This window comes from Photorhabdus kleinii (assembly GCF_025384885.1).
In the GTDB taxonomy this organism is placed as follows: Bacteria; Pseudomonadota; Gammaproteobacteria; order Enterobacterales; family Enterobacteriaceae; genus Photorhabdus; species Photorhabdus kayaii.
Map to the genome: position 1 here is coordinate 55,146 of NZ_JAJAFY010000006.1, position 57,671 is coordinate 112,816.

Below are 57,671 nucleotides of genomic sequence, written 5' to 3' on the forward strand. Positions count from 1 at the left end.
TTTGCAAATATCGTAACGTGAATGTCGGACTTAAAACCTCTGAGACACCCGTTATAGATGGTGTTTGCTTGGAATCTATTATCTCAGCCACGGTGGTGTATCCTCTTCAGTTACTACATTATTGTCAGCGTCAATGATAGGGATCAACAATACGATCCCAGATGGCAATACAGGTGTAACTGCAACGTGCGGATTGGCAGCAATTATGCGAGCGTAACCTAAAGGGTCACCATAATAATGGTGAGCCAATAAATCCCATCTATCTCCCTCTTTCGTTATGTGTTCAAGAAACATGATCAAAGAGTCCTTGTGGTAATTTGCGCTGCCATCTTACTGAGCGCGGGTGATATTGATGTAAATGTTGAACTTGCTGATTCAAGTTGAGTTGATACAGAATCCAATGCAGCCGCGATATTACGGCTATCTGCACGGCTTAATGACAATTGAGCATTGTTAACAAATGTTGCTGCTTGTCCCGTTGCTCTGGTCAATTGAATCGCATCTGGCAATGAATTACCGAGTGATTGAAACGCCGGATAGCTTTTCCCTAATGGACCAGCAATATTGTTGAGTCCGGTAAGAAGACTTGGTACGCGGGTTAACGCTACGGTCGGTTTGTCTTTCATCTTCTGTGCAATACGTACCGCACTGATAGTCGTTTGCAGTGCTGACTGTGCTTGTTTGACATAATTCACGCCATCCCTGACTTTTTTAGCCATACCTGATGGTTTCGGTATTGCATTAGACAACGCCTTTGTATTCAGGACATGAGATTTAATGGCAGGCGGTTTCAGCGGTTTTTTAGGATCACCGATATATTCAAGTAATGTCACCGAGGCATTGAGGGCAAATATATTACCTACTGAATCCGTTTGTTCACTGGTAGCTGTCACATCAGTAATAACAAACCAGCCACGGTAATCACCATTTCCGAATACTAGCGCGAGTGCTTGATGCTTCCGCATTGCTTCACGTAACCGATTCAATTCAACATCCGGCGCACAATAATGTTGATGAAAGACCAGACTAATTTGAATTTCATCCAGTTTTTCCCCCACGAACTGCAAGCCGGGTTTACCTTGAATTCGTGCATGTTCGGCATAATTAACACCAAAAGTTACATCAAAACCATCCCAATATGTGATCAGCTCAAATTCAATATCACCTAATACCGCAAACATTATCCGTATCTCCGGCGTTCTCTCTGAATGACAATACGCTCCAGCAGTTTCTCTAATTCACGCACACTCAGGTTTAAGGCTTTATTAATATCGGATGTAGCCGTTTGCAGTTTACCGCCAATATATATTTGCGGTGCGAAAGAGATAGAAAAACCATTATTGCTGTTGCTGATATCTTTATAACCTGTTCGTCTGGCTGGATTGCCCAACATCATCTCAGGAGGTGAGATTTGTGGGACATCAGGCGTCATTCCCTCTGCCAGACGTTGAGTGGCACGAGCAGCCAACGGCGTAGTACGATCAACACCAACAACCACACCTTGCACAATATTATCAATATTATCGCCAAATCCCATAAATACCTGACTGGGGGATTGAATACCTAACGCTTCTTTAAACCAGCTAGAAACTTTGCCGCCAAAGTTTTTAATGATGTCCTTAGCCGTAGTCAGCATATTAGAAATACCATTAACCAACCCATTAACGATGTTTTTACCAAAGTCAGTAAAATTATTGGGCATACCAATGCCAAACCATTTCATAACGCCAGCAAATGTTTTATAAAACAACCCCAATGGCGACCAGTTTAAAATTAATTTACTGACCTCAAATATTCCGCCATCAAACGCATTAGTAATGTCATTCCATCGAGCTGTAAACCAACCTTTGACGCTAGACCAAATATTTTTGATTCCCTGCCATCCCATTTGGAAAGCGAATTTTACTAAAACCCAAAGCCGTTTAAAGAAATTACTGATGGGCTTCCAATAGCGATAGATAAGATAAGCGGCCACTGCAATACCGGCGATGATCAATCCGATAGGATTCATTAATAGTACGCGTCCAATCCACAAAATAGCTCTGCCAGCTAACATCAAGCCCTTATAGAGAGCACTACCGAGGATTCTGCCCAACCAGAGAGCTGATCCGGCTATTTTTCCCAAGATATTTGCAACGACACCGAATCTACCACCACTACCGATAGCCATTCGAAACAATAACCACCGTGTGCGCATTAACATTGCGCCTTTCCAGATATCAGTTATAGGGGAAAGCAAAAGATTAAGACCTAATCTTACACCGATTGAAGCGGCTTTGAGTGCTAGGAACCCACCAACCAGCATGACAACATTACTGATGAGCTCAGGATTAGCGGCCAGCCATTTTCCGGTCTTGTCCATCAATGGAATAAAGGTTTCGGCTAACTGTATTAATGCTGGACGCAGCGACTGACCAATGCTAATAGCCGAATCATTAAACCCAATTTGAGTACGCCGCCATTGCGCTTCTAAGGTATCGTTCTGTTTATCAAAGTCGGTATCAACAGATTTTTGTGCCGAATCAGTCCCCATGCCTGTTTTGATACGCTGATAATCGCCCCAACGTTGCCGCATGGCCAAGAGATGGTTGACTGTCTGTACGTCGGTGAAAATAGAGGATAGCCCGAAGGATTCCATGAGCATACGCTGTGCATCTTCATCACCTCTGGCTCCCGCTTTTTTCCACTCTTTCATGAGATCGGCTCCTTTACTCTTGATAAAGCGGTCTGCGATCATGATTGAGGCTTCATATTGTGAGTACCCCGAAGAAACATATCTGCTCATTGAGGTTTGATAATCGACGTCAGCTTCAGCGTATCTTTTGGCAATATCACCACGTCCCATTGAAGCTAGCCAGTTCCTCATATTGGTAGCTGCTTCACCTTCCGTTCCTGCACCTTCACGACCAACTTCCAAGCTGGCAATAATCTGTGAAACTACCTCCTGACCGTATATTCCCTTACCAGCAAATTGCTGCGTCATTTCTGGAAAGTATTGGGCGAGATCTTTTAATTCAAAACGACCCGATTTAGCGCCGAAAACGGCTCGGTTAAAGGCTTCTTTTAGCGCTTGATCACCTTCAATTTTCAGGGACTCAAAGGATAGAGCCATTTTGGCTAAGTCATTAATATTAGCTTTGGATGCCGTGGCGACGCGGCCCAATAATCCACTCATATCGGTCGATTTCATGGGAGATTTTCCGGCAGCAACCAATGTACCAACACCTTCCAGCAGGGTTTCTTGTAATTGGTTTGTTTGCTTGGCGTTCTGGCGCAAGATGATTCCGATTTTTTGCTCTTCTTTCGGAGACAGATTGCCTGTGACAGCTATATCCCTTAATCCTGATTCAAAAGAGGCATACTTTGTTACGGACTGAACAACGGGAGAGGATATCGTGCGAGTTAATGCATAAGTTTCGGCTCCCTGTGCATATAGCGCCATACGATTCGCTTTGGCTGCATCACTCATGATAGCAGCAGACTGTAAGCGCTGTTGCTGACGGTTCAACTGCTCCAGCGTTCGGCTAACACGTTGCAGATCACTATTCAAACTCTGAGCACTGCGGGAACCAAGCTGACCGTAACGTTCAATAGCACGGTTCAGTACTTGTTGTCTGTTCTCAAGTCGCCGTGTCGTTTCTCCCAGCGCTCCCAGTGTACGACGTGTACCGGACATGGCAGAACTGAACGCACCACTGATGGCCCCACCAATAATGACACCAATGGAAAATTTTGCTGACACGAATTAAGCTCTCATTAAATGGGAAATTCACTTCCAGTATTCCAGACACTATTAGGGACAATATTTGCCTGCATCAATTAACCGTCTCCATTCTCGCGTTTGATTTGGGTGTTGGCCTCATCCAGCCAACATTCAAATTCATCCAGTGCCAGATTATCAATCTCGCTCGGCTGGAACCGGAACCATCGTGCTAACATCGCCGATGCTTGCCACACTGTTTTTATTTCCCTGATCCAATCCGATGACTTGCTGAAATCGTTGCTGCAATGCCAGATAATCAGCGACATCCATCTGTTCGATATCTTCCGGTAACAACCCTGTAGAACGCGCTAACAAAATATCATCCCAGTCAGCAGGGTTTTCGCTGGCTCGCCGGACAGCTTTGATATCTTTAACTCTCAAACGTGATAGCTGGAGCTCTTCAATGCGAACGCCAGCAGCCGTGGTATAGGGAAATTGAAGATGGTAAGTCGTAGTTGACATGATGATACTCCTCTGTAAGTTTCATTCAGTATCATTCATGTATGGAAACGGAGATATTAAAGGGGATTAAAGAAGAAAGGGGCTGATGCCCCTGTCATTAGTGAGTGCGAAAGCCTTTACAGTTACAGAAAAAATCTATCAGATATTCTTTCCCTTTCTCTGCACCGATATCGGAAAACCAACCTTCCGGTGGAATCCACCTATCAATCAAGTCGGCGAGCTTTCTGGCTTTGGAACGAGAGCAGTCAATAGGATCATTGGTTTTCTGAGTAGAAAACAAAGTCTCCACACCTGGAATGTTTAAGACAGCAAACCATGTACCATTAGGTAATCCAAGACTGGGAATATTCTGGTTTTTATCCACTAATTCTACCGTCATTATTTAGTTTAACCTCCGATATTGATGCGATAATCGGTCAATTGATCAACGCCGCCAACACGGAAGATATTGGCCAAATAATCCAGTTCTAGCAATTCTTCACCATCCAGCGCCTGTTTAATATAGGTACAGGTAAAGCTACTGGAAAAATCAGCATTTTCATGTTGTTTAAATGTGCCCAGCGGATTTTTCTTAAATAAGATGGTCAGATACGTCACCAATGGTACTTCATCAATGCGCCCCTGTGAACTGAATTTCTGGACGCTGGAACGGCACTGTAATGCCAGAGACTTATAGGGATTGGCAGCAGATAACATAGCGTCACGGTAGAAACTGTTCCATTTGATCTCGCCTTCCAGCTTATCGAAGCCTGCCGGTAATTCCACCTTACCGACCATCCCCAGCGCCTTATGCTCCTGCATAGTCATGGAAACGTCTGGCAGTTTCACTTCTTCAGCCCGTCCCAACAGGTTATTGCCGTCAATATAAATATTGGCATTGGTGATGCGGTTAATTTCTATTTTTCCAGCCATTAATTATTCCCCTTTAAATTCAGCAAATATTCAGAGGTAATTTCGGTCTCAAATGTCAGCCGTTCCAGTGGTGGCGGCGGTGTGTACTTATAACTGAGTAACAGATGACCTGATGCCAGCTCTGTTTCTTCGTTATGGGTCGGCTCAAACCAGCATTTGAATCCTAACAAAGCACCATCAGCAATCAATTTACGACCATAGGCATTCACAGATTCTGTCAGGGCATCTACCAGAGCCGGCGTGATCGGCATATCAATATATTGCTGACTGAAGTAACGCAGGGATTCATTAATCACGTCTCCTGTTCTGCGCACGTTCTCGAAGTTACGCATGTGTGTCACAGTTGGCCACGCGGCGGTACGGTTGCCCCATAAGCGCAAACCAGAGCCATAATTATTGAACACTGTAGTAATCCCTTGTTCATTGAGCTGGTTCACTTCACTTTGTGGATCGTCAATCATGGCGGATAGCTGACGCTCAATCCCGGTGATCCCCCTAATTTCTTGATTGGAGGATGACCACCAAAAACCTTTGTCTGCATCAATCTTGGCACGCAGCCCTGCTGCACGAGATGACAATGGTTCCAAGCGCTCGCTATTGCTTTCTGAATCATAGACTTTGACGTGTGGGTAACACAGTCGGACACGATCAGAACTGGTATTAAAATTGATTGTGCCAGACGGGCCTCGGCCACTGATAGCCTGAGCAAAAGTGGTACCTATCGGGGCATCAATATAAGTCATGGCACCCAATTTAGTTGCAAGGGCAATCAGTTCTGTCGCCACACTTAGCTGGGTACAGTAAACAGGAGCCAGCAAGATCTTGGCAAAGAATCCATACAGGTTATAAGTATCATTCAGCAACTTCATACCTGTACGGTTACCCGCTGCACTGATGCTGCCAATAATGTCAGCGGGTGTTACCAACGTGGGATCGGTAAAGTCATAACTGGCCATTACGGTTGTACCAGCAATGATGTTTTTACCGATGTTCTTGAGCCTACCTGTTTGAACATCCAGAGAATAATCTTGTCCTTCTATATAAGGCGCACTATCAGAGTTGGCTTTTAGCAAGACATTACTGACCACGGGGTTAGCCAGTTTTGCTGTTCCTGTGGTTTTATCAAAGATAATGCTTTCACTGGCAACATTGGCTTTATGTATTTCAGGATCAAGAACATTAATGACCAGCACAGTACCCGCACCATGATCATAAATAGCATCCAGTGCTTGTGGGATGGTAAAACCATTCATTTGAGCACCAAATTGAGCTGTATCTTTTTCTGACAGACAAAGTGTCACTGCGTTTACTGGCCCTATCGGTGCAGTACCAATTAAGCCGATCACGGCGGATTTCACTGTCTTGACCGGACGGGAGCCTTGTTCGACTTCGATAGTTTCGACGCCATGTAAATAATTAGTGGCCATCAGTGACCCCCTCAGACTTTTCTTTTTTCTTCAGGATACTTTTTTGCTGTTCTGATAGTGGATGAAGATATCGCAGTGCGATCAATGTCTTCACATAATCATGCTGTTCTGGTAAATCAACAGTTTTTTCTGACCAGAGCAAGACTTCTGTGCCATCTGCTAAAGTGACGCCGCTTGCTGGGCCTGTATAGAGGTATTTCATTGTTTAGTTTCCTCATAATTGATTTGGGCTAACGGCGGGCCATCCGGTGACTCACTATCTTCGATAAATACACTTTCAGTCGCAAAATCCAGCGTGTATTGCCACAAGCCAGCTATCTCACCGAGAAATGTATCCCGTACCAGCCAACATTTACGTTGGCAGTTCGGTGGTTGGAATCCACCGAGAACCCGGCGTACATCATCCAGTGTGGCAACGGCTCCGTGACGTCCATTAAGTTGACGAAAAACGATAGTGGCATTGAGCATGACAGTTTGTGTCTGCAATACTGCCCCAACATCTTCAGGCTTATCAAAGCGAGAGCCGGGATAGCTGATTAAAATGGCTCCCACGGGATGGTTCAGCCTGAATTCAGTCGGCCTTTCAGGGAAATACTCCACCTGTAAGCTAGGTAGCTTTTCTTTTAACCTCATGACGATGGCATCAATGATCGGCGAAACATCCATTAGTATTTCTCCAACATCCCTTGACTTCCCCCAAAGGTGGGATGACGCGCTCGAACACGAAACTCTCCCGGCTCAGGAGCATCTTTTCCTGTGGAAAGCAGGCCCAGTGTCAGTTTAGCATCACGAATGTCAGCCAGTTGGCGCAAAACAATTTTGTAATCATCTATCACGGCTTCAGGAACAGAGCCTTCTGGACGGCGGGCATACAACCGATAGCGTGTTAACGTAATAGCAGCATCGCGTAATACCGTGGGAACCTCCGCCAGAGGCAGGATGTAACGCCCGCGTAAATGGGCATCAATAAGTTCATCGGCATAGCGAATGACACTGTTAACCACAGTTTCATTGATCGTCTGGGCATTAGGTTCTTCGTTAGACAGCCATATCAATGATTGCGTTGGTATCTGTCCTTGCAGATCTGCCAATGAGCAATACATGTCATACACCACGTAAGATGCGAATAACATTGCCAGCAGCCGTGGCCTCATCCAGCGCAAATCCGATAGATGTTCCGGCAGCATTCTCCGCAGAACTTAGTGGTACTGCGCAAGCATTCTTATCCGACTGTACGACTTGCCCACGAGCTATTGGCCCACCTGCTTCAACAGCAATAATACCCAAGACATTGACTGGAATAGCATCACCTGCTTTCGCATCCATTTCCGCTATACCAAGTGCAACGGCTCCAGCCTGACAAGGGGCATTATCGGCACCCACCAAACGATGCTGTACGATATTAGCCGTGGCGATGATGGTCGTGGTCAATACGGGTTGTTGTGTTACTGCCATGATTGTTCCTCTTACTTCACAATATTGGTAATCAGATAGCCAGCATCACCTCCAACAACCGCAACTTTATAAATATCGGTATAACGGCAGTAATTCACCTTGCCGCCAACACCCGGATATTTATCCGCTACAGGCATTCCTTTGCGGCGAAACATATAACCAAATGAAGGCTCATACTCATCGGCGCTTTCTGCTCCTGCCTGCGGAAGTGATACGTAATGCAACATCAAATTATCAGCCCAGATATCAACGGGATTTTCTTTAATGCTTGGGGTAGAAACTGGTTCACCAACGACAACGTTCTGGATTTGGAAAAGATCTTTGAGTATTTCTATTGTGATACGTTTACGTTCGTTGGCTCCAATAGCTGCCTGAATTTCAGGATGAAACTTCAACAGTGACATCACGCTAGCCCCCATAGTCATGAGGTTTGGACGTACACCAATGGCAGTACGAACAACATCAATTCCAGCTTCAATGACTTTGATTGGACTACCTTTGCCGCCAACCCAACGTTCATTAACTGTCAGACTCTTCACTGAGTCACTGAGGTAAACCGCAGGGTCTTGTGCCAATCGAGCTGCATACAGTTCGCGTTTGAGATTCACGCCATTGGTGGAACGACGGATTGCCTTTGCTTCTTCATTAAATAAAGATTCTGATTTCTCGCGATAATCAACAGGTGTAGCTAGATCATGCTCGTTGAGCACGATATCTAACGAAGAACCTTTCTCACGGATCAAAACGTTACTGTTGGCACCAACAGCACGCTTGGTGTCATATTCCACAAAAGCACTTTTACCAAATGTCGGCACACTAGCACCTTCTTTCTCCATTTCGACGACAGGGAAAAGATGTTCGCCAATGAATGCCGCATTTTTATAACCACGTGCAACACTGGTTAGCACAGGGTCAACAATACGTTTGCCTTTCAAATAATCAGACATTTATCTCTCCTTAATAGTTACGGTCACAGTGTTACAGACAGCGGGCAACGGCTACGTCGTAACTGATACCTTCTTTCTTCGCCAGAGCGACGGCTTTTTGATGCAGCGCCAGACGCTCAGGATCTGCATCAGAAAACTCAGCAATATCTGATGACGTGTTTTGGTCAACCCGGTCTTTTGTTGCATGTTCGCCAAAATCAATAACCGGCTGGGCAGAACTCAGCAGATCTTTAAACGCGGTAGCCAGTGGCTTTTTCACATCACCTTCAGCAAACTCGACAGGGGAATTTCCTTGAGTTACAGCGTCCAGCAAGGCGACCACGACAGATTGGGCAGCAGGCGCCAATTTGCCGTCTGCGACCAGCTTTTCGGCAAATGCCACGTTTCCGGCCTGTTGCTCAGTTTGTTTGCGCTTTGCGTCGGCAGCATCACGGGCAACAAGCTGTTCTTTCAGGCGGGTGTTTTCATCTTTGAGCGCCTTTTTTTCTTCATTTATCACGATGTTTTCCTCACGTTGATGTGTGTTATTGGGTTCATGAAAGGAAGGAGTAGACTGAGTCGTGCTATAAGCTTCTTCACGTAATGAATCCACCTGCCAAGAAGGAAGCGCTTTGTCTGCTTCGTCCATACCGAATTTACTGATCAAAAATTCTCGCAGACGCCCCCAAAGTGAAGCGTTAGTGATGTCACTCCAATCAGAGAACTCCACGACACCATGTTCTTGCTCGCTGAATTCAACCTGTTTCAGTCCTTTAATGGCGGGTGGCTGTGCGCCCAAAAAGCCGACATGACGCAAATAGAGCACGCCGGGTTTAGGGTTGTTTGGGGAATCAGGTAAATAGAAAGAAGCAGAAATTTTTTTATAGCGGCCTGCATTGACCAGTTCAGCGAACTGAACATCAACCTGTTGAGGCTCTGCAATCAAGTCATCACTGGAAGACGTCAGCGATTTAACCCAACCATAGGCGGGTAAATTGTCTTTTGGATGACCAATCACAATCGGTGCTTCATGCAACGATGAGTCATAAGCCTTTGCACAAGCTTGCAAATCTGCAGGGCTGAACGGCAATTGTTTGCCATTCATATCGGTATGTGTACCGGATTTGAAAATGTGAAGTGACTTCATTTCACTGCCTCTATTACGTTAATAGAGGCAGTTTCTCCACGATCAGAAAAAACGACTTTTAATCTGCTTTAGAAAAAACTTGGGAAGGAAATAAGAAAGTGGAACTGCATGCAATTAGATATCGAAAATTTGAGTCTGTAAACGCTTTATAAAGTCTCTTACGAATGACAATGATAAATCACCCGCATAGGGAGGGAAAGTTTAACGATGCGCCGCTGATTCAAGATGTCGTTGAATGGTGCTTAATACAGCTCTTGCTGCATCTGGTGATAATTCGCCTTGTTCTGTTACGGGCAGATAAGGCCGGGCTGGTAGCAATAAAGATTGATTACGGCCAGTTTTACCTCCCAATTGATGAATACGTCCGTAGACTAAGTTTGTACCGACAACTGCCGTATGGGAATCATAGCGGGTACTGACTGAACTCATCAAACGAGCAGTTTTTTGCAGCGTTTGACCACCACGTTCCTTTGCAGCTACAGAGGGTATCCATGCCGGGCGCCCTTCAGCTTCAAAGTTAAAGGCGGTTTCTGCTGACAATGTCCCAGCAATTTTACGCATGGCAGGTGTCAGATCATTAGCAGCCAATTCTAATGCCCGTAATCCACGTCTTAGGTCTTCATCATTAATGGTGATAGTAAGATTACTCATTCTGTCCTCTCAGTTCGCGGCGGGCCAGTCCAGAGAGCTCTCCCTGATATCTGGTCAAATCGGGACGATATGCTGTCCCCGGCGAATATGACCAACCTACATCAGTCGCCACTTTTGTTATACCTGTGTTGAATGTAGCAACGGGCTGCATCTCACCTGTTTTTTGTGAAACCAATTTCAACTCCCAGCCCATTGCTTTACCTGAATTCATAACTTTCATCCCTCTGACACGAACGTCATCATGACTGAGAGCAATCACACTGCAACGGCAACACCAACCATTAGGAGGATAGAAAGCTTGCCAAAATGGGTCGTCAAAGCGAAATACCAAACCATGTAATGCAAGATGGCTCTTGCGTGTATGGTTATCGTTGATCCCTGTATACATCCAGTACGGTCGGTCATCAACATTTTCCATTTGTTCGGTCCAACGGCCTGCACTGTACAGCACTGACATGTTGGTACGAAAGATAGTATCAAGACGCCACGGGCTACCTTGCTGAACAGTGACACGTTCCCCTGTAACGGGGTCATCGGTTTCTTTCGTTCCCCACCACCCCTTACGTCTTAATGTTGGCTCCAGCTCCTGACGAAACCAACGATCAGTCTTGCCTTCATCCAGTGCCTGCTGTAGCGCCTGGCGAATATCTTCCAGAATATCCAGACGCGTGACTTTCGCCACTGTGAATGCATGGGAATGAGTCTCTTGCCAAAGTTCTTCCCAATCCCAGGTTATCTTGTAGCCCTTAGATTGCAGATAACCAATGGCTCGCTTGGGAGGTAATGTCATGCAATACGCCAGTTCAGGCGTGGTTATGCTCATGCAAGCGTCCCCAAATGTTAGACACAAACAAAACCCGCGCTAGCCGCTCTTGCAAACCATCTGTGTCCATTTGTGGATAAAGCTCGGCTAACTCTCCTATAAGATCGCTGGGATTAGCACCGTTTTGAACACGATGGAACAAAGGAGCCAGTAGAGATCTCAACGATTCATTCAATGATCCTTCATTCATCAAAATATCCAGCGCTTCATCTAAGGTGTCCTGTGCTGCTAAATCTGCGTTAACAGCTTCAGAAAACGCCAGTGGGAGTGGGGGAATAGGCGTGGTTGACAAGGTTGTTTCATCAATATCCCCATCCTGCAATTGATATTCGCGTTTCCAGTATTGCGGAGTAAATTTGACACCAGCCTGACTCAACTTAACGTCACGATTAGCCTGTGTTTCATCAACCGACCGCTGTTCCCAAAGACGATAGACCGGACATTCAACGTTACCGAAGTTCAATTCTACGACCCAGCGTATAGCCTGATTAATGGCGCTGGTGATAACGTCAACATCAGCATCACGAATATCATCCGTTACCTCCAATCCTGCTTGTGCAGAGGCTTTATTGCTGTTTGCTTCGGTCGTTTGGTTTTGTCCCAGTAACGCGATGGAGATCTCACTGCGAGCAACGGTAATTAAGTTCTGATAAATATCACTGCTGTCTGATTTACCTGCTGCCTCTTTAATCTCAACGGAGGAATCATCAGGAATGGCGGCAACTGCATCATCAATCATTGCTTCCATCGAATCCAATAACAGATCAATTTCACTTTGTGGCGTACCTCGTGGATGCTTTCCAATTACCCACGGTGAACCATACTTCTCGGCAAAGCGTACCCAAAACTTCATGCCGCCTTTCTTAAAGGTAACGGGCCAGAAGCACATTGATAAGTCTGGAAATCCGTAAGGGTTGTCATAAGTGGCGTCTTGACGTGGCGTTACAAATTTATAGAGAGGAACCCGTTCTCCCTCAACGCCTGCATCACGAGCACGAAAACGCAGTTGGTTATCACGGTCATAGTGGAACCAGTCAGGTGGCTTGCTAACGATATCCGTCACTGACCATGATTGATGCTGACTCCACATCAATTCACAAGGCTGATAACCGTACAGAACCGCTTCATGCATTTCGCCAATGATGCGTGACATATCCAAATCCGCAAGCATGTCACGAATAAAGTTAAAGACTCGCACAGGGGCATTACTACGTTCTACACCACGTTCTAGTGCTTTCACTCCGGCCTTGCGGCGGCGAATACATCCACCAACCAAAGGATCAGTACGTAATTCACGATAGATACGAATATCCCGCCCTTGAGCTTTGAGAATAGGATCAGGGTTAGGTAGATATGTCCCCAGACTGTAGAAGTCAATGGAACGGCTACGCGATGCAATTTGTTCAGTGAACGACTGCTTTGATTCGGAAAAGTTAATAAATTCTGTTGGTGAAACCCAGATACCACGAGACATTAGTATCCCTCCAGCATACGTGCAGACTGACGGCGTCGGCGGGAATTTGCCTTCACCGGACCTTTGTTAATTTCACGGCTGGCGAAGTACGCCAAAGCAAGGGCTATTGCTGCATCACCGTGGCGCTTGCCGCCATCCGCTTTTGCTTTTGAGCGCTGATCAGGTACACGGGGAATACCGTTAATGACCTGTACTGCCCTCAGATCATCCAAAGTGTCTTCATCCTTTGGCAGCGCCTCCAGATTGCCGTCTTCCAGCGCAGCCTTCACCGGGGGCATATTGTCACGGTACCAACCTTCGGTGGGCATGACTTGCTGCACACGGCTGGCACCATATTTTTGCATGGCATACTCGGCCAGATAAGCACCGTTACCACGGGCATCAAAGGCTGCACCCAGCAGATTAGGAAGTCCATCCATTAGATACCAAGTGATTTGCTCCTGTTGTTTAAATGGCACGTTGCGCAGCTCCAGCACGAACGGCACTCTGCGTACCAGACTTTTTTGTTGCAGCAATGGATAATCCACAGACAAATCGCCACTGCGGCCAAAATCGCGTCCCAGAAACGAACGAGCATCAGAGGGCAATGCATCCAACAACGGCTTCAGATTGGCTTTTAGCCACTCTTCGGTATCTGTGCGGCGTATTTCATCGGATTTAAGCTCATATCCTTTCGGACAAGTTAGTCGCAGCAGTGGCGTATCGGGAGACATCCGAGATTCAATCAGAGCGCGGGACAACCAGGCTCCGCCACCATTAGCAGGAATACAGTCCAATTCTTCTGATGCCCCAGCTCCGTAGAACTTGTACACCGACATCATCCACCGTTGTTCAGCCTCTTGTGACCATTCACGTCTGGTACGTAAGCAGACACGGTGGAATAGTCCTTCAGCCACAGCCTCCTTAAAGGTAATACGGTGGATAACGCCATCTCTGCGTCCTGCCCGGATATCGTTCAGCAACTCATTAAACAAGTTGCTGTCTCCGTTATGGGTGGAGATCACTCGCACTTTGCCGCCCCAGATAAGCATGGCTAGTGCCGCTTTCAGTAATTCATCGAGCTGTTCGTGGAAAGCAGCCTCATCAATGACAATGATCCCCTGACGGCCACGCAAGTTAGACGGACGGCTAGAAAGCGCCACTACACGGAATCCAGAGTCTGGAAATTTGATAGTGAAAGTTTTGATGTGCTTATCATCTTCGTCTTCTTCCCAGAACCCTTCTTCAATTTCACTGGCCGCATAGTTGAAAACACGAGCCCACATTGCACAGGCTTGAATATATTCAATGGTCATATCTTGGTTATAGGCGATGTAATACACACTCATACCACCCGCGGCGGCAGAAGATGCAGCGATGAGTACATTATCTGACGCTTCAGCCCAAGTAATTCCCGTTCGACGACTCTTCTCATTGACTTTAAGAGGAGACGAGTCGGCCACCCATCGTTGCTGGTATGGCAATAAGACAACAGGTGCTGCTATTGAGGAAGTATCTGGCAGAACAGGTGCAAGCTGATTCATGTAGCAATTCCCAATATTTCCCGACGTAATGCTGCAACTGCTTCGGCAGATAATCCACCTTTGCGTGCAATTTTCTCTGCATTACTTGCAGCAGCTTCAGTCCGTGCCCGGACTTCAGATTGGAATTTTTTCAGATTCACACTAGCGCGAGAGAGTGTAGCTACATTTTTTGCCACCTTTGAAAGCAGTGTGACGCGCTCTTTTGGCGCAACTTCTCCGTCTTCAGCTTCCTGAAGTTGAATAATACTTTCAAAAAGTTCAGTCTGAATTAAAGCAATCACAGCCTCAGAGCGTGCATCTTGATCATCCACGGCACCTTCTGTGAGCATCCGTGCTGCTTCTGTTGCCGCCCGTATTGCACCGTATCGCTTTTCTATTTTTTGTCCATAACGGTGAATAGCGGACTTACTGATTACATAACCTTGATCACGCAGCAAGGTTTCGAGTTCTTGGTATCCACTAAACCCTGATTCAGTCAACGCTCGTTCCAACCAGCGCCGAACGTCTTCAGGGAGTTTATCGATTGTGCTTCGACGCGCCATTATTCACTCCAGTACTTTTCAGGACGAGCAATACCAAGGCCACATTCGACCGTATATTCAACAACATCAACACCAATACGAGTTAAGTCAGCAAACCAACTACCCGATGGCTGTTTATTGAGGTCAATTAATTTACGGTCTGCCAGATAATCTAACTCCTTCCGTAATTCCAATGCAGTGACGTCAGGATAAATCGCGCGAGATATATCCAATAACAGAGTTTCACTGGCGGTATATGGGCGGGTTTTATTCAGTGCGACCAACAGACTCCAGCGCAATGATTCACGACGAACACGAGCAACATCAATCATTTTTACCTCCGGCAATTCGGTGCTGCTGCACCATCTCTAATTTGCTGTAAAGCGCATCCAGCTTGGCTTCAATTACTGTTTGACCACGAATATAATCTTCACGGCGCACGTAATTCAGCGGCAAGTCAGCCTTAAACTGCATAAACTCACGTTCGAGCTGAGACCAATTGTCTACGGAATTTTTAAGCGCTTGCTCTAACGAGGCGTGTCTTTCCTCCTGCCGCTCTTCGGCCTTGCTGAATAACCACTTTGCGATGCCAAAAATGAAACCGAGGAAAGAGAGCAGAAAACCTACGGCAGCCCAAAATTCAATCTGTAATGTCATTGTTGTAATCCTTCGATGTAATCCAGCAAGCCATTAACCTGAGCTTTCAATGCAAGACACTGTTCCCCGTTGTCGATGATATTGGCGAGGATATCTCGTTGCGTGATACCGGATGGCCGTAGCTGGGCATCAGAGCTTTCATTTCCACAGGACGTTTCATCAGCGCCGGAGGTAACGGAGGCAGAGCAAGTTTGTTCACTGGACAGGCCGAAGGCGGCGTTGTATTGCTGCATGAAGCCACGAGTAAACACGCAATTAACGGGATGAAATTGTTGTTTTTCATCCATCCAACGTTGAGTAACATGGTCAATCTTCCTCTTGAGTTGCTGGTTTTGAGTGCGGAGTCGTTCAATATCATTGAGATAATTAGCTTCTGCCTGATGCGCCGTATTGACCTGCATTTGGTAACGTTTCTGCAAAGCATTAAGAGCTGCCAGTTCCCGTTCTACCCGTTGTTTTTCCAATAGGAGAAATGCGGCTTTCTGCTGTGCCAATGCGGCATTCCCGATCTCCATTGCTTTCTGAAAGCCTGTGGCATGGCCTCGCCAATGAGCCAAAGCGAACATGCCAATTAGCACCAAAATCAATACAATAGGTTTAGCCCACAATTTAATTGGCACAGCTAGCACCTCCCCAAGCCAAATAGCGCGGTGCGAGTGCTAGTAATATGCGTCGGGGGTAATAGCGATTCTCTTTCCATGCTGAGGTACGGCGCCCTGCGTTCTGAAATTCAACGTGACCAAACCAGATCCACGGATTGAGACCAACTGCCTCGGTTTTCTTCTTATCCCGTAGTAACCAGCCTAAGCCTCCGTTATAGGCAGACAGCACCATCGCCATTCTTTGGCACTTATCGGCAGCTTTAATGCGTTGCCATAGCCAATGGTCATAGTGAACCATTGCCCGTATAGACCAGACTGGATTGAAGGGATCTTTATTGGATAATTCAGGAATGCGTTGGCTAATCCAATCCGCTGTTGTAGGCATAAACTGGGCCATACCTTGAGCACCAACAGGCGAAATAGCTCGTGATTTCCAGTCACTCTCCTGATGCAACTGCGCGGCAAAATCAGCTACAGGTGCATTCAATCCCCAGATCACACGAGAAGCACGTATCAAGTCATTGCGGTATTGCTGCGAACGGTGTGGTGGTTCGTTAGCCAATGCTGGGCTGACCATACCGCCACACCACAACAGTACAATTCTGATAATCTGCCGCCAATTCATAATCATAACCCTGTAGCTACGCTCAGACAGGTGGCGGCAACAATCAGTGCACGGCGTATCAGAACAGCCGCAAACACCAGATGGTAGCCAGTCTGAACGGGATATTTTCCTTCTTTCATGAGTATCTCATCATGTTTCAGATACTGACCGGGCCTTGCTTTCGGGAATAAACTGCGGTCTAGCCAGTACCCCAAGACAACAGCCAGAGCAATAAGCGATAATTTGTATATAACGACGGGGACTTGTTGAGGGGAAACTAAACCGATAGTAAGCAGCAATAGAACAGCTGTTAACAACCAGCCACCGAGGCGTAATTTTTTGATAAGTGATACAAACGATTTGAAAGTTCTCATTGAACTGTCTCCGTAGTCGTTGATGGAAACAGTTTTGTCAATTTATCGGGAAAAGGATTTTAAAGGGCGTTAAGAGCGCATCAGAAAAGTAAAAGACAGGATAAGAGCGACCTGCCTAACGCTCGAACACTGGGTAGGCTATCAACTCACAGGTATGTACTGTGAGTCAATCTAGGCTCTTTCCGTTATTGATTATTGATGACCGGAAAAGCCTGGCTCATTTTCAGCTAATGGAAAAGGCTTACTGATAATGAAAGAACAAGCTTTACCCATCGTTCCGTGGATTGGTGGTAAACGCCGATTAGCAAAACATATTTTACCGTTATTTCCTGAGCATACCTGTTATGTCGAACCGTTCTGTGGTGCTGCTGCACTGTATTTCCTAAAAGTACCGAGCAAATGTGAAGTGATTAATGATATTAATGGTGAGTTGGTGAATCTTTATCGCGTGATAAAACATCACTTGGAAGAGTTTGTCCGGCAATTTAAATGGGCATTGGTCAGCCGCCAAATTTATAAATGGTTACAGATTACCCCCGAAGAAACGCTAACCGATATTCAGAGAGCAGCGCGTTTCTACTATCTCCAAAAGCAGGCATTTGGCGGTAAGGTTGCTGAACATACTTTCGGTACTTCCACCACCAGCCCCCCGCGATTTAATTTACTCAGAATAGAAGAAGAGCTATCAATGGCTCATCTGCGACTGGCAAGAACGATCATTGAAAATATGAACTGGGCACAATGCATCCAGCGGTACGACAGACCGCATACACTGTTTTATTGTGATCCTCCATATTGGGGTACAGAGGGATATGGCATAGAGTTCGGGCTTGAGAACTATGATCTATTAGCAGAATTAGCACATACCATCCGAGGGAAAATGGTGATTTCGGTGAACGATATTCCAGAAATGCGCAAGGCGTTCAAAGGGTTGACAATGCAAGCAGTTAATATCGGTTACAACTTGAAAGTTACGGGGAAAGCTAAACAGAGTAAAGAGCTAATCATTTGTAATTTCTAATAACCGAGAATGGCAAGGCAATATATTTGCTTTGCCATTTTTTACCTTTAACTCAAGCCAATAGAACGGGACACAAACTGTAAACCTATTCCAAGAGTTTGGCTAACTAAAGACCTTAATGCTTCTTTACTTTCAGTCTTCAATGTTTCCTTAATACGATCACCTAATGGAGTTTCTAAGCTATCAGGGATTACTTTGAGAACTTCTAAACCCTCAGCGGTTAATACGGCTCTATGACAACCTTCAGAGCTCATAGTCCCTGCCAAATAACCATTCGTCATGAGCCAATCCACGGTATCCAGAAAAAATCTATGATCTTCTACTGTAGTACAAAGTTCATCAGAGGATGTTCCATCAGAATATTGAAGGGGTTCACCGATTATCTCTGTGGATAAAAGATCTATTTTTAAAGGAAATGACTCATATAATTTCCCAAATATAATACCTACAATTTCATTAAATTTTTCTATGTTTGTAGTAGACATAAATATCCTATTTGTTTCTAAAGTTTCAATTTCAACGTTCCACCAGGTACATTCTGTTGATCTAAACAAACAGATTGGCAAGCTGATTTAGATATAGATAAAACTGTTTCGTTATCTTCTATATCAAGAAAAAAATTATTCCCATTAGCTATATAATCATTGGGCAGTTTGGCATTTTCATCAATATGAAATTTGATAGTTGTGCGTGAAGGATAACTGTTTTCGTAAACTGTGATGTCAGTAAATTGATCAGAGTATTTATCCAATCCTGGGCACATTTTTCTAATAGTTGGCAATAATCGATTGATAGTGGGATCATCTGTTGCTATTGAGAACACAGGGGCTGGAGCTTTTTCAGACTCAATCTGAACGCTATTTTCTGTTCCATCACCACACCCCGCCAAAATAAATATTGCGGGAATTAATAACTTACGCACAGCTCATACCCTTATATAAAATAAAAAATAACTATATTTTTAAGAATTTCTACGTCGCAAGATTACGTCTATGGTATCAATAACATTCTGATTTTCACCTATTATCCTATTTTCTATCTTCCTGTTCTTGTCCATTTTTTTTCCACAAATCATCATCAGTACGGTCCAAGAGATAAAGATTATTAATGTCTTATCATTAACTGCCAATACATTAGTAGATCCTCCACCAAAAAACATCATATAAGCGTTCCATAGGGGAAACGTAAATGCTATAAGCACGAGGCTAAGTAATAGCAAGCAAGGTGTATTGATGTAATAACGCCATTTAGCATCTTTATTTTTTATAAGTAATTCTCGTTTTATAGCAAGTAACTCCCGACTATCCCTTTCATGAAGCTCACGTGACCGAGATGGCGTGGGGTTAATATTGACGACTGAACCTACATGAATAGAGCCATGATTATTGCCACCAACGCTGATGGTTATCTGTCGTTCCTGCCCATCTTGGGGAAGTTGTTTAAGGCTATCAAAAACTTGTCCTGCTAATGTTTGTAATTCTTCATCTCTTCTGTTCATGCAAATCCTTTATTTTCTTAATGATTAACAACCAGTTTTAATACTCTATCAATTCTACTGTCATCGACAGCCGACTCTTTGATTAAAAAGTTATATATTTTTGATGATTGCAGGACGAGTTCATCGGGTGTCCAGCGGCGATTAGCCTGTTGTGCCATCGAATCTAGTTTATGAACAATTTTTCCCAGTAATTCTTCATCTATCTCACTGTTTTTGTAAGCGGTAGAGGCTGACTTTTCAACTTGTCCTGTGATCAGGTACAACACATCAAGACCAGCTTTTGCCCAAAGGCTTATAGCGTCAGCCCCTGGTGCAGATTCATCTTTTTCCCACCTTATCTGTGATTTTCTTGATGCGCCAACCATCTCCGCGAAATCAGACTGACTAAACCCCAATCGCTCACGCTCTTTTTTTAATCTCTCACCAAGAGACATTTTTGTCACCAAAACCCTTTACAAGTCCCATTAATGGGACAATAATGTCACATATCGTACAAACATCATTGCATTACCGGAGGCCATTGCATGACACCCGATAAAATTAAAAGCCGCTTTCAACAACACGGCATCACTATTACCCAATGGGCACAGGATAACGGGTATTCCCGTGAAGCTGTATACCGAGTTCTTAATGGACAATCCAAAGCTAATTACGGAAAGGCCCATGAAATAGCTGTAAAGCTAGGTCTGAAAACGCCTAGTTTAGGCATTTAAATTTAGCCTAACTATTTTATCACTCTATGTAACAGATTATCACATATTGAAAAGGGAGAATGTGACATGCGCAAAATTAACGTTTCCAGTTCTGGTACGCGCATATTACGAGTTCTTAAGGCTCTACGTGGTCATTCCTTGTCTGGGATGAGTAATGGTGAATTAGCGGAATTACTGGGGGAATCTCCTGCAAATATTAATCGTGCACTAAATACATTAATAGAAGAAGGGCTGGCGCAAAAACTGGGTAGCGGCAGATATGCACCCGGTATGCAATTACTGCAAATAGCACAATCGTTCTCAAATGAAATGGCTAACACCCAAGCCAAAATTACAGAAATGAATCAGCGCGTTTTAGCTGGTAGCAGAAATTAATTAACAAGAGATTCATACAATGGCACGCTCAAAAAATACAACATCAGTAAAACTAGCCGAAGATGTTCAACTTGCTGACGATCTGCAGGTCAATCTCAACGCTATGACAACACACCGCCTGCAAATCATGGAACAGTTTGGAGATGGTCTGCCATATGAACGTGAACGTATCGTTCACGAAACCCGTTTCTATATGGCTCAGAGTGCTGAAGCGATGTTGGAAGCTGGGAAGCGCCTCATTATTCTTAAAGAGAATGAACCTCATGGTGAATTTGTTGACATCGTTAAGGATCAACTCGGTCTGGAACCTCGCATTGCTCAAAAAATGGCACAAGCTGCACTCAAATTTCTTTCACCTGGATTAGAGACAAAAGCGAAAACGTTTTCGCTTTTGGGACGTTCCAAACTGTATGAATTGATGCTTGAAGACGATGATGAACTGTCAGAATTGGCTGAAGGTGGCACTGTAGCAGGTTTGACATTAGATGATATTGATTGCATGTCTGTCCGCGAACTACGTAAGACCCTACGTGATACACGCGCTGATCTGGAAATTTCCCGCCAGACGGTGCAGGAAAAAAAGGAACTTGTTAGTAATTTGATTGAGGAGAAATCTGCAATCCAGCACAAACTTCAGCGCCGAATTAATCATGAAAAACCTGAAGAGGAAGGTGCTGCTTTGACACAAGAGGTTAATTCATTGTCTTTTTCTGTTGATGCCGCTATCACCAATCTTTTCAATGGATTTGAAACGCTTAATGGCCATACCACACGTACTGACATTAGCCATGTTGGGTTTATGGCAGGCGTACTCGATGACCTTGAAGTCAAAATTCGTAACCTGCGTAATCACTTTAATCTACCTGAGTACAGAGAACACAGCATTGTTCCTGATTGGGCTAAAGAAGGTGTGGAGGCAGAAGAGGAAGGATTTAAACGACCAGAATGGATGGATAAGGAAGAGGCACATGAATAAATCTGAATTGAAAAAATGCTTGAAAAGAAACTGACGGAATAAGGGTAATAACATGAATACCACAATAACCGAACGATTAGTTTCTATTGCACAGGCAGCACATAAAGCCGGACATGGCGGTAAAGAGGCAATATATCGGGCGGCTTGTGAAGAGCTGTGTATGTCACGTTCAACGTTGATTAAAAAACTCGGTGAAGTTTTTGGCAAAAAACCACGTAAGAAACGTTCTGATGCAGGCAATAGTGCACTGACACGTGAAGAAGCAACTTTGATTTCAGGGATATTGATGGAGGCCACTCGTAATACAGGGAAACGGTTATATAGCCTCGAACAAGCCGTTAATGATCTGCGTTCAAACGGCCTGATTCATGCAGGCCATATTGATACCGAAACGGGCGAATTTTCTCCGTTATCTATTGACGCTATTAGTCGTGCATTGCGCCAGTACAAACTTCATCCTGAACAGTTGAAAGTGTCTGCACCCAGCCTACAATTAGCTAGCTTGCATCCTAATCATGTATGGGAATTAGACGCCTCAATTTGCGTACTGTATTACCTAAAAAATCCTAATAAAAATAATGGAGTTGACAGTGGATTACGCATGATGCCTGTGGCTGAATTTAATAAAAATAAGCCGAAAAATCTGGCTCGTATTATTAATGATCGTGTCTGGTCGTTTGAATTAACAGATCATACAAGTGGCTGGATATATGTTGAATACTTATTTGGCGGTGAAACCAGTCAGAATTTTACTTCTGTATTAATTAACGCAATGCAAGATCGCGGTGACGCAGATGTATTACACGGTGTACCCCAAATTTTATTTACTGACCCCGGTTCAGCTTTGACAGCACCTACACTACGTAACTTGTGCAAAGCTCTAGGCATTCAAATGATACAACACAAGGCCCGTAACGCCCGTGCTACAGGCTCTGTTGAAAAAGCGCGTGACATCATTGAACGCAATTTCGAGTCCGGTTTACGTTTTCGACAGGTTGATGATATTGATGAGCTTAACCGTCTGGCACGGCTATGGCGTATGAAATTTAACCGTAGTGCAATACATAGTCGACATGGACAAACCCGTACAGATTGCTGGTTAAAAATCACAGCAGAACAGTTAGTAAAAGCACCTGCCATTAACGTTTGTCGTGAACTGGCAATTGGCGCACCAGAAAGCCGTAAAGTACAGGCAACCTTGCGAGTATCTTTCAGGGGACGTGAGTATGACGTCAGTACCGTTCCTAGCGTGAGTGTTGGTGATTCAATCATGATCACCCGCAATCCTTGGCGTGACGAAGAGGCACAGGTAGTCATTACTGGTGAAGATGGCTTTGATGTTTTCCATCTTGTTAATGAAGTCACTAAAGATGAGTACGGTTTTGCCATCGGCGCACCTGTAATTGGTCGTGAATTCCAGGCCATTCCTCAAACAATTGCACAACGTAATTTAGCCGAAATTGAACAGAAAATCATGGGGACAAACAGCACGGCTGAAACTGAAATAGCGCGTAAATTGAAAACACTCCCCCTCAATGGTCGGTTTGATCCATATTTGGATATTGAACATAATGATGCACCAACGTATATGCCAAAACGTGGACAAGCTTCTACAGTACATAGTCCACGTATTGAACAGCTTATGAACCCCGTTGATGTTGTCAAAATTTTACGTGAACGGTTCCAATCACATGGCAAAACATGGTGTGGTGAGTTTTATCAGCAAATAGTTAAACGCTTTCCTAATGGTGTTCCAACAGATCAAATTGATGAGTTGGTTGATGAATTCATGGGGCAATCAGCAATTGTTGCACGCAGTATTATCAACGGTAATTAGTTTTTCATTGTGTATATTTAAGGAAAAGAAAATGGCGATTAAAGTTCATAATCCACTACCTTCATTGGAAACTCAAATTACAACTAAGGTTTATTTATAAAAGTGATACAATTTTTTTCGTGAAATTCATTATAACGTAAGAAATATACAGGATATTTGGCCAGGGAATGATGTTGCTATCTCTTATTATCAATGGCATATGCAAAAATAAAGGTAGCCGCTTAACGGGGGGATTATTATGCTGGTGTTTAAACAGCAGTTACAGACACATCAGTTAACGCAAAGTGCAGCAGCAAGTGCTGCGGGAATTTCAGCGGCGGCGTTGGCTCAAATTGTTAATCACAATATATGGCCAAGGCAGAACATGGATGCAATTCGTCAACGTATTACTGATTTCTTGGCAAGAAAAGGTATCGATACCGCAAAAAGTTTTGAGGTGGTACAAGCAACCGATAAATTAGATACCTATGCCGATAATAAAAATACAACCTTCATTTCCAAGGATGAAAACATGTTACTAAAAAAACAAGTATTATTTCCAGCTACGAAAAAGCACTTTGGTTTATTTCGTGATCCATTTGAAGATAGTGCAATTCAAAGTGCTGAAGATGTTTTTGTGACTCCAGATAGCCGTTATGTGCGGGAAGCAATGTATCAAACAGCCCGCTATGGTGGTTTTCTGGCAGTATCAGGGGAATCGGGTTCAGGTAAAACGACACTGCGTCGTGATCTTATTGACCGTATTAACAGGGAAAATACCCCCGTTATTGTTATTGAACCCTATGTATTAGCAATGGAAGACAATGATGTAAAAGGTAAGACCTTGAAAGCATCAAACATTGCTGAAGCTATTGTGAATACCTTAGCGCCATTGGAAAACTTGAAACGATCGCCTGAAGCACGCTTCCGCCAGTTGCACAAGATATTGAAAGACAGTTCACGGGCTGGCTATCAGCATGTGTTAATAATAGAAGAAGCACACTCGTTGCCTTTACCAACATTAAAACACCTTAAACGATTCTTTGAACTGGAAGATGGATTTAAAAAACTGTTATCGATCATTTTGATTGGTCAGTCTGAGCTGGAATTAAAGCTATCGGAACGTAATCAAGAGGTTCGTGAAGTAGTACAACGTTGTGAGGTTGTTAATTTGTTTCCTCTTAATGATTATCTAGAAACATTTCTGGATTTTAAATTTGGTCGTGTAGGTATGAATACTAACAAGATCTTAGATAATAGCGCTATTGGTGCTATCCGTGACCGTTTATGTCTTAGTCGGCATAGCGGTAAAGAGACCGTTAGTTTATTATATCCATTAGCTATTGGAAACCTGATTATTGCAGCGATGAATATGGCTGCAATTAATGAGATATCTATGGTTGATGCCAATATTATTCGCAGTGTTAGCTAAAGATATCATTATGAGAAAAAGTTCTACTTAACAATTAATATTGGTAATATTCATATTAAAACTGCCTTATCACAAGTTAAATATGCAAGGCGTATTCGACTAATTTTTGGTTTTATTAATTTCAAGTTGGTTACAACAAGGATGTAACATACCATAACCAGAGAAATAGAAGTCTTGGAAATATTAATACCGACATTTCATTATCGATCTATTTGAAAAAAATTTTCTTTGTTGAGGAAAAGAAGTGGATATATTGGTATTAATAAATACATTCATTAAGTAACAGGTAATTAAATATGGTAAAAATAAAAATTCTGTTTAAAGCTAAATCCGCTTTCTACACCCCGCAATTATGTAAATAAAGCTATTGTAAAAGATATTAATGGAATATCAATTAATTCAGGAAAAGAAAATTTTTCAATTATCCTATTTGGACAGAAAATTAAGTAAGGAACATACTTATGAAAATAACATGTAATCACTGCAAACAACCTGTTGAAAAAATGAATCTAAAACAAGCCAAGGTTATCCAGACTCCTGAGTTTGGTGAGTGGGTTGTTGATTTAATCTTGGTTTGTCCACATTGTAGTCAGCAATACGGTGTATCTGTGGCAACATGGGATTTACAACCACTAGAGACCACTCATGGATAAAACGGTCTTATACCGAAAAGCCAGGTTCAGTAATATCAAGTTAATGCTGACTATTTTGGTTTACTCAATTAGAGAGTACATAGCAGAGGATGAATAAGATGGCAAAACAGAAACTTATTCAGCTTATTCATATTGCACATAGTAATCTAAAACTAGATGAAGATACGTATCGCCAGATGCTACTTTCAGAGACCGGAAAAGCCTCTACGCGGGAAATGGATATCCCGCAGTTAACTCGCGTTTTGGATGCGATGAAAAAGCGCGGTTTTAAGATTAAATCCCCTAAGAAATCCAAAACATCGCGTTCATTAGATTGCCACCCCCACTCAAAGAAGATACGTGCATTGTGGTTGGAAATGGCATCTATAGGTATTGTTCATAATAGTTCTGAACAAGCCTTAGCTCACTGGGTTAAGCGTGAAACAGATATTGATGATTTACAGTGGTTGGATTCAGGCCAAGCCAGCAGCATTATTGAAAAACTGAAGAAGTGGCGGAACCGCGTCACGAGGAAAAAGTATGAATGATGTGAATAACTTTCGTAGCAAAGGTCCTGAACTGCTGGTAGAACTGGCACAGCACACAGCCTGTACGGTCAGTGAAATAATCCATGTTGAGCCTGCGTTAGCTGAACAAATTGGCGAAGCTGTTGCGAACCATATGATGCAGGTTTGGGGCGGTCAAAATGTCTATTTTCCTATGGGCATGGTTTGGAAAGTCAGCCTCCGTGATCGTGAGATTTTCAACGAGTTTAACGGTAAAAATCATCATGATCTGGCTCGCAAGTTTGGTGTTTCTATTCAATGGATTTACAGCGTAGTGAAGCGTATTCGAAAGGAGGAACTAGATCGCCTACAAGGTAAGTTATTCGATAACGAATCTGAATAGGCAGGTCAAACTGATTGAGCTTAGTAAAATTAGATGGCAGACTAAGCATGATTCTCGTTCGGTCTGCCTTTCAAATACTGAAAAGGATTTACAATTGAATCTCCATAACTTCCCACTTAGTCCAGTTTTTTCCCATAATTATCTTTCAGTTCCCTGTCAAATATCTTACTTATGATCACTTTTGCCCGTCAGCAAACCGTATAATTATGGTGATTTAGGCGATCGTCTGCACCGTCGTTATGGCCTGTTCTGGTGGTATAAAGTCCGTATCTTGTTGTTGGTGGGCGAACCTGAACAGGTGGAAGCCATCGCACCGGGGCTGACGACGCAACACTGGCTGGAGGGCCATCGTACGCTCCTGCTGTGGGGCGGCAGTTTGCAAACTGAACCCGATGCCGCGCAACTGGCGGCCCTGCGTCGCTTGCGCCGTTTCCGTCCGCTTAATGGTATCGTCTGGGCGCTGACCGAACAACAAAGCGCGCAGCCGGTCTGGATGGATAAGGCATTGCGGATGTTGCAGAATCAGGCCCAACAGTTGCACTGGCAGGCGCCTGTCTATTTGTGGCAGGTGTGTCACAGTCTCTGGTCACAGGAAGGGCGGGTGACTCAAGCGGTGGGGTGCTTTTTGCCTGAACGCTGTACCCCCGAGATTGTGGAGACCCAACTGCACCAGTTGATTGACCCGATACGCAAGCGGGGGATGCAGCAACTGTTGCCCGATAATGCCCATGATTTTTTATATCGGCTGGCCTCCACGCTGGAGAAAACAGGCATTGACCACTGGCGCAAGGTGTTGACGCCGTGGCTGGCGGAGTACGCTCAGGTCGTGTCGTTGCGTGGCCTGATGTTCAGTCTGCCGCTGGAAGCGACCCTGGATGCAGGACCGCAAAGTTGGTTGCCCGATACCGCCTGGCAGGGGGTATTAGCTGACAGTCGGCACCGGCATGGCAGACGGGTCGGATGGATCCAGAAGCGCAACGTTTATCACGGCCTGATGGCCCTGGCCTTATTGTGGGGCGCGGGCAGTGTGCTTTCTTTTTTTACCAACCGCGACCAGATAGCGGGGGTCAACGCGGCGGTGACTGATTTGCAAGCCCGTCCTGAGGCGTCCGATGCCCAGTTGATGGCGTTTAAGGCGCTGCGTAATGAAATGGGCCGGTTGCAGTACCGGGCCGAACATGGGGCACCCTGGTATCAGCGTTTCGGTTTGAATCAAAATCAGCCGCTGTTGACGGCGGTGTTGCCGTACTACACCCAAATGAATAACCGGCTGATACGGGATAAGGCGGCGGCGATACTGCGCCAAAAACTGAGCGCGCTGGTGAATCTGCCCCCGGGCAGCCCGCAACGGGTCCGCCGGGCGAAAGCCGCGCACAACCAACTCAAAGCGTATCTGATGATGGCCTACCCACAGAAAGCGGAGGCCGCGTTTTTAACCCGCGTCCTGAGTGAAAATGAGCCGGCCCGGGCCGGTATTGCCCCCGGTGTCTGGTTGAGTGCGGCCCCGGATTTGTGGGATTTTTATGCGGAGAATCTGCCCGCCCATCCGGAATGGCGGATTACGCCGGACACGGCGTTGGTCAGTCAGGCGCGCCGGATATTGCTGGCGCAGATGGGGCGGCACAATGCGGAAGCCACGCTCTACCAGCAGATGCTGCAATCGGTGGAGAAGGATTATGCCGACCTGACCTTAAGGCAAATGACCGGCGACACTGAGGCGGAACGGTTGTTTACCACGACACGCGTGGTGCCGGGAATGTTTACCCGTCAGGCGTGGGAAGGGCAGATACAGAAAGCGATTGATAACGCGGTAGCTTCACGTAAGGAAGCGATTGACTGGGTGTTGAGTGATAACCATCAGGCCGTCCCGGCAGCCGTCTCACCGGCCGAGCTGAAAGCCCGCCTGACCGCGCGTTACTTTACCGATTTTGCCGGGGCCTGGCAGGATTTTCTCAACAGCCTGCGCTGGAATAAAGCGCGTAATCTGGCCGGGGTGACAGACCAGTTAACCCTGATGGCGGACGGGCGCCAGTCCCCGCTGATAGCGTTGATGAACACGGTGGCGTATCAGGGACAAACCGGCCAGCAGGGGCCGGCGTTATCGGATGCATGGGTGAAATCCGCGAAGACGTTGCTGAATAAAACGGCGGTGCCGGTGATTAACCAACAGGCTGGCGAAGTAAACGGACCGATGGACAGCACTTTCGGTCCGTTACTGGCGCTGATGGGGAAAAACAATCCACAAAGTGTGATGACCGCGGACAGCAACCTCAACTTACAAACCTTCCTGACCAGAGTTACTCAGGTGCGGCTGAAACTGCAACAGATAAACACCAGTGATGATCCCTCAGAGAGGGCGGGGAGGCTGGCGCAGACGGTGTTTCAGGGCAAAAGCACCGACCTGACGGAGACCCAGGGTTACGGCAATCTGATGGCGGCCAGTTTGGGTGACCAATGGCGCGGTTTTGGTCAGACGATGTTCGTACAGCCGTTAAATCAGGCATGGCAGGGAATACTGAAACCGGCAGCGGCAAGTTTAAATGAACAGTGGCAGACAGCAATAGTGGCTAACTGGAATACCGCCTTTGCCGGTCGCTACCCGTTTGCCGGTGGGCAGAGTGACATTTCATTGCCGATGCTGGGGCAGTTTATCCGCCCGGACACCGGGCGCATTGAGCAGTTTTTGACGCGCCAGTTAGGCGGCGTATTGCATAAAGACGGCAACCGTTGGGTGCCGGATAAAGTGAACGGTCAGGGGTTGCAGGTTAACCCGCGTTTCCTGAAAGCGGTGAATCAGCTCAGTCAGTTATCGGATGTGCTGTTTGCGGACGGCAGTCAGGGACTGCGGTTTGAACTGCGCGCGCGAGCGGCGCGGGATGTGGTGGAAACCGACCTGACGATAGACGGGCAGAAATTGCGTTACTTCAACCAGATGGAAAGCTGGCAGCGTTTTCGCTGGCCGGGAGAGACGTATAAACCGGGGGTGATGCTGACCTGGACCAGTGTCAATGCCGGGGCGAGGCTGTTCGGTGATTATCCGGGAACCTGGGGACTCATTCGCTGGCTGGCGCAGGCGAAAGCGGAAAAGTGGGATGAAAGCCGTTACTGGCTGACATTCACTATGCCGGACGGTTTACCGGTGACCTGGATATTACGTACGGAAATGGGCAGCGGGCCGCTGGCGTTGCTGAAACTGCGGGGATTTACGTTGCCGAAGGAGATTTTTGACACGACACCGGGTGATGACCCGGTCATCTCACTGGTCGATGACGATGACCTGACGGAGGGATCATGTTGCAACGATTGATAACAACCTGTCTGGGTGAGCGTGATGTGTTGACCCTCGCCCGAGAGCAGACCGAACGGTGGACGACGTGGTTGTTGCCCATTAGCGCAGAAGCGCCGACCGGGGAGGATCCAGTTCATCACGATGATTTTCAGCGCATGCGTGAGGAGGTCAATAAACTCAGTGGCATTGATACGGCCCTTATCTGTCAATTGGCGGAAAAACTGCTGATGACCTACTGCAAAGATGTTCGCGTGGCGACCTATTACGTCTGGGCGCGTCTGCATCAGGAGGGTGAAAACGGTCTGGCTGAGGGGTTGACGTTGTTAGCCGCGCTGGCGGACCGTTTTGGCGAAACCTTGCTACCCCATCGGGCAGGCAGCCGTCAGGCTGCGCTGGTATGGCTGACCGGGGGCAAAATTCAGGCCAGTTTATCCCGCTACCCGGAAGTGAATCGCGCCGATTTTGAACGCGTGCTGGCCGCGCTGGCGTTACTGGAACACGTGTTTGCCGACTGGGACGCGGCGGCTCGTCCCACCCTCGCCGGGCTGGCGGGCCCCCTGGAAACCCGTCTGGCCCAATCGGGCGGTGTTGACGCCGTGGTGCCGCAAACTATCGCACAGACCGCGTCGGCGAACGGTGACGGGCCGTCACCCGTCGTGCGGCCCGTGCAGTCCGGGCGTGATTTGCTGGAACAGGCGCGTGAACTGGCGCGTTATCTGCATGATCAACCGCACGGGTGGTTATCCAGTCACCGCCTGATGAAAAATCTGCGCTGGGATACCGTCCATCAGTTACCGCCGCAGGATACCACCGGACTGACCCGTTTGGTGCCGCCTCGTACGGAATACCGGGCGCAGTTGAAACGGCTCTACCGGCAACAAAGTTGGCATGAGTTGTTGGCGCAGGTCGACCGGATGTTTGCGGAAGGGGTTAACCACTTTTGGCTCGATTTACAGTGGTATCTCTGTCAGGCATTAAGCAAATTGGACCATCCTGATGAAAGTTGGGCGGATATTGTGAAACAGGATCTGAGCATCCTGCTTGGGCGCCTGCCGGGGCTGGAGAATTTGGCCTATAACGACGGAACACCGTTTGCCGATGAGGTGACCGGTCAGTGGATAGCGCGGGACGTGATGGCGGCCCAGGACCACGGGTTACCGGACGCCCCGCCGGCACAGGGTGAGAATGACATCCTGGCGCTGGAAGCGGAGGCGTTACAACTGGCGGACAGTGAAGGTATTGAGGCCGCGTTGCGTTGGCTGGGGCAATTGCCGGGGATCATGGGGGTGCGTCCCCGCTGGCTCCAGCGCTTGTTGATGGCGCGGGTGGCGGAGCAGTACGGCAAAAATGAGATGGCGTTGCATCTGCTTACGGAGCTGGACGCCGGCGAACCGTTGGGTCTGAGTGAGTGGGAACCGGTGCTAATGTTTGAGGTGAAAGCCCGGCAACTTAAGTTGCTGCGGATGAAAGCCCAACGCAGTGAACAAGATAAGGTGCTGACGGCACAACGCAGGGAGACATTGCTGGCCGGACTTGTGGCGATTGATCCGGTCAGGGCGGCGGTGTTGTGTGGCTGATGGCCCTAGAATACGGCATGACAATCTTATCCCTGTTCGACCCGTTTTAACCTCCCCAATGTATTTATTCTGAACTGTTTATTTGAGGACAATCCGATGGATGATTTAATCCTGCGCTATTACGAGGCAGAAATGCGCTACCTGCGTGAAGCGGGCAACGAGTTTGCCAAAGCCTATCCTGACCGGGCGGCTCTGCTCAATCTGGACAGAGTCGGCACCCGTGACCCCTATGTGGAGCGTTTGTTTGAAGGCTTTGCCTTTCTGATGGGCCGCCTGCGCGAGAAGCTGGATGATGACTTACCGGAGTTGACGGAAGGGCTGGTCAGTTTGCTGTGGCCGCATTACCTGCGCACCATCCCTTCCCTGTCCATTGTGGAACTGGGCGCGGATTGGGCACAGTTGAAACAGCTGAAAAATCCGGTGCAGGTGAAAAAAGGCTTTGAGGTACTTTCGCAGCCGATCGGCCCGCAACAGACCCGGTGCCGCTATACCACCACTCAGGCGGTTCAGTTGCTGCCGCTGGCGCTGACTGACGCTTCGCTTAAATCTGAACCGGATGGCCGGGCTGTCATTCGCCTGCGTTTTGATTGTGGCACTCAGGTGGACTGGCGCCAGGTTGATTTGAGTCGTTTGCCGCTGTACCTGAGTGCGGACAGCCCGCTGGCCTGTGCGTTACATCGGGCATTGACGCTTCAGACGCAACAGCTGTATCTGCGTCTGCCCGGTCAGCCCGACCGCCAGCCGTTTGACGGGGGATTCTCCCCGTTGGGATTTGGCGATGAGGAAAGGCTGTGGCCGAAAGGGGACAGTGCGTTCAGTGGCTATCAGCTGCTGCTGGAGTATTTTACCTTCCGTGAGAAATTCATGTTTGTCGCGTTGTGCGGGCTGGAACAGCTGACTATACCCGACAGGACGCCGTGGTTTGAACTGGATGCGGTGTTGGGTGAAAGCTGGCCTCAGGAGTGGCCGTTTTCTGCGGCGCATATCCGTTTGCACTGTGTGCCGGTGATTAACCTGTTCCCGCTGGAATCCGATCCGTTGCCGCTGTCACCGTTGAAAACAGAGTATTTGCTGCGCCCGATGCGCCTTCAAGACGGGCATACCGAGATTTATTCGGTGGATGCGGTAGTCTCCTCGAAACGCAGTGATCACCAGTCGTATGTGCCCTTCAGTAGTTTTCGCCACAAAGGCGGTATGCTGCGCCATGACGCACCGGCGCGTTACTACCATACCCGGGTAAAACAGGGGCCGTCGGGTTTGTACGACACCTGGCTTATTCTGGGCGGGGAGGAGATTGATAATAATGAAGGATCGCGTGAAGCAGAAAATCTGTCACTCACGATAACCGGTACTAATGGGCAACTGCCTCGTCGGGCATTGCAGGAGACGCTGCTGGATACGGTGGTGTCTCCCCCGTTGGCGGAACTGACCGTGCGTAATCTGTGTGAACCGACATTGCCGTGTTATCCGCCAAACCGGGATCGCTTTCACTGGCGGGTGCTCAGTCATCTCGGCTCCAATTTCCTCAGTTTGATGGATAACCCGGAAGTGTTGCGCGGCACGCTGGCCCTGTATGACTGGACCGATGACGAGATGAACTATCGCCGTCTGACGGCCATTGTGGCGGTGAAACATGCGCTTATCGAGCGGTTTGAGCAGGGGTGCCTGCAACGGGGCGTGCATATTGAAGTCACGCTGGACAGCAACGGCTTTACCGGGACCGGGGATATCTGTCTGTTCGGTGAAATGCTCAGTCGCTTTTTTGCCTTGTACACCGATATCCATCTGTTCAACCGGCTGACGCTGGTCTTACAACCCACAGGAGAACGCTTGTCATGGCAAGAGAAGCACAGTCAGTGTATTCCCGGTTAATGTCCGGACTAAAGGACGATATTTCGACGCTCAATTTCTATCAGTTCTGTCAGGCCGTTGAGCGCACGGTCCCGGATCGGCACCCCCTGGGCAGTACGGATAATCCCGCCGATGATGTGATACGTTTCCGGCCCCATCCGGGGATGGGGTTCCCGGCCAGTGCACTGAAAGCGATGGAAACTGACTGCGAATACCCGGATCGCCCCCCGACAGTCAGAACCACGTTTATGGGGCTGTACGGCGTGGATTCCCCGTTGCCGACCGCTTACCTGAACGATATCGCGCAGCACCGGGAAGGGCATGAAGCGGTGGAAGCCTTTCTGGATATGTTTAACCACCGGATACTGACCCAATATTACCGTATCTGGCGTAAATATTCCTACCCGGCGACGTTTGCCTCTGGGGGAAGTGACCCAACATCGCAGTGTTTACTGGGACTCATTGGCTTAGGCATCCCGGGCAGTCAGCAGCAGATTGCCACGCCGGTGTCCCGTTTTCTGGCGTTGCTCAGTGTGATGCGCCTGCCGACTCGGACGGCGGAAGGGGTAGCGGCGCTGGTGATGTTGCTGGCGCCGCAGACCCGTGTCGTAGTGACACCCGCCTGCCCACGGCAGATTCATCTGCGGCAACCGGCCGGTTTTTCAGACTCGCAGCCGATTTCCCTGTCGCAACGTACCGTGCTGGGCAGAGTCGGCACGGATATCAACAGCCAGTTATTGCTGGCGTTGCACACGGATTGCCCGGAGGAAGCGCGAGGCTGGCTGCCGGGCGGGCAGTTACACACCGATTTGTTGACGTTGCTACGCGTTTATCTGGGTTGGCGGTACCGGGCCCGGCTGCAATTGACCCTTCAAACCCGAATATTACCGGTGCCGGTGCTGGGCAGCGATAAGCCTGTTCAGCTGGGGCTGACCGGGGTGCTGGGGTTGCAGGCTGAAAAAAATCAGGCAGCAATCCCGGACAAGATAACGGTGAGTCTGGGAGATTATCAGGGAATATCGCCGGACAACCATCAAAACACAGGAGGACACCATGTTCACTACCGCTTTTTATAAAACGGTGCCGATGATAGCGGCAATCACCTTACTGCTGACCGGCTGCGGGCTGACGCAGACGGTAGCCGATGGCACGGTATCCGCCACACAGTCCCTTTTTCATCGACAAGTGAAAACAGTGCGGCTGGATTTTACGCCCCGGGCAGCGGTCAACACGGATAGCGGGGAAAGTGTTGCCCTGTCCGTCCCTGCGCTGGTCCGGGTTTATCAGTTGCGGGACAACCAGGCGCTGGAAAAAGCGGATTATGCGGATTTGCTGGAGAACGGCGACCGTATACTCGCTGCCGATTGTCTGGCGAGCCGGGAGGTGGTGGTCAAACCGGGTAGTCATGCTTCACTCAATATGCCGATGGCGGCGCAGGCGAAATATGTCGCGGTGGTGGGTCTGTTCAGAAATCCCGATTTAGCCGGGGCGACCTGGCGCCTAATCATCAGACGCCAGGCGCTGTCACCGGATAAGCCGCGTACCATTGAGTTGAATGGCGGCAGCCTGACTCTGTTGCCTGAAAAGGAGTAAGTTGATGAAAAAGAAAACCAACAAGCCTTCCCTGTATGAATGCCTGTTCGGCAACGTTCGCGGCGGGTTGGATTTGCATCAGATCAGTGAGGAAAATCAGGTGATTTTGTCGGTACTGGATAATATGCAGTGTATCCTCAATGGCCGGGCGGGTTCGCTGAGCCATCTGCCGGATTATGGCCTGCCTGATCTCAGCACTATCCTGCAAGGGTTGCCTGAATCGTCACAACGCTTGATCGCGACGATTGAACACACGCTGCTGACTTATGAGCCCCGCCTGAAGCAGGTCAGTGTGACGTTATTGCCGGAGATTGAACCGACGCATTTGCGTTATGACATCAACGCCGAACTGAAAGAGGTGGGGCGGGTGCGTTTTAGCACGGAATTTGTCCCGGAAGGGAAAGTGTTGGTCCGCCATCTGCGCCAACCAGGGCGGATGGATTAATCTGCGGTGGGGCTACCTTGCCTGCCGCCGCTTTCTGTTATCGGAACGGGCCGGAGTGCCGCCCGGACTGTTGAATGCGTTGATGTTGTCCCGCTGCGTTAATCATGCTGATTTCAGCAACAAATCTGGGTGAAAATAAAGTGATGACTGAAAATATTGTCTATACCGGGGATGATCCCCGTATGCAGCCTGAATTCCGCGCGCTGAAAGACGAAATGAGCAAACTGAGCCATCCGGCACGGCCCGACATTGACTGGGCTAAAGTTGAACAGCTTTGTTTGACACTGTTTCAGGTTAACGGTGTAGAACTGCAAAGTGCCGCCTGGTACACATTGGCCCGGGCACAACGGGCCGGATTTGCGGGTATTCATGAAGGGTTGGCCCTGATTGAGGGGTTAGTGGCTCATCAATGGTCGCAATTCTGGCCGCAATCTACACGTGTACGGGTTGAGATATTGGCCTGGCTGGTCGCACGGTTACAACAGCTGTTACGTACCTCGGTTTTCTCCTATATTGACCTGCCGCTGATTTACCCGGTGGAAAAGGTTCTTGAACATCTGTGTGAAGTGCTTCAACGTATGGAACTGAAATATGTAAGTCAACTCGACAGCCTCCGCGTGTGGCTTCACAACAGCGCTCAACGCTTAGAGCGGCTGAAACCGGAAACGGGGATGATGCCTGTTATCTCGGTCTCCTCCGTACAACCAAGGGGGAATGCTATTTTGACGCCCACAGCCCCCCTCCGGCCGCAACTGATATATGTCGTGCGTGAAACGGTTTCTGGTGTCCCCCCTCAGGGCAATGGGGTCCGGGCTTTACCTGTGTCCCTCGGGAAAGTCTGGCACGGTTTTGTCGCGGGTGTCGCGTTGTGCGCGCTGGCAGTGGCCGGTGTTTGGTGGGTGAAAGGGATGCGACAAGCGCCGCCGCTGGCGCAGGCATTGCAAGTGACCACGCAGCCTTTGCCGCGGACCTTACTCCCAGCGCAACTTGCTGAGTTGCGCCACCCGGACAACGCCGTGCTGCTGAATCAGTTGCAGGAGAAAACGCTGGCGGCCAGTCGGTCGCAACTGGCAAGTTTGGATACCTTGCCTGTGTTGTGGCGATTAACGTATGGGACGCAGCTATTACACCAACTGCAAACATTATGGCCGGCCAGCCAAACGGTGCAAGAGATGGAGAAACAGTGGCAACAGCAACGTGAAGCCACAGCGTTACCTGTCTCTGAACTGGAAAATTACCACCTGGCTCAATCGCGTCTGCAACGATTAGCGGCCCGCCTTGATGAGCTGGATGAAAGACGCGGTCGTTATCTCACGGGGTCTGAATTGAAATCGATGGTATTTGGCATTCAGCAACCGTTGGCGAGCACACCGCCATTGGAAGAATTATTGCGCCAACTGGCCGAACAACAAAAAAGCGGCACGGTCTCCCCGGCACTGTGTCAGCAAATTAACACCCGTTTCAATCAATTACTCAATCGTTATGCACTGCTCATGCAGCCTGCTATCCATTAATCAATTCACTGTAAGGATTTTGTTATCTATGAACAATGTTGTTGACGCTTTCTCTCACCTGGATGCAAAGGAATATGCCTTGGTGTGTCAAATCTGGCAGCGTGAACCGGTGTTGCGTGAATTGGTCGCGGAACTCGATAAATAGATACTTCTCGAACCCCGATACAGTGCTCTGTTTAATACCGACCCGATCAGTCGTTTCTCGCTGAGTCAATTTGCTTTTTTTGCGGGTCTCCCTCATTGCGAGTGCGAGTATCTCTGGTGATGTGATCTTCATAATTACCCCTATAACAGATAAATACAAAATATCCCCTGAAAGGGATATATCGACGATTAAGAGAAGGCAAACCTGACCCACGTTACCGCAGGTCAGGCACATCACTGTGATTTTCCTTTATAGAAAGGAGAACCATCACAACTCACGCTTTGGACAATCAATCACGTCGAAATTTTTGCTGTAACAAACGTAAAATTCATCACGATTGATCTGAATGGCTTTTCCCTTCAATGATGGGTTATTTTTCTGGAGGAACTTAATTAACTGTTTATTAGATGGACGATCATTAGGCAATACCAATCCATCAAACAGTTCTTGCTGTTTACTGAAAAATTGATCTGGCGTTGTAAACGCACAAACACCATGTTTTTCCCACTCACCTTGTAACAAATCTGCCCCTGGAGAAGCGCATAGATAAGGTTTAATCACCTGATAATCCAGTGGTGGCAAATCCCCTTTGCAAAGACGTGGATGTTTTCTGACATCAGACCAATCACGGCACTGTGCCATTGATTTACTATCACAGGTTTGCGCCCACAAGCCGTGAATTACCCAACTAAATTTGTTTTCGGAGAAACATTGCAATTCAAACTTTTCATATTCACGCTGCGCTTCAGCAAATTTATTACTATTTTTCAGGCGCTCAATATTCTTTGCTTTGCTCTTACAAAATGCTGGAGAATAACTAATAGACAGTTTGAAATAATCTGTCGATGCGATTGCGTTCTGACCATAACGGTCACCTTTAGCAACATAATCATAATCTTTCGGCGGAGTAGCAGGTAAGATACAAGACGCCCCCTCTTCCAATGTTGATAGAGACTCCAACGAGTCAGTCACTTCTGGTTGCTTCACACAACCCACAATCAGTAAAACGAATATTGCTGATAATAAATTAAAAAAACGCATCTTAATTCCTTTATGGGAAATTATTTCCCTGTTGATGGTAAACAAACAAAAACCTGCCAAAATTAAGGCAGGCGACTATTAAAATTATTTTTTTCAGTCAGATCAATTTGATACACAGCAAAACCGATCTCATCATTTTCCAAATATTTCACGGGATATTGAGAAAATGCTTTGATGAATTTCGCCGCTTTCTCACTTGGAGACGTTTCGAAACGGATATCCAATTTCTTGTCAGTTTTGATTGGCATAATCGACCAGTTATTCTCTGCTTTAGTCGCTACTATCCCTTTCTGTTTAGACATTTTGGCAATGTAAGCAGCCAAAATAGCGCGGTTCTCATCCGGTGAAGCGAATGCAATGTGATCTTCGCCTGTGCCGGCAAATTTACCACCATAGGCGCGGTAGTTATTGGTAGCAATGAGAAATTTAGCGTGAGGATCGATCGGTTTACCTTGGTAAGTCAGCTCTTTGATACGATTTGCTCCTTGATTGATGATCTGGCAATCAACGTCGTATTTAGCGGGCTGAGTCAGATCAATCTTATAATTCACGCCACTTATCATGTCGAAGTTATAAGTACGGAAACCGCTCCAATTCAACAGATACTGAGGCTGAGTTGAATTTGGATCAATCTGGTTATACATGCCGGCCGAACACTCCAACCATTCAATCACATCAGCACCCGTGACCTTCACAACAGCCAGTGTATTGGAATAGAGATACAAATCTGCTGCGTTACGAAAGGTTAAATCACCTTTTTCAACTTCAATAAACTCTGAAGGTGCATTTTTACGCCCGCCAACTTTGAATGGGGCCGCAGCGGCCAGAACAGGAATATCTGCTAAATCGGGATCACCTTGAATAAAACGCCGCGTGTAATCGGCTTGTGCATCATTCACAATCTGCACTGTCGGGTCGCTTTGAATCAAAGCCAAATAGCTATACATATTGGCAGACGCTTTGCCAATCAATTTACCGACAAAACCCCGCGTCCCCTGATGAGCTTGCCCGATAATTTTTGCCAACTCACTATCACACTCAACCAGTGCCTTTTTATTCACTTTGTCATAAATCGGGCGCGCTTCCGCTTTTGCTTCCGTCACTTTCCATGCCCCACCCCCGTTGTCGATAACCATATCAACAACACCTAAATGATCACCCCATTGGCCGGGCATAACAGCCGGAATACCATTAACCGTACCTTTAGCAACATCAACGCCTTTAATGTCTGCAAATTCTTTACTTGGAAACACACCGTGTGAGTGACCAAACATAATCGCATCAATACCTTTAACTTCACTCAAGTAATAAACCGAGTTCTCAGCCATTGCCTTATAAGGCTCCTTGGAAAAGCCGGAGTGAGGAATAGCAATAATCAAATCTGCCCCCGCTTTTTTCATTTGAGGAACAAATTTTTTCGCGGTTTCAGTGATATCATTAACGACAACTTTCTCATCCAGATTGACCTTATCCCAGATAACAATTTGTGGCGGTACAAAACCGATATAGCCAATCTTGATGGTATGATTCTTACCCTCCCGGTCTTTTACCGGCGTATCAACAATAATATAGGGGGTGAAATAGTTCTTACCGGTTTTCGCATCCATGATGTTGGCATTGATATAAGGGAACTTCGCACCGGCAATGGCTTTTTTCAGATAATCCAAACCAAAGTTAAACTCGTGGTTACCAAAGTTACCCACGGTATAACCCATTGTATTCATTAACTGATGTGCTGGATGAGATTCCCCTTTTTTAAGGCCTTTTGCGGCCACGTAATCAGCCAGTGGGCTACCTTGAATCAAATCACCGTTATCGACCAGAATGGAGTTAGAGGCTTCTGCTTTGGCTGCTTTAATTAAACTCGCTGTGCGTATCAAACCAAATTGTTCTGTAGGTTTATCCTTAAAGTAATCAAAATCAATCAGGTTACTGTGAACATCAGATGTTTCCATTACCCGCAAATCAACTGTTTCAGCATGGACATTACATGCGACCAATAAGGTTAATGTGGAGACTTTCAACACATTGTTAACCATTTCACACCTCTTTTTTAGGTAGTTTAGGAGGACTCAAAATCAGCTCTCCTTTAACTGTCAACTTACAAGTACAGATGAGCGTCGATTTCCACAATCATCTGTTTTTTATTTTCATAAGCTGGATTGTCGCTGTGCGCATCATCATATGCCGTTTCAACGAACAAACTCAGGCTATTGTACTGAGAAATTGCAAAACGTTTATCTCAACCAACAAGATAAATCTGTTTTTTTATAGTTAGGGTATCTGCATTTTTATCACGCAAAAGAGTCACTCACAGACATACCACTTTGCCAAGATCTCACTCCTCCTATGACACTAACACAGTAAAATCTGCCCTCTAGCCACCTTTAACACGGTTTAATTTAAGTTAAGTAAGAATAAAATATCTACAATGCGTTGTATTTAATTATTAGCTTTATTTCTGGACAAAAATCTCTCTATTCCATTGAGCCGGTAAAATATTCAGGCTAATAAATACCGCTCATAATATTACCGTATAAAACAAACTTGTTAACAAATTGTAAATATTTTCAAGCAATCAATTATCATCCATATTATGGTTTCCTTATATAAACTTTTATGGTTTTTAATTACAAAATAATCGTTAATTTAGGTTATAATGATGAACGCTTTTAATTAAAAATGAGTGATTCTATTAAAATTTCAATTTTTTGATATAACCTTCAACCAAACAATCTACTGTAACCATATAATAAATAAACATAAAAATCATTTTCGTGATAAAATGCACAATTACATCGTTAAACAAACAAATAATTAAAATTATTTGTGATAATAATCACATCATCAGGTAACTTTATCTTTTTAATTTTATTAACTACATTATTTATAAAAAAAACAATTTAAACATTAAACTTTAATAATTAATTTAAATATAAATTAATTTTAATTATAAAATAAGAAAACATTAAAATACATAAAAAACAATATTATTAATTTTATATAAAACCGATCTCTAAAATTAATTAAAATTATTTTTTGTAAAATATATAAATATATTGAACATATTATAAAAAGTAAAAAAACATTTATTTTTCAAATAAAATAAAAAACTAATTTAAAAAAATATAAAAATTAACTATCATACTGATTTAAAAGAAAAATAACCAAATGAATATTTTTAAAATTATAATTTATCAATAACTTTGACACCATTAGAATGACTATAAACGACTTTTCTGATCAGCATGACACATTCACCCATCGCCCCCACTATCTCACTCAATTCAGCAATGAAGAGAAAATAAAAAAATTTATGTTCCCCTCTTGACCAGAAACAATAATTACATTAATTTTATTTAACATTAGAAAGAATATTATTGAACCTTATCATTTCAGCACTCACTTAGAGCCGAAAGAATTTAGAATAAGTTTATAGCAATAATTGATTATAGTAATAGTTAATTGGTTAGAACTCGCGTTAACTATTCATTAATTTTAAAGAGATTTTAAGGTTAATCGCTGACGTCAAAACAAAAAACATAAAATAATATAACATTTTTAAAGCATTTTTTCTCATCAGGATTACTGAGGATTTCCTGACAAGTTAATAACACCTCTACTGTCTTTATTCATCACCATTAACCCTAAAATAATCAAAACATTATGATGGAGGTAACTGCAAATGAAATGGTATGTCAAGGAAGCCCTCGAAATTAATCAGGCTATACCATACGAGGAATCAATCAATATCGAAGCGGGTTTTGGACCAACAGGGCTTCCACACATAGGAACCCTTTGTGAAATCCTCCGAGCCAATCTCATCAAAACCGAATTGGAGAAAGCAGGCAGAACAGTTAATTTTTATCTCATTTCAGATGATTTGGACCCTTTCAGAAAAGTGCCTTTGAATATTCCAAATGCTGAACAATTAACGCCTTATCTAGGCCAACCGATAAGCAAGGTGCCGGACCCTTTCGGAAATTTCCCGTCATTCTCTGAAATGGCGGAATATCAACTCATGAAGCTCGCCACAGAATACGAAATAGAGTGTCAGCTAGTCAGAAACTCTTTAGCCTATCAAAATGGCGATTACAATGACGAAATCAAACTATTCCTACAAAATTTTTTGGTGCTAAACCAAATATGCAAGGAATCTACCGGATCTTTAAGACAAAGAACCTACAGCATGATCATGCCCATTTCTGAAAGAACTGGCACCGTACTGGAACATATTATAGTAACCGACGTGAACCCTGCATCAGGAGAAATAACCTATTACATACCTGGCGATGAAGTCATTAATAAACCCGGTTATGAATATGGCGTAGAAATTCGGGAGTTCTATAAAAATGAAATATTGGATCAAGAGCAAACTATTTCGGTACTAAACGGTAAATCTAAACTTCAGTGGAAAGCAGACTGGGGTATGCGCCTCCTTGCCAGAAACATTCATTTTGAAATGCATGGTGAAGATTTGCTGGCTTCTGCCGATGTTGCTCGCCAGATCGCGGGAGCATTAGACAGGCCAATTCCACGTTTTTACAAATATGGGCTTTTCCTTGATGATTCAGGTAAAAAAATATCGAAATCGAAAGGAAATAGTTTCTCTTTAGATGATATTCGCCATCTGCTTACACGAGACGCAATTCGCACTTACCTCTCAAAAGAGCCACAGAGATCGTCTAAATTTTATGTCGCACTGGCACCACATCTCAATGATCAAGTTAATATTTCGCAAAAAGATGGAAAAAGACTATCTTTTTCGAAGATAGCAAGAATATTACACGCGTCAAAACCAGCAAATAAACTCGCGGCTGAAAATTTTCTGAATCGCTATAAAAAACCGGGAGAGTCCATTTCAGATCAGGAATTGGAAATAAGTTATAATTATTATATCAGGACATGTAAAAATGAAAATCAAGGGTTACAAAACATTAAAGAAGAAAAGTATTTCTCAGCCATTGCCAACTCAATAAGTTCAGGAGAAATATCCACTAAAGATCAACTTTTCCAGCATATAATCAGTACATATGAAGACCATTTTTCAGATGATAAATCATCCCAAATATGGCCTCTGCTCTACCGAGGGTTATTTGGCGATACTAAAGGCCCACGCATTAAAACATGGTTAGATTTAAATGAGATGCAACATATTTTAACCCATTTTAACACCCCATATAAAAACTCATACCCAAAAAATGAGGAAAATATCGTTAACCACGAAATTAATAGTTCTCAAAAAGAGATATTCATAAACAATAAAATCGAGGAGAATCAAATCCATATGACTAAGTTATACAGCAAAATTAATTTCACCGAAATCAGAAAAAAATGTGACGAACTTTCCTCCGCTTTACAGAGGAATAGTGAGGCATTAGTTGAAGCGCTCTCTGGCTATCAATGTAAAAACGTCACCGAAGATGAAATTCTCCGTTCAATAGATGTCTTGAATAATATTGAGAACAACAGAGAATATTTCAAAAAGAAAATTTATGGTGTGACATCATTCCTCCCGCTTAACCAACCCATTTACGCTTCTGTATGTTTTGGTTTTATCCCTTCACTTATGGCAGAAAACGTGTGCATACGCCCCCCGACAGCAATGCATACACATTACAAAAAATTTGAGCAGGTTATTAATTTATCCAAATTTTCTCCAACATTATCTATTTCTTATGAAGATAAAGAGTTATTTTTAAGTCAACGCGTAAAAATAACTGATGCAGTAATCTTTACGGGAACACCAGAGAATGCGCTCAAAGTCCGTAAACATTTCAGAAAAAACACCTTATTTATTCTTAATGGCGCCGGTCATAACCCACTTATTATCTCAAAAGATGCAGACATTAATCTGGCTGTTGAAAGTGCAAAACGAGTTGTTCTTTACAATCAAGGGCAGGATTGTGCTGGTCCAAACGCCATATTAGTACACAATGATATATACGATTTATTCAAGCAACGATTAATCTCTGATTTGAAGAATATTGAAGATAGAGTTGGCCCTTATAGTGACTATAAAAATATTGTCGGTCCCAATAGCGATATTGATCACAGTATAAAAATTGCTTCAGTATTTAAAGTAAATAGACCCTATTGCACCTATGGAGGAGAAGTTAATCCCATCAATGGCATGATAAAACCCACGGTTTTCGAGAAAGAATTATCATTAGGTGGCAATTATAAAGAATTTTTTGCCCCTGTGTTCTTCTTACAAAGATATTATCAGGATCAAGATTTAATCCATTATTTTTCTGATCCTTTGTATTCTGCTAATGCTATGTATATATCTTTGTTTGGTACCAGTGACTATATCCATCATCAACTCAGCGAACGCCTTCACTTGCCAGATAGTATTCTGAGTAATACTGACTTACATCTGGAAGAACACGGTTATCTTCCCTATGGTGGTCAAGGGCCGGCGGCTTCATGCCTTTGGTATGAAGGTAATAGGATTAGCGGCAGTACGTTGCCACAACGTGATATATACCATTATTTAATTGAACCCTTTGATACCCTCCCCACGCCAAAGAGTGAAAAGCACCACTGTGTTCAAGCGGGAATTTAAGCTACTCCGGTAAGTCCTCACTTCAACGGATGACCTGACAGCGCCGTACTTTCATAAGTAAGCACGGCGTGTCTCCGCGTTTAAATATACCCGTTATCTTTCAAGTTGCTTCTTTGTTGGCTGCACTCGCTCACCCCGGTCACATCGTTACCTATGCTCCCGGGGATTCACTCCCTTGCCGTCGCGATGCATCTTGAAATCCATAGGGTATATAATAAAGTCATCAATCAGGATAATTGACACAAGATACTAGGGCTTATCCCTGTGATTCGCTATCATGCTACCTTATGTTGGTCATGCTCACCGATTCATTGAGCAAAAATATGGGGTAATTTTATGTTGTGGTTCAAAAATTTAATGATTTACCGTTTAAACCGGGAAATTTCACTTTCTGCGGATGAACTGGAAAAACAATTGAGTCCGTTAGCATTCACCCCATGTGGCAGTCAAGATATGGCGAAAACAGGTTGGGTGCCACCAATAGGTTCACACAGTGACGCCTTTACCCATGTCGCGAATAACCACATTCTGATTTGCGCCCGTAAAGAAGAAAAGATGTTGCCTTCACCGGTTATCAAACAAACGCTGCAAGCAAAAATTGAAAAATTGGAAGGAGAACAGCATCGCAAACTTAAAAAAACAGAGAAAGACTCTCTGAAAGATGAAATATTACATACCTTGCTACCACGGGCATTTAGCCGATTCAGCCAAACTTATATTTGGATCGATATCGCCAATAATCTGATCATTGTTGACGCAGCCAGTGCTAAACGAGCCGAAGATAATTTGGCATTATTGAGAAAAAGTCTGGGTTCTTTACCTGTTGTTCCTCTGACATTTACAAACCCGATAGAATTAACCCTGACAGAATGGGTACGTTCCGGTGATTTACCGACAGGTTTTGCTTTAATGGATGAAGCTGAATTAAAAGCTATTCTGGAAGAGGGTGGCGTGATCCGTTGTAAAAAACAAGATTTGGTTTCTGACGAAATCGCCACCCATATAGAAGCAGGCAAATGTGTCACCAAATTGGCGCTCGATTGGGAAGAGCGTATTCAATTTATGTTGTCAGATGATGGCGCTTTCAAGCGCATAAAATTCAGTGATACTCTGCGTGAACAAAATGATGACATTGATCGGGAAGATTTTGCCCAACGGTTTGATGCTGACTTTATTCTAATGACCGGCGAATTGAGTGCGCTGATTAAAAGCACCATTGAAGCACTAGGCGGCGAAGCGGAAAAATAATCACACGATTCATACAATAAACGCCAGTCTATACCCTATGGATTTCAAGATGCATCGCGACGGCAAGGGAGTGAATCCCCGGGAGCATAGCAAACTATGTGACTGGGGTGAGCGAGTGCAGCCAACAAAGAGGCAACTTGAAAGATAACGGGTATATACTGGCGATAATATCAACCTATTTCAGAACCAATAATAACGCCCATTAATCCAATTAAGGTATTCAATGAATTCAGCTAAAAAAGGCTATCAACCGCCTTTCTCAATTACAGCTAAAATGATCCAATTAGTTGCTGAAATCAGTGAGAATATCGGCCGGTTAAGCACTGAACAGGAACAAATAAAAGCTTTGCGGTTGAGACGTATCAATCGGATACGCACAATTCACGGTTCACTGGCAATTGAAGGTAACTTACTTGATGCAAGCCAAATCACAGCCATTATTGAAGGAAAGCGAGTTATTGCACCTATCAGTGAAATACAAGAAGCGCGTAACGCTATTTTGGCTTATGAAAAGCTCAACCATTGGCATTTCACATCAGAGCAAAACTTACTAGAAGCCCATTATGTTCTGATGAAGGGATTACTAGATAATGCCGGTAGTTATCGACACAGCGGCGTCGGGGTGATGGATGGAGAAAAAGTCATTCACATGGCTCCACAGGCAAACCGGATTCCAAAGCTGATGGGTGATCTTTTTCACTGGTTAGGCTCTACTGATATTCATCCACTTATTGCCAGTTGCATTTTCCATTACGAATTTGAATTCATTCATCCGTTTGCCGATGGAAACGGCAGAATGGGCAGGTTATGGCAGACATTAATCCTAAACCATTGGAACCCTTTATTTGAATTTATTCCCGTTGAAAGCCTGGTTTATGAACATCAAGCTCATTACTATCAAACAATTAATCTAAGTAGCCAACTTGCTGATTGTGCGCCATTTATTGAATTTATGCTGCACATGATCCGTGATGCAATTCTGACATCCACCCATCAGGCTACCCATCAGGCTACCCATCAGGCTACCCAACAAGTTAAACAACTAATTATGGTATTGAAAGGGGAAATGAACCGTGGGCAACTGCAATCAGCACTTGGATTAAAAGATCGTAGCTCATTCCGTCTGCGCTATTTGCAACCCGCACTGGCAGCAGGATTAATTGAAATGAGCCATCCAGAAAAACCTAGCAGCCCATCACAACGCTATCGTTTGACAGCAAAAGGGACAAATTTAAAAAATCACCATAAACAGTAAAGAGTCACCAATCCCTACCTTTCAATGATGCCCCTATTTTAACGGCACTATAATTCTTTGACACACTGCACACAGAACGAATCTATTTATACCCGTCATCTTTCAAGCTGCCTCTTTGTTGGCTGCACTCCCTTGCCGTCGCGATGCATCTTGAAATCCATTGGGTATAGTTTAATTCAATAAAATAATGATTCATATAAAAACATTTATCACCTTACAACCAAATAAACATCATTAAAAAAATATTATTTTCAAAGACAATCCCATTATATAGAAAGATAATTACTATTAATTTATTAATAATAAAAATCTATTTATTCCGAAAAAAAACTTATTTCAATTAGTTATTCAGACTCTTATAAGAGCCTGAATAACTTTATTATGGCTTTAGCCAGTTTAAGTAGCGTAAGCTTCTTAAACATAAAACCCCCCGCTATGCGGGTGGAGGCCAAGGGTTATACCAAGAAAAACACCTTTCCGTTACGATATAGATGTTCAAGCTAATATACGTAACTTCAGTAAGGAAAGGTGTTTATGGGAATTAAAGCACAAAGCTCAGCCCATACAAAGTGGCTGTGCAAGTACCATATCGTCTTTTCGCCAAAATATAGACGAAAAGTCATTTTTGCCAGTATACGTTCAAGTATAGGTGGGATCTTACGAGACCTTTGTAAGTATAAAGGCGTTGAAATAATCGAAGGACATCTAATGCCAGATCATGTACATATGCTCGTGAGTATTCCCCCGAAAATCAGTGTCTCAAGTTTTATGGGATACTTAAAAGGTAAAAGCGCGTTGATGATATTTGACAAACATGCCAATTTAAAATACAAATTTGGCAACCGGAAGTTTTGGTCGGAAGGTTACTACGTCAGCACAGTGGGGTTGAATGAAGCGACAATCCGTAAATATATCAGAGAGCAAGAAAAGTCAGATTTACTTCAGGATAAACTAAGTACACGAGAGTATAACGACCCCTTCAAGGGGTAAGCCAAAGCAGCAAAGACACTTAGCTTGAACGAAGAGAAAGCAGCGTCATTTAGGCGCAGTCGGTAACATGCCCTTATAGGGCTAGAGCAAACCACCCGCTGTGCGGGTGGTTATGATTCTCCAATAATTAACGTAAAAAGAAAACAATTTATTCTAATATTTTCTCTGCATATAAAATTAATGATGAATTAGCTCCAATAAATACAGCGTTACCGTTGAAGGTTTCGCGCCTTTATCTACCAACGTTAATTTATTATTAGCTATAGACACATTAATCTGGTTAGTCACCTCTGGCGGCGTCATTTTTTCCAGCGATCCGCCTTCTTGAATACGATATGCTTTAACTTTAAATTTCTTGCAACCTATATGATCAATCACCACTGTAACGCCGTGATCACTATAAGTATAATCACGAGTTTTAGGCCTCAAAAGAGAATCTTCAGGAAGTTGTTGTACTGGCTCTTTCTGCACTACCGCATTATTAGATTGAATGGTTATCGGATCAACACCGCCAAACCATTTATTCTTACTACCGGTATCCGTTAATTGATCTAATGTTCGGCTGGTATCCAAATAGTATTGTCGATATAAATCCGCAGGAACTGGTGCTACATTACCATCAGAAAAACCCTTATCCACTTTATAATTTGCCGCGAGGATGTTAATTTTATTACCCGATTTATTTTCGGCAGCCAAAACCGTCAAGCCAGTTGAAAAATCCTTTTGACCACTTAATATATAAGGTGTTTTCAACATTTTAGCAAAAAGACCAAAAGATTGGGCTGAATAGGTACAGAAATTTCTAACACTTGGGTTTTTAGAATTAGGTTGATCATTAAATAAACCAAAAGGTAAACCATCACCCCGATAATAATGAGCCAGGTCAACTTTGGTATATTGCATATAAATCAATGAGGAGGCGATATAGGCTGCATTTTTAGGACTCTGCACTTTTGTAAATGTATTTCTCGATCCAAAAGGAGTAGAGTTCCACTCAGTACAAATACTCTCAGTTTTAGTAAAGCCATAAGTATGCAAACTTTTCTGAATCGTATTACCCATATCAATAATGTTTTGCGGGTCCCCAGTATCAACGTATCCATGCCAGGAAAAGAAATCTAACGGTACATTATTATCACGACAATATCGGAAAAATCCATCAATATAATGTCCTCCTGCATGATTACTAAACGAAATACCTGCACCACCGACTTTAGCATCAGGATCAACCACCTTAATTAATCTCACTACTTTTTCATATAATTGATAATACTTTTGTGGATCATCACTATTCCAGAAAAACAGCAAATCAGGCTCGTTCCAAATCTCCCAATAACTTATTTTTCTCGGCAGCCCAATGTTGGCATAGTTTACACCATAACGATTCACCAAGGCTTTAACTAATGCTGCATAAACATCAAAATCCTCTGGCATTTCATAACCGCCATCAAGTGAACGCCCAATACGAAAAAAAAGTTGTCGCTGAATATTATCTGGATTCACATCTACTTTATTATTCAAAACATCACGCAAATAAGCATCGGTCATTTCATAATTGGCATCTTTTAATGCAAGATTCACATCATGATTTCTCATCCCAATAGCCGCATTGGGAAAAATACTTCTGACATTTGCAATATCAGCAACAAGCTTTTTAGCCGCCGGTTTCTTTTCCTCCGGCACATTGATAATCATTTGATCTTGGTTGTTTTTCCTATCCACCTGGAAATAATTATCTATATCCCCAATACCAAAGCCGTCATGGAGCCGGACATGTGTAACTCCCATCTGATTAAATTCATTATCTAAATCAGGGAAACCTGGCGCTATCGATTTAGGAAGACCATTGACACCATTAACCGCTTTAAGATGTGAGTTATACCCCGCTGATAAATCTCGATGATTTTTATTAAATGAAAAAATTTTAGTCATAATACCCTCTATATTAATTAAGAAATTGTACTCCTATAAACCAAAAACAATATCAAAGAATAAATAAATTTATCTGAAAACTCAATAACAATAAATGAATGGAAGACCCAGACAATAGTTAAATATTACTTTTAACTACACCTTAAAATTACCAGCTATTACTTTGAATTTATTGAATTAAATAAACAATTACATTAACACAATTATTTAAGATAATAAAATTGACTCGACGGCCTATTTACTCATAGAATCATAAAAAGAGAAAAAAACACACAATAAAACCATACAGAGCGTAGATTATATTTAAAAACATCGTACAAAAGATCATTGACACATATTAAAAACATATTTCCAACCTTAACAAGCCACCATGAAATATAAAAAACCATATAATTCAATTAATTGCTATCAAAATGGCTCTTTTCAGAGCCTATCAGATTAAAATAATTTTATTTTTCATTGATTAATTGAACAGGGGAGATAATTTACAATAATATCTCTATTGCATATAAAATCAATTATCATCCAGCTCTAATGAATATAATGTTACCGTTGCAGGCTTCGCTCCCTTATCCACTAGCGTTAATTTATTATTAGCTATAGACACATTAATCTGATTAGTCACTTCCGGTGGTGTCATTTTTGCCAGAGATCCACCTTCTTGAATACGGAATGCTTTGACTTTAAATTTTTTATAACCTATATGATTAATTACTACGGTAACACCTTGGTCGCTATCAGCATAATCACGATTTTTAGCTCTCAACATATTATTATCTGGAAATGGCTTAACAGGCTCATGTTGTACTACCGCGTTATCAACGTGAACGGTTGTCGGATCAACACCGCCAAACCATTTATTCTTACTCCAAGTATCCGTTAATTGATTCAGTGTTCGGCTGGTATCCAAATAGTATTGTTGATATAAATAATCAGGGGCTGCATTACCATCGGCAAGACTCTTATCAACTTTATAATTTGCGGCAAGGATATTAATTTTATTGCCTTCAGCATTCTCAGTTGCCAAAACGGTTAAACCTGTTGAGAAATCCCTATGACCACTTAAGATATAAGGTGTTTCAAACATTCTGGCAAACAGGTAAAAGGATTGAGCTGAATAAGTGCAAAAATTTTTAGCACATGGGTTTTTAGGATTAGATTGGTTATTAAACAAACCAAAAGATAAGCCATCTCCGCGATAATAATAAGCTCTGTCAGCTTTTATATATTGCATATAAATCAACGTAGAAACAATATATGCCGCATTTTTAATTCCCTGAACTTTTGTATATGTATTTTTTGTTCCAATTGGGCTAGAATTCCATTCAGTACAAAAACTTTCTGTATTGGTAAAACCATAAGTATGCAAACTTTTTTGAACCACATTCCCCAAATCAATAATGTTTTGTGGATCTCCAGTTTCAACGTATCCATGCCAGGAAAAGAAATCTAACGGTACATTATTATCTCTACAATATTGTAAAAACTCATCAAGATAATCTTCTTGTCCTCTATCAATAAATGCAATACCCGCACTACCTACTTTAACCGAAGGATCAATAGCTTTAATTATTCTTGCAATCTTGGCATATAATTCATAATATTTTTTAGGATCATCATTATTCCAGAAGAAAAATAAATCAGGCTCATTCCAAACTTGCCAGTAAGTTATTTTACTTGGTAAACCAATTCTGGCATAGTTTAAAGCATAGCGATTTACCAACGTGGCGACTAATATTGCATAAATATCAAAATCCTGCGGTATTTCATAACCACCATCACCGGTACGTCCAATACGAAACATGATTTGTCGCTGAATATTATCTGGATTCAAATCAGCTTGATTATTCATAATATCTAACAGATAAGCATCAGTCATTTTATAATTAGCCTCTTTTAATGCCAGACTAATATCATTACTTCTCATTCCAGCCGCCGCATTGGGAAAGATGCTTCTGATATTTGCAATATCAGTGAGCAGTTTTTTAGCCGCGGGTTTATTTTCTTCTGGGACATTAACAATTATTTGATTTCGATCATTAACTCTATCCACCTGGAAATAATTATCCATATCGCCAATACCAAAACCATCATGAAGCCTGATATTCGTAATTCCCATCTGATTAAATTGATCATCTAAATCAGGAAAACCCGGCATCAAAGATTTAGGAACACCATTGACACCATTAACTTCTTTAAGCAATGAGTGATGCCCTGCCGATAAATCTCGATGATTTTTATTGAATGAAAAAATTTTAGTCATAATAAACCTCTATATTCATTAAGAATGATATTGTTATAAGTGTAAAATAATATAGAAGAATAAATATATTTCTCTGACAACTCAACAACAATAAATGAACCGGATACTTAGAGAATAGTTAAATATCACCTTTAACTATATCTTAAAATTACCACCTATTAATTTTAATTTATTACAGCAATCAACAATCACATAGATATAATTATTTATGCCAATAATCTAACCTGTGATTTATTTAATAAAATCAGCACCAAAGAACATATATTTCAATAATAAATTGATATTAATAACGATAGTAAAAAAACACCCAATAAAATCGTATAGTGAGTGAATTATATTAAATAATATCACATAAGATCATTAATATATATCAGGATAATTCGCTTAAATAATCTCGGCAAGCCTCTTTTGCAATAATGACATAAATACTGTTAATTTTACTGGCGGGTGAGCAAGTGCCCGCAGTAAATAAATATCTTCTTTACGTCCATCTGGATCATTAAATAAAGGCACCAGTTTTTCAGAACGAATATCTGTGGATACCACCCAATTAGGCAGAAGCGCTATTCCAAATCCACTCACCGCGGCCATTCTCAATGTTTCAAAGTCATCGCTGCGAAGAATCCTTTTCTCATCGTTGAAGTTAATAGAATCCCGATAACGTGACCAGCAAATGCCAGCGGGGTCATGATGTTTATCAAGCAAATAGTGATTATTTAATTCGGTAAATGACGTCGGTGTTCCATGCCTTTGAATATAGCCTGGGCTGGCACAAATAATCCAAGTTTGTGTAGAGATGCACTTTGAATAAAGCGTGCTATCTTTTAATTCACCAATACGAATAACGGCATCAAGACGATCTCTGACAGGATCAGTTAAACGTTCGGTTTGATCAAGTTCAACCTGAATTTTAGGATATTGAGTAAATAGCTCTGCTAGCATCGGAATAATATGTTGACGCCCAAAGGTTGGTAAGCAAGCTATACGTAATACCCCTTGCGGCTCACCATTCAATGCCGCTAATTCAGCCTGAACATCAACAAGATCATTGATAATACCTTGCGCCTTTGAAAATAAAATCTCCCCGGCATCAGTCAACGATAAACCACGGGTAGAACGAAAGAATAGTTTTGTCTCTAGCATCTGTTCGAGGTTATCTACTTGACGAGTGATAGAAGATGCCGCCATACCTTGCAAACGAGCAACGGCAGAAAAACTTTGTGAGCGGGCAACATGAATGAATGTTGCTAGCATATCGGTACGTAATAAATCTTTCATCGCAATTTTTACCTTCGAATATTCAAACGCCTTACCCTATAGATTTCAAGATGCATCGCGACGGCAAGGGAGCGAATCCCCGGGAGCATAGATAACTATGTGACCGGGGTGAGTGAGTGCAGCCAACAAAGAGGCAGCTTGAAAGATAACGGGTATATATTACAAATAATACACAACATCATAATAACGCTATCATCTTTGCATTCTACGCAAAACAACTTCGCTCGCTCTCTTCATTCCCGCAATCTGCGGATAGTGTCAAAATCATTTCATCATAATTCCGGCCAAATGCTGAGAGTTCCCATGTCAAATACAGCAATTAAACCAAATCTTATTTCTTCCGTTTCTCTTATCTTATTATCTGCTGCTTGTGGTTTTGCTGTAGCGAACATTTATTATAACCAACCATTATTGCCAGTAATTGGGACAAGTTTTAACGTTAATGGTTCAATATCTGGCTGGATCGCGACACTAACGCAGATCGGCTACGCAATGGGGCTTCTCTTTTTTGGACCACTTGGAGATGCACTAAGCCGTCGCAAACTGATTTTCTGCCTCTTAATCGGCAATATAATCAGCCTTATCTTATGTGCCACAGCACCAAATTTTACATATCTTCTGGCAAGTAGCCTGATTGTGGGGCTAACTTCTATTTCAGCACAGATCATCATTCCTGCCGTATCCGGCTGGGTAATACCAGAAAAGCGCGGCCGAGCGGTAGGAAGCCTGATGAGTGGCCTTTTTGCCGGAGCACTGCTTGCCAGGGCACTGAGTGGTGCAGTCGGAGAACATGTCGGCTGGCGTGAAATGTTTATATTGGCAGCTTTAATTGATATATGCCTGCTTTTTCTGGTCTGGTTTATATTGCCACAAATAGAAATACCACACACGATAACTTACAGCCAACTTCTTATTTCACTCGGTAAATTAATAAAGCAACAATCCCTTTTGCGTGAAGCAGCATTATCCGGTTTTTTACTGTTTGCCGCTTTTAATACGCTGTGGGGTTCTCTGGCCTTATTGCTTTCTCAACCACCTTACGGATGGGGAAGCGATATTACAGGCCTCTTTGGTTTGACGGGAATTGTGGGAATGTTAGCTTGACCAATAATAGGTTCATTGACAGATCGCTTTGGTGGGAGAGCTATTGTTGCCACAGGTGCTTTATTAGTGACATTAGCCTTGTGTCTAATTAGCGGCACGAGCCACAGTATTCTATTTTTATTCGCCAGTATTATTCTATTGGATCTTGGTAGCAGAGCGGGTTTAGTGGCAAATCAAACACGGTTATACACATTATTACCTGATGCCCGTAGTCGGCTTAATACCGTATTTATGACCTGCTATTTCACCGGCGGCGCAATAGGTTCCTCTTTGGGAGCTGTCGCAGCCTGGCATTTTTCTTGGTATGGCGTCGCTTTCAGCGGCGGAGGATGCGCATTATTAGCCGTTCTGAGGGTTCTGTTTAGTTCAAACAGCAGATAGAAGTTACGTCAGTGAAAATCATACATTCAATCATAACCCATAAGTTATGCATAACTCTTGAGTTATGCCTCAAGATGCGATATAACCTCCTCTGTTAAAGGAGGCTGAATGTTTGAGTTGATATTTCACCCTGATGCTTTAGATGAAATTCGGGCGCTTGATAAACCAATGAAAGCAAAAGTATTAACGGCACTTGATAAGCTAGAAGCAAAAGGCAATGCATTACGTTATCCCAATACTGATATTATTCGTGAGGGATTATTTGAATTGCGAGCTGGCAAGAAAGATATTACGCGAACTTTTTTTGCTTTCGCCAAAGGAAAGAAAATTTATATCTTACGTACATTTATAAAGAAAACACTAAAAACACCACCCACCGAAATAGCCATAGCCTTAAGAAGGCTTGAGGAGTTGAATGATGAGCATTAAAGGTGTCCCATATTCCGACGTTAAAGCTGAACTGCTTGCTGATCCAGAAGTTCATACCCTTTATATGGCTGAGAAAAAAGAAGAAGAGTTGAAGGAGCTTCTTCTTAATATGCGTAATCAGGCAGGATTAAATAGCACCCAGGTTGCCGAACGGATGGGAATCACTCAACCCGCCGTAAGCAAACTGGAAAGAAATGCTGGAAAGGCCAGTATTTTAACACTTGAGCGCTATGCTGCTGCTTGTGGAGTCAGTTTAAGCATTAGCTTTCTGTCTAATTAAGAGCAAGTAAAGCTGCCACCCTTAGTGACTGAATTAAGTTATTAGCAATCTGATCCTCATGATGAGGTTTGTCTGTTCTCACCGAAAATCTCATTTACCACTTTATTTCCACTAATGCTTTCTAATCTCAACCGCGCTTTCCAGCGCGGTGATTTATTGAAGCGGTCGCTAACCTGATGAAACTGTTTCCATCCCTACCAAACCTACTTTCAGATAGCCCGATTTACGCAAAGAATCCATCACGCTCATCAGTGTTTCATAATCCACGGTTTTATCAGCTTGAAAGAAAATGGTTGTCTCTTTATTGGATTGGGTCGTCTGATCCAATACCGCCGCCAAAGTATCATAATCGACCTGTTGATCTCCGACATAAAGCTGGCGATCAGCTTTAACCGTCAAGAATACCGGTTTTTCTGGACGCGGCTGCGGTTTTGCCGATGAAGCGGGTAAATCCACTTTAATATCAACGGTTGCCAGTGGTGCTGCTACCATGAAGATAATCAATAACACCAACATCACGTCAATAAATGGTGTGACGTTGATTTCATGCAATTCGCCACTATCATCCAGATCTTCATTAAGACGTATTGCCATAAATCACCTTGTCTTGCTATTTGCTAAATCCAGATCACGGCCAAGCAGTAATATTGACTGTGCCGCCATGTCACCAACCTGACCACGGTAAGCAACGATCATACGGGCGAAGATGTTATATATCACAACGGCAGGGATCGCTGCGACCAAACCAAGTGCTGTCGCTAACAAGGCCTCCGCAATACCCGGCGCCACAACCGCGAGGTTAGTTGTCTGTGAGTGGGCAATACCGATAAAGCTATTCATGATTCCCCACACCGTACCAAATAAACCAACGAAAGGAGAAATCGCCCCAATGGTTGCCAGATAGCCATTACCACGCCCCATATGACGGCTGATAGCCGCAACGGAACGTTCCAGACGGAAAGCGGCACGCTCTTTCGTGCTATTCAAATCAGTACTCTCAGAAGATAATTGACGTTCTGCCTGTACTTCACTCAGCAACAAGCGGCCAATACTGTGTTTGCTGAAACCTTCGGCAATTTCCGTAGCCTGATCAAGGCTATTCACGTCCGTTAAAGCGAATTGCTCTTTACGTAAACGACGGCCGGCAGCTATCAGTTCAGTACCTTTTGAGAAGAACAGAGCCCAAGTAATAACAGAAGCAATCACCAAGCCAATCATCACGGTCTTAACCACAACATCAGCGTTCTGATACATCCCCCAAATAGACAGATCAGTAGCAAAGCCACTAGAAAGGCTGGCTTCATCAGCAGGAGCTTTAGGTGCAACCTCATCCGTTGCAACCGGCGTCACTTGGGCGCCCTCCGTCGCAGATGCCGTTTGCAACGCAATCTGATTTGCAAGTGGTGCAGTTGCATCCGTCACCGCCGGGGGGGATGCCGGAATAGACCCTGAAATCTGTACGGTTTTCGCCGTGTTATTGGTCTCTGTTGCAGATGCTGGTGCTGTATCAGCCAATGCCGAACCTGCCAGCCCGAGCGCTAATATTATTGAAACAGTCAAATTTCGCATCAGTTGGCCTTTACTCCCTTTGCTATAAACCTTGTTATTTAGCAGTGAATTACTTTTCGTCATCTCACTAACCTTATTTATACTGAGTCTTTGCTCATCTTCACCAGATTGAATGAACATGCAGGCTGATAATATCAAACCTTAAGTGATTTGATAGTAATTATCATTATTGTTTAATAAAAAAGTATTACCCCTTCACAAAATAAAGTTAAGCACCCCCTACTCA

General features: G+C 44.1%; 59 protein-coding genes and 1 pseudogene (1 of these 60 only partly in view). 24 read left to right on the plus strand and 36 right to left on the minus strand.

Annotated features, from left to right (window positions below):
• The 25 genes from LG003_RS05640 to LG003_RS05755 all read right to left on the minus strand — a co-directional run.
• On the minus strand, positions 1 to 91 hold the 5' portion of the coding sequence (locus tag LG003_RS05640) for a phage late control D family protein (RefSeq protein WP_262980352.1). Its footprint begins 1,088 nt before the window's first position; the window shows 91 of its 1,179 coding nt (coding positions 1-91); the start codon lies at positions 89 to 91; its stop codon lies beyond the left edge, outside the window.
• Complete coding sequence (locus tag LG003_RS05645) at positions 79 to 294, minus strand: tail protein X (protein ID WP_105395091.1); 216 nt, start codon at positions 292 to 294, stop codon at positions 79 to 81. The genes LG003_RS05640 and LG003_RS05645 overlap by 13 nt, the downstream gene beginning before the upstream one ends.
• A gap of 2 nt (positions 295 to 296) precedes the next feature.
• On the minus strand, positions 297 to 1,181 hold the full coding sequence (locus LG003_RS05650; protein ID WP_112878818.1) for a phage tail protein: 885 nt from the start codon (positions 1,179 to 1,181) through the stop codon (positions 297 to 299).
• Complete coding sequence (locus tag LG003_RS05655) at positions 1,181 to 3,742, minus strand: phage tail tape measure protein (protein WP_262980353.1); 2,562 nt, start codon at positions 3,740 to 3,742, stop codon at positions 1,181 to 1,183. The genes LG003_RS05650 and LG003_RS05655 overlap by 1 nt, the downstream gene beginning before the upstream one ends.
• A gap of 77 nt (positions 3,743 to 3,819) precedes the next feature.
• The gene (locus LG003_RS23240) at positions 3,820 to 3,939 is read right to left on the minus strand and encodes a GpE family phage tail protein (protein WP_110742787.1); all 120 of its coding nucleotides are present in this window, start codon (positions 3,937 to 3,939) and stop codon (positions 3,820 to 3,822) included.
• Positions 3,899 to 4,225 (minus strand): phage tail assembly protein, encoded by a 327-nt coding sequence (locus LG003_RS05660; RefSeq protein WP_112878817.1) that lies wholly within the window; start codon positions 4,223 to 4,225, stop codon positions 3,899 to 3,901. The genes LG003_RS23240 and LG003_RS05660 overlap by 41 nt, the downstream gene beginning before the upstream one ends.
• 97 nt (positions 4,226 to 4,322) lie before the next feature.
• On the minus strand, positions 4,323 to 4,604 hold the full coding sequence (locus tag LG003_RS05665; protein WP_262980354.1) for a hypothetical protein: 282 nt from the start codon (positions 4,602 to 4,604) through the stop codon (positions 4,323 to 4,325).
• A gap of 8 nt (positions 4,605 to 4,612) precedes the next feature.
• The gene (locus tag LG003_RS05670; protein WP_262980355.1) at positions 4,613 to 5,137 is read right to left on the minus strand and encodes a phage major tail tube protein; all 525 of its coding nucleotides are present in this window, start codon (positions 5,135 to 5,137) and stop codon (positions 4,613 to 4,615) included.
• Positions 5,137 to 6,564 carry a phage tail sheath subtilisin-like domain-containing protein gene (locus tag LG003_RS05675; RefSeq protein WP_262980356.1) on the minus strand — a complete coding sequence of 476 codons (1,428 nt, stop codon included), beginning with the start codon at positions 6,562 to 6,564 and terminating at the stop codon, positions 5,137 to 5,139. Before LG003_RS05675 ends, LG003_RS05670 begins: the two co-directional genes overlap by 1 nt.
• Positions 6,554 to 6,766 (minus strand): hypothetical protein, encoded by a 213-nt coding sequence (locus LG003_RS05680; RefSeq protein ID WP_112878815.1) that lies wholly within the window; start codon positions 6,764 to 6,766, stop codon positions 6,554 to 6,556. Before LG003_RS05680 ends, LG003_RS05675 begins: the two co-directional genes overlap by 11 nt.
• Positions 6,763 to 7,230, minus strand: a complete 468-nt coding sequence (locus tag LG003_RS05685) for a Gp37 family protein (RefSeq protein ID WP_036843632.1) — start codon at positions 7,228 to 7,230, stop codon at positions 6,763 to 6,765. Before LG003_RS05685 ends, LG003_RS05680 begins: the two co-directional genes overlap by 4 nt.
• Complete coding sequence (locus LG003_RS05690) at positions 7,230 to 7,667, minus strand: gp436 family protein (RefSeq protein ID WP_036843634.1); 438 nt, start codon at positions 7,665 to 7,667, stop codon at positions 7,230 to 7,232. Before LG003_RS05690 ends, LG003_RS05685 begins: the two co-directional genes overlap by 1 nt.
• Position 7,668: 1 nt before the next feature.
• A complete protein-coding gene (locus tag LG003_RS05695) occupies positions 7,669 to 8,019 on the minus strand; it encodes a DUF2190 family protein (protein WP_036843636.1) in 351 nt (116 codons plus the stop codon).
• A gap of 11 nt (positions 8,020 to 8,030) precedes the next feature.
• A complete protein-coding gene (locus LG003_RS05700) occupies positions 8,031 to 8,966 on the minus strand; it encodes a hypothetical protein (protein ID WP_036843639.1) in 936 nt (311 codons plus the stop codon).
• 31 nt (positions 8,967 to 8,997) lie between these two features.
• Positions 8,998 to 10,092 (minus strand): peptidase, encoded by a 1,095-nt coding sequence (locus LG003_RS05705; protein ID WP_112878811.1) that lies wholly within the window; start codon positions 10,090 to 10,092, stop codon positions 8,998 to 9,000.
• A gap of 201 nt (positions 10,093 to 10,293) precedes the next feature.
• A complete protein-coding gene (locus LG003_RS05710) occupies positions 10,294 to 10,743 on the minus strand; it encodes a phage virion morphogenesis protein (RefSeq protein WP_112878810.1) in 450 nt (149 codons plus the stop codon).
• Positions 10,736 to 11,566: a phage head morphogenesis protein gene (locus LG003_RS05715; protein ID WP_262980357.1), complete on the minus strand. Its 831-nt coding sequence runs from the start codon at positions 11,564 to 11,566 to the stop codon at positions 10,736 to 10,738. The genes LG003_RS05710 and LG003_RS05715 overlap by 8 nt, the downstream gene beginning before the upstream one ends.
• A complete protein-coding gene (locus LG003_RS05720; protein ID WP_262980358.1) occupies positions 11,547 to 13,040 on the minus strand; it encodes a DUF935 domain-containing protein in 1,494 nt (497 codons plus the stop codon). The genes LG003_RS05715 and LG003_RS05720 overlap by 20 nt, the downstream gene beginning before the upstream one ends.
• Entirely contained in the window at positions 13,040 to 14,563 is a 1,524-nt protein-coding gene (locus LG003_RS05725; protein WP_262980359.1) for a hypothetical protein, read from the minus strand. The genes LG003_RS05720 and LG003_RS05725 overlap by 1 nt, the downstream gene beginning before the upstream one ends.
• On the minus strand, positions 14,560 to 15,105 hold the full coding sequence (locus LG003_RS05730) for a DUF3486 family protein (RefSeq protein WP_112879738.1): 546 nt from the start codon (positions 15,103 to 15,105) through the stop codon (positions 14,560 to 14,562). The genes LG003_RS05725 and LG003_RS05730 overlap by 4 nt, the downstream gene beginning before the upstream one ends.
• On the minus strand, positions 15,105 to 15,416 hold the full coding sequence (locus LG003_RS05735; protein ID WP_112896738.1) for a hypothetical protein: 312 nt from the start codon (positions 15,414 to 15,416) through the stop codon (positions 15,105 to 15,107). Before LG003_RS05735 ends, LG003_RS05730 begins: the two co-directional genes overlap by 1 nt.
• Positions 15,409 to 15,741, minus strand: coding sequence for a hypothetical protein (locus LG003_RS05740; RefSeq protein ID WP_088371073.1), 333 nt, complete (start codon positions 15,739 to 15,741; stop codon positions 15,409 to 15,411). The genes LG003_RS05735 and LG003_RS05740 overlap by 8 nt, the downstream gene beginning before the upstream one ends.
• A complete protein-coding gene (locus LG003_RS05745; RefSeq protein ID WP_112879764.1) occupies positions 15,738 to 16,361 on the minus strand; it encodes a hypothetical protein in 624 nt (207 codons plus the stop codon). The genes LG003_RS05740 and LG003_RS05745 overlap by 4 nt, the downstream gene beginning before the upstream one ends.
• On the minus strand, positions 16,351 to 16,968 hold the full coding sequence (locus LG003_RS05750) for a transglycosylase SLT domain-containing protein (protein ID WP_036843660.1): 618 nt from the start codon (positions 16,966 to 16,968) through the stop codon (positions 16,351 to 16,353). The genes LG003_RS05745 and LG003_RS05750 overlap by 11 nt, the downstream gene beginning before the upstream one ends.
• A 2-nt stretch (positions 16,969 to 16,970) precedes the next feature.
• Positions 16,971 to 17,321, minus strand: coding sequence for a putative holin (locus tag LG003_RS05755; RefSeq protein ID WP_036843661.1), 351 nt, complete (start codon positions 17,319 to 17,321; stop codon positions 16,971 to 16,973).
• Positions 17,322 to 17,571: 250 nt separating this feature from the next.
• Here LG003_RS05755 and LG003_RS05760 point away from each other — a divergent pair, with 250 nt between their 5' ends.
• Positions 17,572 to 18,342 carry a DNA adenine methylase gene (locus tag LG003_RS05760; RefSeq protein WP_262980360.1) on the plus strand — a complete coding sequence of 257 codons (771 nt, stop codon included), beginning with the start codon at positions 17,572 to 17,574 and terminating at the stop codon, positions 18,340 to 18,342.
• A 47-nt stretch (positions 18,343 to 18,389) separates the two neighbouring features.
• Here LG003_RS05760 and LG003_RS05765 read toward each other — a convergent pair whose 3' ends face one another.
• From LG003_RS05765 to LG003_RS05780, 4 genes are read right to left on the minus strand one after another with little or no spacing between them, the layout of a single operon-like run.
• Positions 18,390 to 18,827: a hypothetical protein gene (locus tag LG003_RS05765; protein WP_036843664.1), complete on the minus strand. Its 438-nt coding sequence runs from the start codon at positions 18,825 to 18,827 to the stop codon at positions 18,390 to 18,392.
• Between the two features lie 17 nt (positions 18,828 to 18,844).
• Positions 18,845 to 19,264, minus strand: a complete 420-nt coding sequence (locus LG003_RS05770; protein ID WP_262980361.1) for a hypothetical protein — start codon at positions 19,262 to 19,264, stop codon at positions 18,845 to 18,847.
• 39 nt (positions 19,265 to 19,303) lie between these two features.
• Entirely contained in the window at positions 19,304 to 19,840 is a 537-nt protein-coding gene (locus tag LG003_RS05775) for a hypothetical protein (protein WP_036843665.1), read from the minus strand.
• Positions 19,841 to 19,857: 17 nt separating this feature from the next.
• On the minus strand, positions 19,858 to 20,274 hold the full coding sequence (locus LG003_RS05780; protein ID WP_081738155.1) for a helix-turn-helix domain-containing protein: 417 nt from the start codon (positions 20,272 to 20,274) through the stop codon (positions 19,858 to 19,860).
• Between the two features lie 90 nt (positions 20,275 to 20,364).
• Here LG003_RS05780 and LG003_RS05785 point away from each other — a divergent pair, with 90 nt between their 5' ends.
• The 15 genes and pseudogenes from LG003_RS05785 to LG003_RS05855 all read left to right on the plus strand — a co-directional run bounded on the left by LG003_RS05785 (position 20,365) and on the right by LG003_RS05855 (position 36,962).
• Entirely contained in the window at positions 20,365 to 20,553 is a 189-nt protein-coding gene (locus LG003_RS05785; protein ID WP_036843666.1) for a DNA-binding protein, read from the plus strand.
• A gap of 66 nt (positions 20,554 to 20,619) precedes the next feature.
• Complete coding sequence (locus tag LG003_RS05790; RefSeq protein WP_036843667.1) at positions 20,620 to 20,928, plus strand: helix-turn-helix domain-containing protein; 309 nt, start codon at positions 20,620 to 20,622, stop codon at positions 20,926 to 20,928.
• 19 nt (positions 20,929 to 20,947) lie between these two features.
• Entirely contained in the window at positions 20,948 to 21,904 is a 957-nt protein-coding gene (locus tag LG003_RS05795) for a DUF3102 domain-containing protein (RefSeq protein WP_262980362.1), read from the plus strand.
• A 52-nt stretch (positions 21,905 to 21,956) separates the two neighbouring features.
• On the plus strand, positions 21,957 to 23,741 hold the full coding sequence (locus tag LG003_RS05800; protein ID WP_036843670.1) for a DDE-type integrase/transposase/recombinase: 1,785 nt from the start codon (positions 21,957 to 21,959) through the stop codon (positions 23,739 to 23,741).
• Positions 23,742 to 23,979: 238 nt separating this feature from the next.
• Complete coding sequence (locus LG003_RS05805) at positions 23,980 to 25,152, plus strand: ExeA family protein (RefSeq protein WP_036843671.1); 1,173 nt, start codon at positions 23,980 to 23,982, stop codon at positions 25,150 to 25,152.
• Positions 25,153 to 25,613: 461 nt separating this feature from the next.
• Positions 25,614 to 25,805: a hypothetical protein gene (locus LG003_RS05810; protein WP_036843673.1), complete on the plus strand. Its 192-nt coding sequence runs from the start codon at positions 25,614 to 25,616 to the stop codon at positions 25,803 to 25,805.
• A gap of 98 nt (positions 25,806 to 25,903) precedes the next feature.
• Positions 25,904 to 26,332 (plus strand): gp16 family protein, encoded by a 429-nt coding sequence (locus LG003_RS05815; RefSeq protein ID WP_036843674.1) that lies wholly within the window; start codon positions 25,904 to 25,906, stop codon positions 26,330 to 26,332.
• On the plus strand, positions 26,325 to 26,693 hold the full coding sequence (locus tag LG003_RS05820; RefSeq protein WP_036843675.1) for a Mor transcription activator family protein: 369 nt from the start codon (positions 26,325 to 26,327) through the stop codon (positions 26,691 to 26,693). The genes LG003_RS05815 and LG003_RS05820 overlap by 8 nt, the downstream gene beginning before the upstream one ends.
• A gap of 214 nt (positions 26,694 to 26,907) precedes the next feature.
• Positions 26,908 to 30,000, plus strand: a pseudogene (locus LG003_RS05825) (ImcF-related family protein); the annotation flags it as partial.
• Entirely contained in the window at positions 29,985 to 31,559 is a 1,575-nt protein-coding gene (gene tssA, locus LG003_RS05830) for a type VI secretion system protein TssA (RefSeq protein WP_262980363.1), read from the plus strand. The pseudogene LG003_RS05825 and the gene tssA, both read left to right, overlap by 16 nt.
• A 96-nt stretch (positions 31,560 to 31,655) precedes the next feature.
• Positions 31,656 to 33,431, plus strand: coding sequence for a type VI secretion system baseplate subunit TssF (gene tssF, locus LG003_RS05835; RefSeq protein ID WP_262980364.1), 1,776 nt, complete (start codon positions 31,656 to 31,658; stop codon positions 33,429 to 33,431).
• Positions 33,395 to 34,486 (plus strand): type VI secretion system baseplate subunit TssG, encoded by a 1,092-nt coding sequence (tssG, locus tag LG003_RS05840; protein WP_262980365.1) that lies wholly within the window; start codon positions 33,395 to 33,397, stop codon positions 34,484 to 34,486. The genes tssF and tssG overlap by 37 nt, the downstream gene beginning before the upstream one ends.
• The gene (tssJ, locus tag LG003_RS05845) at positions 34,464 to 35,003 is read left to right on the plus strand and encodes a type VI secretion system lipoprotein TssJ (protein ID WP_112878282.1); all 540 of its coding nucleotides are present in this window, start codon (positions 34,464 to 34,466) and stop codon (positions 35,001 to 35,003) included. Before tssG ends, tssJ begins: the two co-directional genes overlap by 23 nt.
• A 4-nt stretch (positions 35,004 to 35,007) precedes the next feature.
• Positions 35,008 to 35,448 (plus strand): type VI secretion system baseplate subunit TssE, encoded by a 441-nt coding sequence (tssE, locus tag LG003_RS05850; RefSeq protein WP_112878283.1) that lies wholly within the window; start codon positions 35,008 to 35,010, stop codon positions 35,446 to 35,448.
• A 104-nt stretch (positions 35,449 to 35,552) separates the two neighbouring features.
• Complete coding sequence (locus LG003_RS05855; RefSeq protein ID WP_262980366.1) at positions 35,553 to 36,962, plus strand: VasL domain-containing protein; 1,410 nt, start codon at positions 35,553 to 35,555, stop codon at positions 36,960 to 36,962.
• Positions 36,963 to 37,374: 412 nt separating this feature from the next.
• Here the strand turns inward: LG003_RS05855 and LG003_RS05860 are convergent, their stop codons facing one another.
• Together LG003_RS05860 and LG003_RS05865 are read right to left on the minus strand one after the other, a co-directional pair.
• The gene (locus LG003_RS05860; RefSeq protein WP_112878284.1) at positions 37,375 to 38,148 is read right to left on the minus strand and encodes a ribonuclease T2 family protein; all 774 of its coding nucleotides are present in this window, start codon (positions 38,146 to 38,148) and stop codon (positions 37,375 to 37,377) included.
• A gap of 62 nt (positions 38,149 to 38,210) precedes the next feature.
• On the minus strand, positions 38,211 to 40,187 hold the full coding sequence (locus LG003_RS05865) for a bifunctional 2',3'-cyclic-nucleotide 2'-phosphodiesterase/3'-nucleotidase (protein WP_112878285.1): 1,977 nt from the start codon (positions 40,185 to 40,187) through the stop codon (positions 38,211 to 38,213).
• Positions 40,188 to 41,833: 1,646 nt separating this feature from the next.
• On the opposite strand from LG003_RS05865, the gene LG003_RS05870 reads away from it, so the two are divergent.
• The 4 genes from LG003_RS05870 (at position 41,834) to tnpA (ending at position 48,209) form a co-directional block, all read left to right on the plus strand.
• The gene (locus tag LG003_RS05870) at positions 41,834 to 44,716 is read left to right on the plus strand and encodes an aldehyde dehydrogenase family protein (protein ID WP_112878286.1); all 2,883 of its coding nucleotides are present in this window, start codon (positions 41,834 to 41,836) and stop codon (positions 44,714 to 44,716) included.
• A gap of 336 nt (positions 44,717 to 45,052) precedes the next feature.
• Entirely contained in the window at positions 45,053 to 45,964 is a 912-nt protein-coding gene (gene rdgC / locus LG003_RS05875; RefSeq protein WP_112878287.1) for a recombination-associated protein RdgC, read from the plus strand.
• Between the two features lie 223 nt (positions 45,965 to 46,187).
• Positions 46,188 to 47,219, plus strand: a complete 1,032-nt coding sequence (locus LG003_RS05880) for a Fic family protein (RefSeq protein ID WP_112878288.1) — start codon at positions 46,188 to 46,190, stop codon at positions 47,217 to 47,219.
• Positions 47,220 to 47,753: 534 nt separating this feature from the next.
• A complete protein-coding gene (gene tnpA, locus LG003_RS05885) occupies positions 47,754 to 48,209 on the plus strand; it encodes an IS200/IS605 family transposase (RefSeq protein ID WP_262980367.1) in 456 nt (151 codons plus the stop codon).
• 177 nt (positions 48,210 to 48,386) lie between these two features.
• Here tnpA and LG003_RS05890 read toward each other — a convergent pair whose 3' ends face one another.
• The 3 genes from LG003_RS05890 to LG003_RS05900 form a co-directional block, all read right to left on the minus strand.
• Positions 48,387 to 50,141 (minus strand): GH39 family glycosyl hydrolase, encoded by a 1,755-nt coding sequence (locus tag LG003_RS05890; protein WP_262980368.1) that lies wholly within the window; start codon positions 50,139 to 50,141, stop codon positions 48,387 to 48,389.
• 514 nt (positions 50,142 to 50,655) lie between these two features.
• On the minus strand, positions 50,656 to 52,404 hold the full coding sequence (locus tag LG003_RS05895) for a GH39 family glycosyl hydrolase (RefSeq protein WP_262980369.1): 1,749 nt from the start codon (positions 52,402 to 52,404) through the stop codon (positions 50,656 to 50,658).
• Between the two features lie 384 nt (positions 52,405 to 52,788).
• Positions 52,789 to 53,682 (minus strand): LysR family transcriptional regulator, encoded by an 894-nt coding sequence (locus LG003_RS05900; RefSeq protein ID WP_262980370.1) that lies wholly within the window; start codon positions 53,680 to 53,682, stop codon positions 52,789 to 52,791.
• A gap of 303 nt (positions 53,683 to 53,985) precedes the next feature.
• On the opposite strand from LG003_RS05900, the gene LG003_RS05905 reads away from it, so the two are divergent.
• From LG003_RS05905 to LG003_RS05920, 4 genes are all read left to right on the plus strand, one after another.
• Positions 53,986 to 54,786 (plus strand): MFS transporter, encoded by an 801-nt coding sequence (locus LG003_RS05905; RefSeq protein WP_205068659.1) that lies wholly within the window; start codon positions 53,986 to 53,988, stop codon positions 54,784 to 54,786.
• 6 nt (positions 54,787 to 54,792) lie between these two features.
• On the plus strand, positions 54,793 to 55,167 hold the full coding sequence (locus LG003_RS05910) for an MFS transporter (protein ID WP_304465966.1): 375 nt from the start codon (positions 54,793 to 54,795) through the stop codon (positions 55,165 to 55,167).
• Positions 55,168 to 55,275: 108 nt separating this feature from the next.
• Entirely contained in the window at positions 55,276 to 55,596 is a 321-nt protein-coding gene (locus LG003_RS05915) for a type II toxin-antitoxin system RelE/ParE family toxin (protein ID WP_112878292.1), read from the plus strand.
• Entirely contained in the window at positions 55,586 to 55,876 is a 291-nt protein-coding gene (locus LG003_RS05920; protein WP_262980378.1) for a helix-turn-helix domain-containing protein, read from the plus strand. Before LG003_RS05915 ends, LG003_RS05920 begins: the two co-directional genes overlap by 11 nt.
• 168 nt (positions 55,877 to 56,044) lie before the next feature.
• On the opposite strand, the gene exbD is transcribed toward LG003_RS05920, so the two are convergent.
• Complete coding sequence (exbD, locus tag LG003_RS05925) at positions 56,045 to 56,470, minus strand: TonB system transport protein ExbD (RefSeq protein WP_262980371.1); 426 nt, start codon at positions 56,468 to 56,470, stop codon at positions 56,045 to 56,047.
• A gap of 3 nt (positions 56,471 to 56,473) precedes the next feature.
• Positions 56,474 to 57,508 carry a tonB-system energizer ExbB gene (exbB, locus tag LG003_RS05930; RefSeq protein ID WP_387691947.1) on the minus strand — a complete coding sequence of 345 codons (1,035 nt, stop codon included), beginning with the start codon at positions 57,506 to 57,508 and terminating at the stop codon, positions 56,474 to 56,476.
• Between the last annotated feature and the right edge of the window lie 163 nt (positions 57,509 to 57,671).

Bases quoted from the DNA above. Each gene is read 5' to 3' on its own strand.
- LG003_RS05760 (WP_262980360.1), top strand. From the start codon at position 17,572: ATGAAAGAACAAGCTTTACCCATCGTTCCGTGGATTGGTGGTAAACGC.
- tssA (WP_262980363.1), top strand. From the start codon at position 29,985: ATGTTGCAACGATTGATAACAACCTGTCTGGGTGAGCGTGATGTGTTG.
- LG003_RS05730 (WP_112879738.1), bottom strand. From the start codon at position 15,105: ATGGCGCGTCGAAGCACAATCGATAAACTCCCTGAAGACGTTCGGCGC.
- LG003_RS05775 (WP_036843665.1), bottom strand. From the start codon at position 19,840: ATGAACAGAAGAGATGAAGAATTACAAACATTAGCAGGACAAGTTTTT.
- LG003_RS05750 (WP_036843660.1), bottom strand. From the start codon at position 16,968: ATGAATTGGCGGCAGATTATCAGAATTGTACTGTTGTGGTGTGGCGGT.
- LG003_RS05700 (WP_036843639.1), bottom strand. From the start codon at position 8,966: ATGTCTGATTATTTGAAAGGCAAACGTATTGTTGACCCTGTGCTAACC.
- LG003_RS23240 (WP_110742787.1), bottom strand. From the start codon at position 3,939: ATGTTAGCACGATGGTTCCGGTTCCAGCCGAGCGAGATTGATAATCTG.
- LG003_RS05660 (WP_112878817.1), bottom strand. From the start codon at position 4,225: ATGTCAACTACGACTTACCATCTTCAATTTCCCTATACCACGGCTGCT.
- LG003_RS05705 (WP_112878811.1), bottom strand. From the start codon at position 10,092: ATGAAGTCACTTCACATTTTCAAATCCGGTACACATACCGATATGAAT.
- LG003_RS05905 (WP_205068659.1), top strand. From the start codon at position 53,986: ATGTCAAATACAGCAATTAAACCAAATCTTATTTCTTCCGTTTCTCTT.
- LG003_RS05725 (WP_262980359.1), bottom strand. From the start codon at position 14,563: ATGAATCAGCTTGCACCTGTTCTGCCAGATACTTCCTCAATAGCAGCA.
- LG003_RS05820 (WP_036843675.1), top strand. From the start codon at position 26,325: ATGAATGATGTGAATAACTTTCGTAGCAAAGGTCCTGAACTGCTGGTA.
- LG003_RS05755 (WP_036843661.1), bottom strand. From the start codon at position 17,321: ATGAGAACTTTCAAATCGTTTGTATCACTTATCAAAAAATTACGCCTC.
- LG003_RS05685 (WP_036843632.1), bottom strand. From the start codon at position 7,230: ATGGATGTTTCGCCGATCATTGATGCCATCGTCATGAGGTTAAAAGAA.
- LG003_RS05680 (WP_112878815.1), bottom strand. From the start codon at position 6,766: ATGAAATACCTCTATACAGGCCCAGCAAGCGGCGTCACTTTAGCAGAT.
- exbB (WP_387691947.1), bottom strand. From the start codon at position 57,508: ATGACGAAAAGTAATTCACTGCTAAATAACAAGGTTTATAGCAAAGGG.
- LG003_RS05805 (WP_036843671.1), top strand. From the start codon at position 23,980: ATGCTGGTGTTTAAACAGCAGTTACAGACACATCAGTTAACGCAAAGT.
- tnpA (WP_262980367.1), top strand. From the start codon at position 47,754: ATGGGAATTAAAGCACAAAGCTCAGCCCATACAAAGTGGCTGTGCAAG.
- LG003_RS05800 (WP_036843670.1), top strand. From the start codon at position 21,957: ATGAATACCACAATAACCGAACGATTAGTTTCTATTGCACAGGCAGCA.
- tssJ (WP_112878282.1), top strand. From the start codon at position 34,464: ATGTTCACTACCGCTTTTTATAAAACGGTGCCGATGATAGCGGCAATC.
- rdgC (WP_112878287.1), top strand. From the start codon at position 45,053: ATGTTGTGGTTCAAAAATTTAATGATTTACCGTTTAAACCGGGAAATT.
- LG003_RS05785 (WP_036843666.1), top strand. From the start codon at position 20,365: ATGACACCCGATAAAATTAAAAGCCGCTTTCAACAACACGGCATCACT.
- LG003_RS05735 (WP_112896738.1), bottom strand. From the start codon at position 15,416: ATGATTGATGTTGCTCGTGTTCGTCGTGAATCATTGCGCTGGAGTCTG.
- LG003_RS05665 (WP_262980354.1), bottom strand. From the start codon at position 4,604: ATGACGGTAGAATTAGTGGATAAAAACCAGAATATTCCCAGTCTTGGA.
- tssG (WP_262980365.1), top strand. From the start codon at position 33,395: ATGGCAAGAGAAGCACAGTCAGTGTATTCCCGGTTAATGTCCGGACTA.
- LG003_RS05650 (WP_112878818.1), bottom strand. From the start codon at position 1,181: ATGTTTGCGGTATTAGGTGATATTGAATTTGAGCTGATCACATATTGG.
- LG003_RS05795 (WP_262980362.1), top strand. From the start codon at position 20,948: ATGGCACGCTCAAAAAATACAACATCAGTAAAACTAGCCGAAGATGTT.
- LG003_RS05880 (WP_112878288.1), top strand. From the start codon at position 46,188: ATGAATTCAGCTAAAAAAGGCTATCAACCGCCTTTCTCAATTACAGCT.
- LG003_RS05765 (WP_036843664.1), bottom strand. From the start codon at position 18,827: ATGTCTACTACAAACATAGAAAAATTTAATGAAATTGTAGGTATTATA.
- LG003_RS05710 (WP_112878810.1), bottom strand. From the start codon at position 10,743: ATGAGTAATCTTACTATCACCATTAATGATGAAGACCTAAGACGTGGA.
- LG003_RS05815 (WP_036843674.1), top strand. From the start codon at position 25,904: ATGGCAAAACAGAAACTTATTCAGCTTATTCATATTGCACATAGTAAT.
- LG003_RS05740 (WP_088371073.1), bottom strand. From the start codon at position 15,741: ATGACATTACAGATTGAATTTTGGGCTGCCGTAGGTTTTCTGCTCTCT.
- LG003_RS05900 (WP_262980370.1), bottom strand. From the start codon at position 53,682: ATGAAAGATTTATTACGTACCGATATGCTAGCAACATTCATTCATGTT.
- LG003_RS05695 (WP_036843636.1), bottom strand. From the start codon at position 8,019: ATGGCAGTAACACAACAACCCGTATTGACCACGACCATCATCGCCACG.
- LG003_RS05895 (WP_262980369.1), bottom strand. From the start codon at position 52,404: ATGACTAAAATTTTTTCATTCAATAAAAATCATCGAGATTTATCGGCA.
- LG003_RS05870 (WP_112878286.1), top strand. From the start codon at position 41,834: ATGAAATGGTATGTCAAGGAAGCCCTCGAAATTAATCAGGCTATACCA.
- LG003_RS05690 (WP_036843634.1), bottom strand. From the start codon at position 7,667: ATGTATTGCTCATTGGCAGATCTGCAAGGACAGATACCAACGCAATCA.
- LG003_RS05645 (WP_105395091.1), bottom strand. From the start codon at position 294: ATGTTTCTTGAACACATAACGAAAGAGGGAGATAGATGGGATTTATTG.
- LG003_RS05915 (WP_112878292.1), top strand. From the start codon at position 55,276: ATGTTTGAGTTGATATTTCACCCTGATGCTTTAGATGAAATTCGGGCG.
- LG003_RS05865 (WP_112878285.1), bottom strand. From the start codon at position 40,187: ATGGTTAACAATGTGTTGAAAGTCTCCACATTAACCTTATTGGTCGCA.
- LG003_RS05720 (WP_262980358.1), bottom strand. From the start codon at position 13,040: ATGTCTCGTGGTATCTGGGTTTCACCAACAGAATTTATTAACTTTTCC.
- LG003_RS05670 (WP_262980355.1), bottom strand. From the start codon at position 5,137: ATGGCTGGAAAAATAGAAATTAACCGCATCACCAATGCCAATATTTAT.
- LG003_RS05715 (WP_262980357.1), bottom strand. From the start codon at position 11,566: ATGAGCATAACCACGCCTGAACTGGCGTATTGCATGACATTACCTCCC.
- LG003_RS05920 (WP_262980378.1), top strand. From the start codon at position 55,586: ATGAGCATTAAAGGTGTCCCATATTCCGACGTTAAAGCTGAACTGCTT.
- LG003_RS05810 (WP_036843673.1), top strand. From the start codon at position 25,614: ATGAAAATAACATGTAATCACTGCAAACAACCTGTTGAAAAAATGAAT.
- LG003_RS05890 (WP_262980368.1), bottom strand. From the start codon at position 50,141: ATGACTAAAATTTTTTCATTTAATAAAAATCATCGAGATTTATCAGCG.
- LG003_RS05675 (WP_262980356.1), bottom strand. From the start codon at position 6,564: ATGGCCACTAATTATTTACATGGCGTCGAAACTATCGAAGTCGAACAA.
- tssF (WP_262980364.1), top strand. From the start codon at position 31,656: ATGGATGATTTAATCCTGCGCTATTACGAGGCAGAAATGCGCTACCTG.
- LG003_RS05790 (WP_036843667.1), top strand. From the start codon at position 20,620: ATGCGCAAAATTAACGTTTCCAGTTCTGGTACGCGCATATTACGAGTT.
- tssE (WP_112878283.1), top strand. From the start codon at position 35,008: ATGAAAAAGAAAACCAACAAGCCTTCCCTGTATGAATGCCTGTTCGGC.
- exbD (WP_262980371.1), bottom strand. From the start codon at position 56,470: ATGGCAATACGTCTTAATGAAGATCTGGATGATAGTGGCGAATTGCAT.
- LG003_RS05855 (WP_262980366.1), top strand. From the start codon at position 35,553: ATGCTGATTTCAGCAACAAATCTGGGTGAAAATAAAGTGATGACTGAA.
- LG003_RS05860 (WP_112878284.1), bottom strand. From the start codon at position 38,148: ATGCGTTTTTTTAATTTATTATCAGCAATATTCGTTTTACTGATTGTG.
- LG003_RS05780 (WP_081738155.1), bottom strand. From the start codon at position 20,274: ATGTCTCTTGGTGAGAGATTAAAAAAAGAGCGTGAGCGATTGGGGTTT.